44 protein-coding genes (1 of these 44 running past the window's edge) are annotated in these 57671 nt (G+C 69.8%); 22 read left to right on the top strand and 22 right to left on the bottom strand.

Annotated elements, in window-relative coordinates:
- The 3 genes from hutU to hutI form a co-directional block, all read right to left on the bottom strand.
- Nucleotides 1-1440, bottom strand: partial view of a urocanate hydratase gene (gene hutU, locus J2Y49_RS24975; RefSeq protein ID WP_310117796.1) — the 5' portion only. 243 nt of this gene lie to the left of the window's left edge; only the first 1440 of its 1683 coding nucleotides appear in the window; its start codon is at nucleotides 1438-1440; its stop codon lies off the left edge, out of view.
- Nucleotides 1441-1617: 177 nt separating this feature from the next.
- Nucleotides 1618-2346, bottom strand: coding sequence for a histidine utilization repressor (gene hutC, locus J2Y49_RS24970; RefSeq protein ID WP_310117794.1), 729 nt, complete (start codon nucleotides 2344-2346; stop codon nucleotides 1618-1620).
- Nucleotides 2343-3590 carry an imidazolonepropionase gene (hutI, locus tag J2Y49_RS24965; RefSeq protein WP_310117791.1) on the bottom strand — a complete coding sequence of 416 codons (1248 nt, stop codon included), beginning with the start codon at nucleotides 3588-3590 and terminating at the stop codon, nucleotides 2343-2345. Before hutI ends, hutC begins: the two co-directional genes overlap by 4 nt.
- 96 nt (nucleotides 3591-3686) lie before the next feature.
- Here hutI and J2Y49_RS24960 point away from each other — a divergent pair, with 96 nt between their 5' ends.
- The 4 genes from J2Y49_RS24960 (at nucleotide 3687) to J2Y49_RS24945 (ending at nucleotide 8132) form a co-directional block, all read left to right on the top strand.
- Entirely contained in the window at nucleotides 3687-5051 is a 1365-nt protein-coding gene (locus J2Y49_RS24960) for a formimidoylglutamate deiminase (RefSeq protein ID WP_310117790.1), read from the top strand.
- Complete coding sequence (gene hutH, locus J2Y49_RS24955; protein ID WP_310117788.1) at nucleotides 5048-6586, top strand: histidine ammonia-lyase; 1539 nt, start codon at nucleotides 5048-5050, stop codon at nucleotides 6584-6586. The genes J2Y49_RS24960 and hutH overlap by 4 nt, the downstream gene beginning before the upstream one ends.
- Complete coding sequence (gene hutG, locus J2Y49_RS24950) at nucleotides 6583-7398, top strand: N-formylglutamate deformylase (RefSeq protein WP_310117786.1); 816 nt, start codon at nucleotides 6583-6585, stop codon at nucleotides 7396-7398. Before hutH ends, hutG begins: the two co-directional genes overlap by 4 nt.
- Before the next feature lie 98 nt (nucleotides 7399-7496).
- Nucleotides 7497-8132, top strand: coding sequence for a phosphatase PAP2 family protein (locus tag J2Y49_RS24945; RefSeq protein ID WP_310117784.1), 636 nt, complete (start codon nucleotides 7497-7499; stop codon nucleotides 8130-8132).
- A gap of 4 nt (nucleotides 8133-8136) precedes the next feature.
- On the opposite strand, the gene J2Y49_RS24940 is transcribed toward J2Y49_RS24945, so the two are convergent.
- On the bottom strand, nucleotides 8137-9369 hold the full coding sequence (locus J2Y49_RS24940) for a plasmid replication protein (protein WP_310117782.1): 1233 nt from the start codon (nucleotides 9367-9369) through the stop codon (nucleotides 8137-8139).
- Nucleotides 9370-10051: 682 nt separating this feature from the next.
- Between J2Y49_RS24940 and J2Y49_RS24935 the strand changes: the two genes are divergently transcribed.
- From J2Y49_RS24935 to J2Y49_RS24910, 6 genes are all read left to right on the top strand, one after another.
- On the top strand, nucleotides 10052-10921 hold the full coding sequence (locus J2Y49_RS24935) for a helix-turn-helix domain-containing protein (protein WP_310117780.1): 870 nt from the start codon (nucleotides 10052-10054) through the stop codon (nucleotides 10919-10921).
- The gene (locus J2Y49_RS24930) at nucleotides 10918-11556 is read left to right on the top strand and encodes a hypothetical protein (protein WP_310117778.1); all 639 of its coding nucleotides are present in this window, start codon (nucleotides 10918-10920) and stop codon (nucleotides 11554-11556) included. Before J2Y49_RS24935 ends, J2Y49_RS24930 begins: the two co-directional genes overlap by 4 nt.
- A 148-nt stretch (nucleotides 11557-11704) precedes the next feature.
- Nucleotides 11705-12367 carry a ParA family protein gene (locus tag J2Y49_RS24925; protein ID WP_310117776.1) on the top strand — a complete coding sequence of 221 codons (663 nt, stop codon included), beginning with the start codon at nucleotides 11705-11707 and terminating at the stop codon, nucleotides 12365-12367.
- The gene (locus J2Y49_RS24920; protein WP_310117775.1) at nucleotides 12364-12936 is read left to right on the top strand and encodes a hypothetical protein; all 573 of its coding nucleotides are present in this window, start codon (nucleotides 12364-12366) and stop codon (nucleotides 12934-12936) included. Before J2Y49_RS24925 ends, J2Y49_RS24920 begins: the two co-directional genes overlap by 4 nt.
- Before the next feature lie 102 nt (nucleotides 12937-13038).
- Entirely contained in the window at nucleotides 13039-13800 is a 762-nt protein-coding gene (locus J2Y49_RS24915) for a 5-oxoprolinase subunit PxpA (RefSeq protein ID WP_310117773.1), read from the top strand.
- A gap of 249 nt (nucleotides 13801-14049) precedes the next feature.
- Nucleotides 14050-14814 carry a porin gene (locus J2Y49_RS24910; RefSeq protein WP_310117771.1) on the top strand — a complete coding sequence of 255 codons (765 nt, stop codon included), beginning with the start codon at nucleotides 14050-14052 and terminating at the stop codon, nucleotides 14812-14814.
- Nucleotides 14815-14819: 5 nt separating this feature from the next.
- On the opposite strand, the gene J2Y49_RS24905 is transcribed toward J2Y49_RS24910, so the two are convergent.
- The 3 genes from J2Y49_RS24905 to J2Y49_RS24895 form a co-directional block, all read right to left on the bottom strand.
- Nucleotides 14820-15941, bottom strand: coding sequence for a cysteine desulfurase family protein (locus tag J2Y49_RS24905; protein ID WP_310117770.1), 1122 nt, complete (start codon nucleotides 15939-15941; stop codon nucleotides 14820-14822).
- Between the two features lie 43 nt (nucleotides 15942-15984).
- On the bottom strand, nucleotides 15985-17349 hold the full coding sequence (locus J2Y49_RS24900) for a sorbosone dehydrogenase family protein (protein ID WP_310117769.1): 1365 nt from the start codon (nucleotides 17347-17349) through the stop codon (nucleotides 15985-15987).
- A gap of 82 nt (nucleotides 17350-17431) precedes the next feature.
- The gene (locus J2Y49_RS24895) at nucleotides 17432-19621 is read right to left on the bottom strand and encodes a tetratricopeptide repeat protein (RefSeq protein WP_310117767.1); all 2190 of its coding nucleotides are present in this window, start codon (nucleotides 19619-19621) and stop codon (nucleotides 17432-17434) included.
- 138 nt (nucleotides 19622-19759) lie between these two features.
- Here J2Y49_RS24895 and lptF point away from each other — a divergent pair, with 138 nt between their 5' ends.
- The 3 genes from lptF to J2Y49_RS24880 all read left to right on the top strand — a co-directional run bounded on the left by lptF (nucleotide 19760) and on the right by J2Y49_RS24880 (nucleotide 22563).
- Entirely contained in the window at nucleotides 19760-20917 is a 1158-nt protein-coding gene (lptF, locus tag J2Y49_RS24890) for an LPS export ABC transporter permease LptF (protein ID WP_310117765.1), read from the top strand.
- Nucleotides 20914-21924 carry a glycosyltransferase family 9 protein gene (locus J2Y49_RS24885; protein WP_310117763.1) on the top strand — a complete coding sequence of 337 codons (1011 nt, stop codon included), beginning with the start codon at nucleotides 20914-20916 and terminating at the stop codon, nucleotides 21922-21924. Before lptF ends, J2Y49_RS24885 begins: the two co-directional genes overlap by 4 nt.
- Before the next feature lie 87 nt (nucleotides 21925-22011).
- Nucleotides 22012-22563, top strand: coding sequence for a flagellar biosynthesis regulator FlaF (locus J2Y49_RS24880; RefSeq protein WP_310117761.1), 552 nt, complete (start codon nucleotides 22012-22014; stop codon nucleotides 22561-22563).
- A gap of 63 nt (nucleotides 22564-22626) precedes the next feature.
- Here J2Y49_RS24880 and J2Y49_RS24875 read toward each other — a convergent pair whose 3' ends face one another.
- Nucleotides 22627-24672, bottom strand: a complete 2046-nt coding sequence (locus tag J2Y49_RS24875; protein WP_310117759.1) for an NAD(+) synthase — start codon at nucleotides 24670-24672, stop codon at nucleotides 22627-22629.
- 322 nt (nucleotides 24673-24994) lie between these two features.
- Here J2Y49_RS24875 and J2Y49_RS24870 point away from each other — a divergent pair, with 322 nt between their 5' ends.
- Nucleotides 24995-28036: a chemotaxis protein CheB gene (locus J2Y49_RS24870; RefSeq protein WP_310117758.1), complete on the top strand. Its 3042-nt coding sequence runs from the start codon at nucleotides 24995-24997 to the stop codon at nucleotides 28034-28036.
- On the top strand, nucleotides 28033-30642 hold the full coding sequence (locus tag J2Y49_RS24865; RefSeq protein WP_310117757.1) for a PAS domain S-box protein: 2610 nt from the start codon (nucleotides 28033-28035) through the stop codon (nucleotides 30640-30642). The genes J2Y49_RS24870 and J2Y49_RS24865 overlap by 4 nt, the downstream gene beginning before the upstream one ends.
- On the opposite strand, the gene J2Y49_RS24860 is transcribed toward J2Y49_RS24865, so the two are convergent.
- The 3 genes from J2Y49_RS24860 to J2Y49_RS24850 are packed head-to-tail and all read right to left on the bottom strand — an operon-like array spanning nucleotide 30633 to nucleotide 32721.
- Nucleotides 30633-31328 (bottom strand): nitroreductase, encoded by a 696-nt coding sequence (locus J2Y49_RS24860; RefSeq protein WP_310117756.1) that lies wholly within the window; start codon nucleotides 31326-31328, stop codon nucleotides 30633-30635. The genes J2Y49_RS24865 and J2Y49_RS24860 overlap by 10 nt on opposite strands.
- On the bottom strand, nucleotides 31325-31813 hold the full coding sequence (locus J2Y49_RS24855) for an OsmC family protein (protein WP_310117755.1): 489 nt from the start codon (nucleotides 31811-31813) through the stop codon (nucleotides 31325-31327). The genes J2Y49_RS24860 and J2Y49_RS24855 overlap by 4 nt, the downstream gene beginning before the upstream one ends.
- 14 nt (nucleotides 31814-31827) lie before the next feature.
- A complete protein-coding gene (locus J2Y49_RS24850) occupies nucleotides 31828-32721 on the bottom strand; it encodes an AEC family transporter (protein ID WP_310117754.1) in 894 nt (297 codons plus the stop codon).
- A gap of 361 nt (nucleotides 32722-33082) precedes the next feature.
- On the opposite strand from J2Y49_RS24850, the gene bcsA reads away from it, so the two are divergent.
- From bcsA to bcsN, 5 genes are read left to right on the top strand one after another with little or no spacing between them, the layout of a single operon-like run.
- Nucleotides 33083-35368 carry a UDP-forming cellulose synthase catalytic subunit gene (gene bcsA / locus J2Y49_RS24845; protein WP_310117752.1) on the top strand — a complete coding sequence of 762 codons (2286 nt, stop codon included), beginning with the start codon at nucleotides 33083-33085 and terminating at the stop codon, nucleotides 35366-35368.
- Nucleotides 35369-35382: 14 nt separating this feature from the next.
- Nucleotides 35383-37878 carry a cellulose biosynthesis cyclic di-GMP-binding regulatory protein BcsB gene (locus J2Y49_RS24840; RefSeq protein ID WP_310117750.1) on the top strand — a complete coding sequence of 832 codons (2496 nt, stop codon included), beginning with the start codon at nucleotides 35383-35385 and terminating at the stop codon, nucleotides 37876-37878.
- Nucleotides 37875-38945, top strand: coding sequence for a glycosyl hydrolase family 8 (locus tag J2Y49_RS24835; protein ID WP_310117748.1), 1071 nt, complete (start codon nucleotides 37875-37877; stop codon nucleotides 38943-38945). The genes J2Y49_RS24840 and J2Y49_RS24835 overlap by 4 nt, the downstream gene beginning before the upstream one ends.
- Entirely contained in the window at nucleotides 38942-40762 is a 1821-nt protein-coding gene (locus J2Y49_RS24830; RefSeq protein ID WP_310117747.1) for a hypothetical protein, read from the top strand. Before J2Y49_RS24835 ends, J2Y49_RS24830 begins: the two co-directional genes overlap by 4 nt.
- Before the next feature lie 10 nt (nucleotides 40763-40772).
- Entirely contained in the window at nucleotides 40773-41453 is a 681-nt protein-coding gene (bcsN, locus tag J2Y49_RS24825) for a cellulose biosynthesis protein BcsN (RefSeq protein WP_310117746.1), read from the top strand.
- Nucleotides 41454-41471: 18 nt separating this feature from the next.
- On the opposite strand, the gene J2Y49_RS24820 is transcribed toward bcsN, so the two are convergent.
- From J2Y49_RS24820 to J2Y49_RS24810, 3 genes are all read right to left on the bottom strand, one after another.
- A complete protein-coding gene (locus J2Y49_RS24820) occupies nucleotides 41472-44975 on the bottom strand; it encodes an indolepyruvate ferredoxin oxidoreductase family protein (protein WP_310117745.1) in 3504 nt (1167 codons plus the stop codon).
- Between the two features lie 224 nt (nucleotides 44976-45199).
- Nucleotides 45200-45580, bottom strand: a complete 381-nt coding sequence (locus tag J2Y49_RS24815) for a helix-turn-helix transcriptional regulator (RefSeq protein ID WP_310117744.1) — start codon at nucleotides 45578-45580, stop codon at nucleotides 45200-45202.
- Entirely contained in the window at nucleotides 45577-45828 is a 252-nt protein-coding gene (locus tag J2Y49_RS24810) for a type II toxin-antitoxin system RelE/ParE family toxin (RefSeq protein WP_310117743.1), read from the bottom strand. The genes J2Y49_RS24815 and J2Y49_RS24810 overlap by 4 nt, the downstream gene beginning before the upstream one ends.
- A gap of 252 nt (nucleotides 45829-46080) precedes the next feature.
- Here J2Y49_RS24810 and J2Y49_RS24805 point away from each other — a divergent pair, with 252 nt between their 5' ends.
- The gene (locus tag J2Y49_RS24805; protein WP_310117741.1) at nucleotides 46081-46857 is read left to right on the top strand and encodes a hypothetical protein; all 777 of its coding nucleotides are present in this window, start codon (nucleotides 46081-46083) and stop codon (nucleotides 46855-46857) included.
- Here the strand turns inward: J2Y49_RS24805 and J2Y49_RS24800 are convergent.
- Complete coding sequence (locus J2Y49_RS24800) at nucleotides 46790-48118, bottom strand: GH1 family beta-glucosidase (RefSeq protein WP_310117740.1); 1329 nt, start codon at nucleotides 48116-48118, stop codon at nucleotides 46790-46792. The two genes, J2Y49_RS24805 and J2Y49_RS24800, sit on opposite strands and share 68 nt — an antisense overlap.
- 200 nt (nucleotides 48119-48318) lie before the next feature.
- Between J2Y49_RS24800 and J2Y49_RS24795 the strand changes: the two genes are divergently transcribed.
- Nucleotides 48319-49344 carry a hypothetical protein gene (locus tag J2Y49_RS24795; protein WP_310117739.1) on the top strand — a complete coding sequence of 342 codons (1026 nt, stop codon included), beginning with the start codon at nucleotides 48319-48321 and terminating at the stop codon, nucleotides 49342-49344.
- Between the two features lie 13 nt (nucleotides 49345-49357).
- Here J2Y49_RS24795 and J2Y49_RS24790 read toward each other — a convergent pair whose 3' ends face one another.
- From J2Y49_RS24790 to J2Y49_RS24760, 7 genes are all read right to left on the bottom strand, one after another.
- On the bottom strand, nucleotides 49358-50266 hold the full coding sequence (locus tag J2Y49_RS24790; RefSeq protein WP_310117737.1) for a DMT family transporter: 909 nt from the start codon (nucleotides 50264-50266) through the stop codon (nucleotides 49358-49360).
- A complete protein-coding gene (locus tag J2Y49_RS24785) occupies nucleotides 50263-51315 on the bottom strand; it encodes a histone deacetylase family protein (RefSeq protein WP_310117735.1) in 1053 nt (350 codons plus the stop codon). The genes J2Y49_RS24790 and J2Y49_RS24785 overlap by 4 nt, the downstream gene beginning before the upstream one ends.
- A 159-nt stretch (nucleotides 51316-51474) precedes the next feature.
- Entirely contained in the window at nucleotides 51475-52716 is a 1242-nt protein-coding gene (locus tag J2Y49_RS24780) for a Zn-dependent hydrolase (protein WP_310117733.1), read from the bottom strand.
- 236 nt (nucleotides 52717-52952) lie between these two features.
- Nucleotides 52953-53936: a 2-dehydropantoate 2-reductase gene (locus tag J2Y49_RS24775; RefSeq protein WP_310117732.1), complete on the bottom strand. Its 984-nt coding sequence runs from the start codon at nucleotides 53934-53936 to the stop codon at nucleotides 52953-52955.
- Nucleotides 53937-55628, bottom strand: a complete 1692-nt coding sequence (locus J2Y49_RS24770) for an ABC transporter ATP-binding protein (RefSeq protein ID WP_310117730.1) — start codon at nucleotides 55626-55628, stop codon at nucleotides 53937-53939.
- 4 nt (nucleotides 55629-55632) lie between these two features.
- On the bottom strand, nucleotides 55633-56475 hold the full coding sequence (locus J2Y49_RS24765; protein ID WP_310117728.1) for an ABC transporter permease: 843 nt from the start codon (nucleotides 56473-56475) through the stop codon (nucleotides 55633-55635).
- A complete protein-coding gene (locus tag J2Y49_RS24760; RefSeq protein ID WP_310117726.1) occupies nucleotides 56472-57452 on the bottom strand; it encodes an ABC transporter permease in 981 nt (326 codons plus the stop codon). Before J2Y49_RS24760 ends, J2Y49_RS24765 begins: the two co-directional genes overlap by 4 nt.
- Between the last annotated feature and the right edge of the window lie 219 nt (nucleotides 57453-57671).

The raw sequence follows: 57671 nt of genomic DNA, 5'->3' as shown, positions 1-57671 counted from the left end.
CAGCGCGTTCAGCAGCGGCCAGTCCGACACGGCGTCCGACCCGTCCTTCATCGCCTCGGTTTCGCGGTTCGGGCTGGCGACGGAACCGCTGTCGAGATGGTCGCGGCCGATGACGATGGGGGCCTTCAACTCGCCCGATTTCACCATCTCGTTGAAGGCGAGGCCCAGCCGGTGGCGCTGCCCCAGTCCCACCCAGCAGATGCGGGCCGGCAGTCCCTGGAACCGGATGCGCTTGGACGCCATGTCGAGCCAGTTGTGCAGGTGCGGATCGTCGGGGATCAGCTCCTTCACCTTGGCGTCGGTCTTGCGGATGTCCTCGGGATCGCCGGACAGGGCGGCCCAGCGGAACGGGCCGACGCCGCGGCAGAACAGCGGGCGGATATAGGCGGGGACGAAGCCGGGGAAGTCGAAGGCGTTCTCCAGCCCCTCCTCCTTCGCCATCTGGCGGATGTTGTTGCCGTAATCGACGGTCGGGATGCCCATGGCATGGAAGGCCAGCATCGCCTCCACCTGCACCCGCATCGACTTGCGGGCGGCGGCGGCCACCGCGGCCGGCTGGCTTTCGCGGGCGGTCTCCCACTCCTCCAGCGTCCAACCCTGCGGCAGGTAGCCGTTCACCGGGTCATGGGCGGAGGTCTGGTCGGTAACGATGTGCGGCCGGGCCTTGATGTCGGTGGCGGCGCGGCGCGCCAGTTCGGGGAAGACGTCGGCGGCATTGCCGAGCAGGCCGACGGAGATCGCCTCGCCCTTCGCACACGCCTCGTCGATCCAGGCCAGCGCTTCGTCGAGGTCGGCGGTGTGGCGGTCGAGATAGCCGGTGCGGATGCGCATCTCGATGCTGCTGGGGCGGCATTCGACCGCGAGCATGCAGGCGCCGGCCATGGTCGCGGCCAGCGGCTGCGCCCCGCCCATGCCGCCCAGGCCGCCGGTCAGGATCCACTTGCCCTTCAGGTCGCCGTTGTAATGCTGGCGCCCCGCCTCGACGAAGGTCTCGTAGGTGCCCTGCACGATGCCCTGGCTGCCGATGTAGATCCACGATCCGGCGGTCATCTGGCCGTACATCGCCAGACCCTTGCGGTCCAGCTCGTTGAAATGCTCCCAGGTCGCCCAGCGCGGCACGAGATTGGAGTTGGCGATCAGCACGCGCGGCGCGTCGGCATGGGTGCGGAAGACGCCGACCGGCTTGCCCGACTGCACCAGCAGGGTCTCGTCGTCGTTCAGCGTCTTCAGCGCCGAGACGATGCGGTCGAAGCTTTCCCAATCGCGGGCGGCACGGCCGATTCCGCCATAGACGACCAGCTCCTGCGGCCGTTCCGCCACGTCGGGGTCGAGGTTGTTCATCAACATGCGCATCGGCGCCTCGGCGAGCCAGCTCTTGCAGCTCAGTTCGGGGCCGTGCGGGGCACGGATGACGCGCTGGTTGTCGAGGCGGGATGACATGGGTGGGTGGCTCCTGGTGGGAGGGTGAGTATGTCTGAAAGCTCTTCTACTGCGGACTCTTGCCCCCACCCCGACCCTCCCCCGCTGGGCGGGGGAGGGAGATAGGCGCTTGTACGGGAGGGTGGCGGCAGTCCCTCCCCCGCCCAGCGGGGGAGGTTAGGTGGGGGTCTAACGTTGCTAAGGCGGCGGCAACTGAAAGCGCGCCCCCAGCCGATACCTGCTGCCGGGATGCACCAGCATCGCCACCGTCACCACCCGCCCCCCGACCCAGGTGCGGCGTGTCACGCGCAGGCAGGGCTCGGTGACGGGGATGTCCAGCAGCCGGGCGATCTCCGGCATCGGCGAAACCGCTTCGATGACGTGCTCCACCTGCGGCGAGGATTCCAGCCGGATCAGGTACTCGCCCGGCGTCTGGCGGGTGAAGTCCTGGTCCAGATAGTCGGGCGCCACCGCCGGATTGACCCAGCGTTCCTCCAGTTGCACCGGCACGTCGCTTTCGCTGTGGACGACGATGGAATGGAACAGCTTCGCGCCGACCGGCAGGTTGAAGCGGCGGGCCAGCCCGGCATCGGCGGTAACCGCGAGCAATTGCTCCACCCGGCAGGAATGGACATTGCCGCGCTCCGCGATCTCGTCGGCGATGCTGCGCAGTTCCACCACGTCGGTGCTGGGCGGCCGTTCGGCGACGAAGGTGCCCAGCCCCTGCACGCGGGTCAGCAGCCCTTCGTCGGTCAGGTCGCGCAGCGCGCGGTGAACCGTCATGCGGCTGACCGAGAATTCCTCCAGCAGCTTGTGCTCCGACGGGATCTGGAAGCCTTCCGGCCAGTCGCCGGAGCTGATGCGGCGGCGGATGGCCTCCTTGATCTGGGCGTAGCGCGGCTGGGCGGTGGAGATGACGTCGCTCATGCGGCCTCCACACGCGGCTTGCGGACCACGCCGCCATTGACCACCGCCATGCAGGGGTTGAGGCCGATGGCGTAGGCCAGTTCCGCCGGATGCTCGATGCGCCAGACCGCCAGATCGGCGCGTTTGCCGGCTGCGATCACGCCGCGGTCGGCCAGTCCCAGCGCCTTGGCCGCATGGCGGGTGACGCCGGCCAGCGCCTCCGCCGGGGTCAGGCGGAAGAAGGTGCAGCCCATCGACAGCATCAGCAGCAGCGAGGTGACCGGCGAGGTGCCGGGATTGTTGTCGGTGGACAGCGCCATCGGCACGCCATGGCGGCGCAGCAGGTCGATGGGCGGCAGCTTGGTCTCGCGCAGGGCATAGAAGGCGCCGGGCAGCAGCACCGCCACCGTGCCGGCCTGCGCCATGGCGGCGACGCCGTCCTCGTCCAGATGTTCGATATGGTCGGCCGACAGCCCGCCGAACTCCGCCACCAGCCGGGCGCCGCCGAGGTTGCTCAGCTGTTCGGCATGCAGCTTCACCGGCAGGCCGAGCCGCTTCGCCGTCTCGAACACCCGCCGGGTCTGGGCGACGGAGAAGCCGATGCCCTCGCAGAAGGCGTCCACCGCATCGGCGAGCCCGGCTTCGGCGATGGCCGGCAGCGTCTCGGCACAGATGCGGTCGATGTAGCCGTCGGGGTCGGTCTTGAACTCCGGCGGCAGGGCGTGGGCGCCGAGATATGTGGTCCGCACCTCCACCGGGCGGATTTGGGCCAGCCGGCGGGCGACGCAGAGCATGCGCGTCTCGGTCTCAGTGTCGAGGCCGTAGCCGGATTTCACCTCCACCGTCGTCACGCCCTCGGCCAGCAGGCTGTCCAACCGCGGCAGGGTGGCGGCCAGAAGCTGGTCCTCGCTGGCGGCACGGGTGGCGGTGACGGTGGACAGGATGCCGCCGCCGGCCCGCGCGATCTCCTCATAGGTGGCGCCGTTCAGCCGCATCTCGAACTCGCGGGCGCGGTTGCCGCCATAAACGAGGTGGGTGTGGCAGTCGATCAGGCCGGGGGTCATCCAGCCGCCCTGCCCCGAATGGACCTCGGTCGCCAGCGCGTCGGGCGCATCGGTCAGTTCGGCGCGGCGTCCGACGAAGGCGATGCGACCATCCTTGATGCCCACCGCCGCGTCGGCGATGGCGCCATAGCCCTCCCCGTCGTTCATCGTCGCGACGGACAGGTCGATCCACAGGGAATCCCACGGCGCACTGGTCGGCATCGGTTCGGCTCCTTCCTACAAGTTCGTGCAGCAACCCTCTTGGCATCAGGTTGCCTATACTTGTATAGTGTTGTCTATAATAGCGAGGGTGCCCTCATGAGCAACCTGTTTTTTGCCTCGGCGCTGCTGCCGGACGGCTGGGCGGAGGATGTGCTGGTCACGACGGACGAGCGCGGCCGGATCGTCTCGGCGACGCCCGGCTCCGCCTGCCCCGCCGATGCGGAGCGCTTTGCCGGGGCCGCCGTCGCGGGCATTGCCAACCTGCATTCCCATGCCCACCAGCGCGCCATCGCCGGGATGGGCGAATCCTCCGGCGAAGGCTCCGACAGCTTCTGGAGCTGGCGCGAGGTGATGTACCGCGCGCTCGACCGCATGGAGCCGGAGGATTTCGAGGCGGTCGCCGCCCAGCTCTATGTGGAGACGCTGAAGGCCGGCTTCACCGCCATCGCCGAATTCCACTACCTGCACCACGACCGCGACGGCAGCGCCTACGCCGACCCGGCGGAGATGAGCCACCGCGCCGTCGCCGCCGCGCGGACCGCCGGGCTGCCGATCACGCTGCTGCCGGTGCTCTACAATGCCTCGGGATTCGGCGGCACGCCGCCGACCGCCGGGCAGCGCCGCTTCATCCATGACGGGGCAGGGTTCGCCCGGCTGATCGCGGCCCTGCGCGACGCCTATGGCGAATCCTCCGACGTGCGCCTCGGCATCGCCCCGCATTCGCTGCGCGCCGTTCCGGACGGTCTGCTGACGGAGACCGTCGCCGCCCACCCGCATGGCCCGATCCACATCCACATCGCCGAGCAGCGCCGGGAGGTGGAGGACTGCCTCGCCCACCATGGCCGCCGCCCGGTGGAGCATCTGCTGGACACCCAGCCTGTCGACGGCCGCTGGTGCCTGATCCACGCCACCCACATGACCGCAAAGGAGGTTGCGGGCGTCGCCGCCAGCGGTGCCGTCGCCGGCCTCTGCCCGACCACCGAGGCCAATCTGGGCGACGGCTTCTTCGCCGCGGAATCCTATATGGACAAGGGCGGGCGCTGGGGCATCGGCTCCGACAGCCACATCTCCGTCAGCCCGCTGGAGGAACTGCGCTGGCTGGAATACGGCGCCCGGCTGACCAGCGGCCGGCGTACCGTGCTGGCCGGCGCCCCCCGCCGCTCCACCGCCCGCCGGCTGGTGGAGGACGCCCAGGCCGGCGGTGCGCAGGCGACCGGCTTCGATGCCGGGCGAATCGCCGCCGGTCGCCGCGCCGATATCGTCGTGCTCGACACCGACCATCCGCTGCTGGCGGCGCGAAAGGGCGATGCGCTGCTGGATGGCTGGATCTTCGCCGGCAACGCCCTCCTCGTGCGGGACGTGGTGATCGCCGGACGCGCAATCGTCCGCGACCGCCGCCACCCGCAGGAGGAGGAGATCGCCGACCGCTTCAAGAACACCCTTGGGAGACTTCTGGGATGAGCGAGAGCATCACTCTGGTTCCGGGCGCGCTGTCGCTCGACACGCTGCGCAGCATCTACCGCGGCCGTCCGGCCCTGACGCTCGACCCGGCGGCCTATCCGCGGATGGAGCGCTCGCGCGCCCTGATCGACCGGATCGCCGGCGGCGAAGAGGCGGTCTATGGCGTTAACACCGGCTTCGGCAAGCTGGCCCACACCCACATCGCCGCCTCGGATCTGGAAAAGCTCCAGCGCAACCTGATCCTGTCGCACGCCACCGGCGTCGGCGCGCCGCTGGCCGATGGCGTGGTGCGGCTGATCCTCGTCATCAAGGCGGTCAGCCTCGCGGTCGGCGCCTCGGGCGTCCGGCCGGCGCTGGTCGACGCCCTGCTGAAGCTTTACGAGGCCGACGTGCTTCCGGTGGTGCCGGGCAAGGGCTCCGTCGGCGCGTCGGGCGATCTGGCGCCGCTGGCCCATCTCTGCGGCGTGCTGCTCGGCATCGGCCATGTCCGTGTGAAGGGCGAGACCCTGCTGGCGGAAGAAGGGCTGCGCATCGCCGGCCTGCCGGTGTTCGACCTGAAGGCCAAGGAAGGTCTGGCGCTGATCAACGGCACCCAGGTGTCGACCGGTCTGGCGCTGGCCGGCCTGTTCGAGATCGAACGCACCTTCAAGGCGGCGCTGGTCGCCGGCTCCCTGTCGGTCGAGGCCGTCATGGGCAGCCATCGTCCGTTCGACGGCCGCATCAGCGCGCTGCGCGGACAGCCCGGCCAGATCGCCGTCGCCGCCGCCTTCCGGCAGGTGCTGGCCGGCAGCGAGCTGAACGCCAGCCACCAGGGCCCCGACTGCCACCGGGTGCAGGACCCCTACAGCCTGCGCTGCCAGCCGCAGGTGATGGGCGCCGTTCTGGATCAGATGCGGCAGGCGGCGCGCACGCTGGTGATCGAGGCGAACGGCGTCACCGACAACCCGCTGGTTCTGGTCGACACCGACGAGGTGCTGTCCGGCGGCAACTTCCATGCGGAGCCGGTGGCGATGGCCGCCGACCAGCTCGCCATCGCCGCGTCGGAGATCGGCGCGCTGGCCGAGCGCCGCATCGCCATGCTGATCGACACCACCATCAGCGGCCTGCCGCCCTTCCTGGTCGCCGAGCCCGGCCTGAATTCCGGCTTCATGATCGCCCATGTCACCGCCGCGGCGCTGGCGTCGGAGAACAAGTCGCTCGCCCACCCCGCCAGCGTCGACAGCCTGCCGACCTCCGCCAACCAGGAGGACCACGTCAGCATGGCGACCTTCGCGGCGCGGCGGCTGGGCGACATCGCCGGCAATGTCGCGGACATCGTCGGCATAGAGCTTTTGGCCGCGATTCAGGGTCTGGAGTTCCATCGCCCGCTGAAGACCACCGACCGGCTGGAGCAGGCCATCGCCACCATCCGCGCCGAGGTGCCGCGTTACGAGGTCGACCGCTACTTCGCCCCGGATCTGGCCGCCATCGGCGCACTGGTGCGCAATGGCGCGCTCGACCATCTGATGCCGGTATCCCTGGAGACCGCACAATGACCGACACCATCTTCGAGCTGGTACAGGGCGACGGGCCGCTGGTCATCAGCATGCCCCATTGCGGCACGGAGCTTTCCCCCGGTCTGGCCGAGCGGCTGACGGACGAGGCGCTGACACTGCGCGACACCGACTGGCACATCCCGCGCCTGTACGGCTTCGCGACCGGCCTGGGGGCGACGATACTCAGCGCCCGCTATTCCCGCTATGTCGTCGATCTCAACCGGTCTTCGACCGGCGAGAGCCTCTATCCCGGACAGGCGACCACCGGCCTGTGCCCGGACACCCTGTTCGACGGCACGCCGCTCTACCGCGACGGACAGGCGCCCGACGCGGCGGAGGTGGCGCAGCGGGTGGAGACCTACTGGCGTCCCTACCACGAAGCGCTGGCGGCGGAACTGGCGCGGGTGAAGGCGCGCCACGGCTTCGCACTGCTCTATGACGCGCATTCGATCCGCAGCCATGTGCCGCGCCTGTTCGACGGGCGCCTGCCCGATCTGAACCTGGGCACCGCACGCAGCACCAGTGCCGATCCGCAGCTGGCCGCCCGCGTCGTCGCGGCGATGGAAAGCGCCGCGGCGGCGGAGGGGATGACCTGTGTCACCAACGGGCGCTTCGTCGGCGGCCACATCACCCGCGCCTACGGCCAGCCGGCCGATGGCGTCCACGCCATTCAGATGGAACTGGCGCAGGACCGCTATATGGACGAGGAAGCGCCGCCCTTCGCCTACCGTCCCGACAGGGCAGAAAAGCTGCAGCGGGTGCTGAAGTCCCTGCTCGACGCCTTCACCGGATGGCGACCGGCGCAGGGCTGACCCGCCACGGGGGCTGAACGGGGGCGCGGAACCGCCCCCGTACGCTCCGCGTTCCTCTGCGGCGCCCATGCTGGGGCGTAGGAGGCAGGGGACCGGCGTTGAGCGACATCATCGAACAGAACGACGAACAGCGGGGCATCGAGAATCCGGGTGGCGGCATCGGCTATGGCGGACGCTCCGCCCCCGCCATCCTTCAGCCCGCCTTGACGGCCGTCGATACGCTGGATGCGCAGGTCCACGACATCGTCACCTGTGATCCCGGCCCGGTCAGCCAAGCCCTGGCAACCGCGGGTCATTACGCCATAAAACGCCATGTGCTGATCCCCGGCTTCGCCATCGCCGGCATCGTCGGGCTGCTGACCGGACAGGCGGATTTGCGCCGCGCCGGCAGCGTCGGTGTTGCCGGGCTGGTGGCGACCGCGACCGCCAGCCGCTCGATCAAACGCTACGTCAAGCGCCGCCGTCCCGACGAATGCGCCCCACGACAGCGGCCGAACAAGCGGATCAGCGCACGCTCGCTGCCCTCGGGCCATGCTGCGAGTGCCTTCGCCGCGGCGACCGCCCTGGCCGCGGTCAGCCGGTCGCCGGCACAAAGTCTGGTGATCTACGGAACCGCGGCGGCCCTTGCCGGCGGGCGGGTGGTCCGGCACCGCCATTGGGTGTCGGACGTGCTTGCCGGCGCCCTGCTCGGCACCGCCATCACGCTGCTGGCGCGGCGCATCCTGCCGCGCTGATCTGTTATTTCTTCGGCAGCGGCAGGGAGGGCTGTTCGGTCTTGGACGGGTCGGCCAGACGCTTGGCGCGCTTGTTGCGCACCTCCGCCGCCTCGCCCGCCTTCAGCGGCACGAAGCCGTCCGGACGCATGGCGTTGCCGACGATCTGCTTCAGCAGGTCGATGTTGGTGGTCTGCACCCGGCGGCCGCGGCGGACCTGATCCAGGAACTTCTGCGACGGCGTCAGCACATAGTCGATGGCGTCGATGCGCTTGCCGACCTTGGTGTATTCCTTGTCGGCGACGTCCAGGATCCCCTCGTCCACCAGCGCGTCGACCGCGGACGTCACCACGCGCAGCGTGTCGCGGCGGCGCGACCACTCGTTCATGCCGCTGTTCTTGATGATCTCGTCGGCGCTGATCGACACCGGCTTCGCATCGTCGTCGGCGGTGTCGTATTCGATGGACAGGCGGTTGTAGAGCCAGCGCGACACCGGCGACTTCAGCTTCATCAGCCAGGCATAGGAGACCGGCTTGAACTCCAGGTCGCGGATGGCGGCGGAGACCAGCGGGTTGAACTCCAGATAGGTCTCCTCGACCCCGCCATCCTCATCGACCAGATCGGGACGGGAGCGGATGGCCAGCACCGGGAAGGCGGTGGATTCCAGCAAATTCTGCCCGCGGCTCTTCTTCCCCGGCTCCGCGCTGCCGCCGGTGGAGATGATGATGCGCGACCGCGCCAGGATGGTCAGGGATTCGCGGATGTCCTGGATCGACAGGGTGTGGTTGACCGCCCGCAGTTCCCGCTGAATCTCGTACAGGCTGAAGCGCATCTGCACCTTGTCGCGGTTCTCGCCGGTCAGCGACAGGCGGGAACGGTCCATGGCGAGGCGGCGCACCACCTGCTCCACCACCTGTTCGCGCTCCGACGGGAAAATCTCGACTTCCACCAGATCCGGGCCGCTGCCGGGGGCGCGGTCGTCCTTCTTCGCGGTGCTCAGCCGGTCTATACGGGCGGGCTGCACGGTCAGGCGATAGTTGCGGCCGCGGAACGCGAACTCGCGCCGCACCGACTTGATGAAACTGTCCTTGGTGACCAGTTCGCCCTTGTCCTTCGCCACCTTCTCCTTGTCGTTGTCGCGGGAGACGAACACGAACCGCGGCGCCAGATCGTAGAGCGCGATCAGGTGCGATTGCGAACGGTCTTCCAGCTCGAACAGGATGAGCTGTGCGGCGCTGGTCGGGGCCATCTTGGTCATGAACGTCTCCGAAGGTCGGGAGTAACCATGGCGCGCGGAGCCCCCCGGCGCAACAGAACCGAAGGAAATTACCGCCTCCGGGATGGAGCAACAGCCCGCGCACATGGCGCGACAGCCCGCGGTGATGGAGCAACGGCCCGCGACCATGGAGCCATAGCCCGCGATTGCCGCCTTTGCCCCGGCTTCCCGGGGCTCGGAACCGCGACTCCCTGAAGAATCGGAGAGAATCGGCCGCGGCATGGCAGGGGAGAACCGCGGGCTACCGCTCCATGACCGGCGAACACCCCCCTCGGCGCCGTCTCCGAACCGACCCATCGCTCCCGTTCATCCCGGCCGGCGGGGAAACGCGGGCTGTTGCTCCAGGCACAGCCGGGGAGAAGCCGAAAATCGGCACGAAGACAGACGGGATCCGGCCCGGCAATCGCGGGCAAGGGCTCCATATCCGCGGCCTGAAGCGCCAGGATTCCGATTCGGGCGGGCATCGCGGGCTATGGCTCCATGGTCGCGGGCAGGGGCTTCAAGGTCGCGGGCTATCGCTGACCATCCGCGGGCTGCTGCTCTATGGAGTGCGAGCCCGCGATTCGACTCTGCCGCCGACCGCTTCGAATCCTCCCTGCCAATCACGCCATCCACCCGCAACCGCAGCCCATCCGGCCGCCGGCACGGAGGAGTATCGCCACAGATGACCGACCATAGCGCAAACCCCAACCGCTGGGGCCGGATTCCAGCCTGGTGGCTGGATCACCCCGATCTCGATGCCGACGGCCTCGCCGTGCTGGCCGCCCTCAGCACCTATGCCGACGACATGGGCGTCTGCTGGCCCTCGCAAGCGACGCTGGCGGGAAAGCTGAAACGCAGCCGGCCGACCGTCAACCGGATCCTGGGTCGATTGGAAGCGCTCGGACTGGTGGCCATCGAACACCGCCGGTCGGCCAGCGGCGGTCGTCTCAGCTGCCGCTACCGGCTTGCCCTGACCATAACCGGCAGCCCCGGGGAGGGTGCAGGGGTGGACAGCCCCGCTGACTCGTCAACGGACTCCCCCTGTCCAGCAGCGAGTCACGAACAGCCTGAACCTGAACAGATTCCGGACACGCTCCACCGGCGGGCGGGCGAACGGCGGGCAATCGGTGGGAAACCGGCCGCGGCGCAACCTGTCGCCGAACAGGTCGGCGAAGACTGGACCCCATCCGCGGCCGATCGCCAATGGGCAGCGACGCGCTTTCCCGCCGTCGATCTCGACCGCCATGCCGAACGCTTCGTCCAGCAGTGCCGTGCCCATGGCTACCGCTACCGCGACGTGGCCGCCGCGTGGCGCTCCTGGCTGCTGCAGGACATGGCCCGTATGGCGCAACAGCCCGCGGAACCCTCCCGCAATCCGGAGGGCCGGGCAAACCGCACTCCGCCCGGCCATTCCAAAGCCACTCGTCCTGCCAATCGTCCGGCCGCGGATGCCGAACAACGCCTGTCGGCCTGGGCCAGCGTCGCCGCCCGGTTGAACGGTCAGGCGGGTGCCACAGCCGGCGCCGCCAATCCCTGGGGAGTGGGCGCATGAGCAACCTTCACCCGTTCCCGGCCTCGCCGGCACCGTCACCCGGTCTGCCGCTTCCCTTCGACCCGGCCATGGCGCCGGCCCTGCGCAGCCAGATGCTGCGCGAGGCTCTGCCTGACCCCCTGCGGCAATTGCTCGACCGCGGGCAGATCGGCCGCCACAGCCGCTTCACGGAGAACGGCTTTGCGGACGTGGTCGAGGACTGGACGCCGCCGGCCGGGGTTACACCCCGTCATGCCGCTCTTGCCCGCCGCGCCCTTGCGGAGATCGACGACGGCATCCTGGCGCCTGCGCCGGCCAATCATCTGCTGGGCCGGGTGCTGGCATTGCTGAGCCATTTCCCGGCCAAGGCCACAACGCCGGAGGTGGAGCAATTGCTCGCGATGGATTGGGCGGACGATCTGGGAGAGTTCCCGGCCTGGGCGATCGATCAGGCGGCCAGGGTCTGGCGCCGCACCCGCAAATGGCGGCCCAGCATCGCGGAGATCCGCGCCCTGTGCGAGGAAGCCTGTGCCGCCGAACGCGCCTTGGCCGAGCGCCTGCTGGCCATCGCCATCGCCGGCGAGCGATCCGCCGAAACCGGTGGAGGTGCAGCGGTGCGTCCCGTTCTGACATCGGCCATCCGCCGCATGCGATGATAACCGGCATTCAGTCTTATATCCCGCCCGTCTGTGGCAGTTGTGACACCCTGCACCGGCGGTGCGGACCTAAGACATGTCTTAGATTTGCGCCACGTCCGCGCTTTGCTAAAAGGGGTTCACAGCCGATGGCGAAAAGGGGCATGAGATGACCAACGACACGGGGCACGGACCGGTGAAGCGCTTGCTGGTCAATGGCCCGAAGGGCGGGATCGGCAAGACGACGCTCAGCCGCAACATCGCGGTGGCGGCGGCGCTCGACGGCTGCACGGTCGCGACGCTCGATCTCGACCCCCAGCGCAGCCTGACCAAATGGTTCGCCAAGCGTCCGGACGGCATGGCGTCCATCACCCATTACGAAGCGGGCATGACGCCAGGCGACATCCGCGCCGCCCTGGACGGCATCGGCGGCTACGACCTGCTGGTGATCGACACCCCGCCGTCGATCGAGGACCATCCGGAGGAGTTCAAGCTGCTGGCCCTGTCCTCCGACCTGATCGTGGTGCCGACCGGCCAGAGCGACGACGACCTCGACTCCGTGCGCCCCTGGATGCGCTTCGTCCGCCGCTACGGCAAGAACGCGGCCTTCGTGATGAACCGCGTCAAGCCGCGCACCCGTGGCTTCACCGAGGCTCAGCGCAAGCTGCTGGGCGACGGCCGGATCTGCCCGGTCGAGGTGCCGGATTACGAGGACATCCAGTTCACCGCCAGCCGCGGGATCGGCCTTTTGGAGTTGAAGGGCGGCAAGGGGGCCGAGCATGTCGCCGGCGTCTGGGCCTTCGTCCGTCACGAACTGGAGCTGGCGCAATGAGCGGGTTCAAGCAGGTTTCCAAGGCCCAGGCCCGCCGCCACATCGCGGTGGACGAGCGGATCGAGCGCATGGCGGAGGCGACCGTCGACCTCGTCCGCCGTGAGGAGTTCGTGCAGGAAATCTCGACCCTGTGGCGCAGCGCCCAGGAGAAGTTCCTGCTGATCGGCCGCTATCTCGTCCAGGCCCGCATGCGCCTGCCCCATGGCGAGTTCCAGGCAATGGTCGAGAACGAGCTGCCCTTCGGCTATCAGGTCGCCTATCAGCTGCGCATGGTGGCGGAGGCGGTGGACAGCGGACGCCTTCCCGGCTCCAAGCTGCCGCCCAGCTACGCCACGGTCTACCAGCTCGCCACCCTGACCAGCGAACAGCTCCAGCTGGCGGACCAGCGCAACCTGATCCGTCCCGACGTCACCCGGCCGGAGATCGTCCGCTTCAAGCGCGACCTGCGGAGCAAGGCCATCGATCACGTCAGCCGGCGCGAGGCGCTGGAGGCCGAACGCCAGCGGCTGCGCGAGCGGCTGATTGCCGTGGAGGCGGAGTTGGCGTCGCTGGACGACCAGGAGGACTGACACAACGTCAGTTCCGGCCGGCTGCTTCCTCTGCCCTGCCGGTCCGGAACCCTGTATCCTCCCCGCATCTCTGTCCTTGACGACCGACTTGCGGGAGACGGCATGCCGAACATTGATCTGAACTGCGACATGGGCGAGGGCTATGGCGCCTGGTCCATGGGCGATGACCGCGCGATGCTCGACATCGTGACCTCCGCCAACATCGCCTGCGGCTTCCATGCCGGCGATCCCACCATCATGGCCGACACCGCCCGGCTGGCCGGTGAGAAGGGCGTGCGCATCGGCGCCCATCCCGGCTTCGAAGACCGCTCCGGCTTCGGCCGCCGCGTCATCCGTGGCATCACCGCCACGGAGGTGGAGCGGCTGGTCGCCTATCAGGTCGGCGCGCTCCAGGCCTGCGCCGCCCTGTCGGGCCAGCGCGTCACCCATGTGAAGCCGCACGGCGCCCTCTACAACATGGCGGCGGTGGAACCGGATCTGGCCGGCGCCATCGCCCGTGCCGTCAAGGCGGTGGACCCCACCCTGCTGTTCGTCGTTCCGCCGCTGAGCGCGATGGACCGAGCCGGCCAGGACATCGGCCTGCGTGTCGCCCGCGAGGCTTTTGCCGACCGCACCTATGAGGATGACGGCGCCCTGACCTCGCGCAGCATTCCGGGATCGGTCATCCACGACCCGGATCTCGCCGCCGCGCGCGTGGTTCGGATGGTGCTGGATGGCGCCGTGGAAAGTCGCCACGGCACGCGGCTGCCCATCGTCGCCGATACCATCTGCGTCCACGGCGACACCCCCACCGCCGTTGCGATGGCCGCCGCCGTCCGCCGGGCGCTGGAACAGGCAGGGGTGACGGTGAAGGCCGTGGCCTGAAACTGGAGCGCGGCCGATCGGTGAAAGATCGACCCCCATCCCAGTCCATTCTTTCAAAAACTCTATCCTGGGTTCTACGGGCTCGCGTATTCCGCGAATCCGCTCGCATTTCTGCGCTGCAGCAAACTAAGTCCAGGTCACAGTTTTGTCAGAATTTTAGACGAACATTCCTCAAACTGGAAAGGATACACAGGGCCGCATCGACGAAATGGACAGTCGACCCCCGGCCAACCAGCACAGGTCTTGCCCATGCAACGACGAATTTCCATGCCAATTCTGGCGGCAGTGGCGATTTTTGCGGCCGGCGAGGCGTCTGCTGAGATTATCTATCGAAAGGGTAGTGTTGCAGATCGGCGTCATTTCTTGCAAGTCGATGTCTCTTGGGGAGAGCTGGAGATCGGACAGGCCGATGGCGCCCGCAACCGTTTGGTGGGGACCGCGGCGATGCCGGCCACCGCGGGTGCCGGAAGCCGCACGGCCAAGCTGACCTACTACACCCCGCCGCTGCGCGGCTTCGAACTTGGCGCCAGCTACACCCCGCTGCCGCGCGGCAACGCCGACATGCCCGACCCGCGCGAGGCGCTGCATTTGGTGGAGGCGGCGGTACGCAAGACCCTGCAGATCGGCGGGATCAACGCCCGGCTGACCGCCGGCACCAGCCGGGCGCGGGTGCGCAGAGACAGCCGCCGTCTGCCGCGCCAGTCCTGGATCGTCGGCAGCCAGTTCACTTGGCAGAGCGTGACCTTCGACGGCGACCTGCGCCAGCAGGAGGAGGCGGACGGCGCGTCCTTCCGCAGCCTGAATGCCGGGCTGGCCTATGGCCGGGGCGACATGACGCTGTCCTTCCGGGTGCGCCGGTCGGCGCCTGACGGCGCGGCAGCCAACGAACAGTATCTCGCCGACCTGACATATCGCATCACGCCGCGCTGGCAGGTGATGGCCGACACCAACTTCGACACCGGTCCGGAAACGATGGGCGCAGTGGTGAAGGTCGGCGCCCGGCTGCAGTTCTGACCCGCTCAGGTCGCCAGCAGGTCCGCCAGCCGCTCCGCCGCCGCGTCCACCTCCACCACGGTCGTGCTGCGGCCGAGCCCGAAGCGCAGGCTGGCATGGGCATCGGCGGGGGACAGTCCCAGCGCCAATAGGACGTGTGACGGCTCCCCCGCCCCACTGTGGCAGGCCGAGCCGGTGGCGACCGCCAGATCCGGCAGATCCAGCAGTCGGTCGGCGGCATCAATGCCGGGAACGGTCACGTTCAGGCAGCCGGCCAGCCCCTCTCCGCCCTCTGCGGCCCCATTCCGGCGGATGCCCGGCAAGCGCTCACGCAGCAGCCGCCACAGCCGGTCGCGCAACTCCGCAGTCCGGCGTGCGTCCTCTTCCCGCTGTTCCCGCGCCAGCCGGCAGGCGACACCCAGCCCGACGCAGAGAGGGGTCGGCAGGGTTCCCGCCCGCAGGCCGCGCTGCTGCCCGCCGCCGGCGGACGAGGGCACCGGTCGGAAGGGCTGGCGAATGATCAGCGCCCCGATCCCCATCGGCCCATACAGCTTGTGTCCCGACAGGCTCATCCCGTGCAGGCCCAGCGTCGCCATGTCGAGCATGCGCGTGCTCAGCGCCTGGACCGCATCGCTGTGCATCAGCGCGCCATGGCCGGCGGCGACCGCCGCCAACTCTGCCAGCGGCTGGACCGTCCCCACCTCATTGTTCGCGGCCATCACCGACACCAGCGCCGGTCCGGGCAGTCCAGCCAATGCATGATCAAGCTCGGCCGGATCGACCCGCCCGGTTCCGTCCACCGGCAACACGACGACCGGATGGCCGCGCCGCCGCAGCTCCGGCAGGCAGCCCAGCACGCTGGCATGCTCCACCGCTGAAACGACGCAGCCTCCGCCCGGCGGCACCCCGCCCAGCAAGGCCAGCGAGTTCGCCTCGGTGGCGCCGGAGGTGAAGACCACCTCGCCCGGCTGCGCGCCGACCAGGGCGGCGACCTCTGCCCGCGCCTGCTCGATGGCGTCGGCGGCCCGCCAGCCGGCGGCATGGGCGGCGTGCGGGTTGCCGGCGGCCTCCCGCCGCATCCAGGGCAGCATCGCCTCCAGCACCAGCGGGTCGAGCGGCGTCGAGGCCAGATGGTCGAGATAGAGCATGGCGCAGTATCGCGCCATGCGCCGCGGAAGGGGAGGGGGCTTGTTACTGCGCGGGCTGGTCCGGCCGCTCCGCCGACTGGGCGGTGCCGCTGCCGCTGACGCGCCAGATGGCGTTGCCGACGTCGTCGGCGACCAGCAGGGCGCCCTTGCCGTCCAGGGTGACGCCGACCGGGCGGCCCTGCGCCTTGCCGTCCTTGTCGAGGAAGCCGGTCAGCACGTCCACCGGCTCGCCCGCCGGCTTCCCGTCGCGGAAGGGCACGAAGATCACCTTGTAGCCGCTGGGCGGTTCGCGGTTCCACGAACCGTGCTGGCCGATGAAGACGCCCTGCTGCAGCGATTGCGGCAGTTCGCCGGCCCGTGAGAAGGCAAGCCCCAGCGAGGCGGTGTGCGGACCCAGCGCATAGTCCGGCGGGATCGCCTTGGCGACCAGATCGGGGCGCTGCGGCTCCACCCGCTGATCGACATGCTGCCCGTAATAGCTGTAGGGCCAGCCGTAGAAGCCGCCGTCCTTCACCGAGGTCATGTAATCGGGGACAAGGTCGCTGCCGATCTCGTCGCGCTCGTTGACGGCGGTCCACAGGGCGCCGCCGGTCGGCTCCCAATCCAGCCCGTTGGGGTTGCGCAGGCCGGAGGCGAAGATGCGGTGAGACCGCGTCTTGAGGTCGATTTCCCAGATGGCGGCGCGGCCTTCCTCCGCCTCCATCCCATTCTCGGCCACGTTGCTGTTTGAACCTGTGGTTGCATACAGCTTGGTGCCGTCGCGGCTGGCGATGATGTTCTTGGTCCAGTGATGGTTCAGCGGCCCGCCCGGCAGGTCGACGATCTTCTCAGGCTGGGCGGTGATGCGGGTGTCACCCTCCTTGTAGGGCACCTTCACCACCGCATCGGTGTTGGCGATGTAGAGGTCGCCGCCGACCAGCGCCATGCCGAAGGGGGAGTTCAGCCCCTCCAGGAAGGCTTCGCGGACATCGGCCTTGCCGTCGCCGTCGCTGTCGCGCAGCAGGGTGATGCGGTTGGCGCTGGGCGTCTTGGCGCCGGCCTTGTCCATCACCAGCCCCATGACCCAGCCCTTGATGCCCTTGCCGTCCTCCGGCTTGGGCGGGGCGTTGGTCTCCGCCACCAGCACGTCGCCGTTGGGCAGGGCCAGCATCCAGCGCGGGTGGTCCAGCCCGGTGGCGAAGGCGGTGACGCTCAGCCCCTGAGCCGGCGTCGGCTGCGCCCCCTGCGGCCAGCCGATGGCGTCGGCGATGTTCACCGTCGGGATCAGCGTGGATTTCGGTTCCGGCAGGGTCGGGTTGGGGCCGGTGCCGGCCGACACCGGCAGGCTGGCCTGTTCGCCGCAGCCGGCGAGCGACAGGACCGCGACCGTCGCGGAAAGCACGAGGGCAAGCCGAGAGGAGCTACGCATGCGCCGGAATCCCGCATCTGTGGGCGTGGAGGAGGTACCCACGATCAACGTCCGGGCGGGCGGGTTGGTTCCGGCGCGGCCTTCAGTTCCGGTTCGCCAGCCCCCGCAGTTCCGTGGCCAGGGCGGCGGCCAGCCGGTTCCCGTCGCACAGCGGTCCGCCGGCCATGCGGGGGCGCAGGCTGCGGCGCATCTCCGCCAGACGCTGTGGGGCGGAGGCCAGGGCGACGGCGCGCTCGACATAATCGGCCGGGTCGGCGGCGATGCAGCCCTCCACCTCCGCCACGGTCAGGAAGGCCAGCGAATGGCGGCTGGAGAAGGTCTCCCCCGGCAGGGTGACCACCGGCACGCCCATCCACAGCGTCTCCAGCGTCGTGGTGCTGCCGGAGAAGGGGAAGGGGTCGAGTGCCACGTCGACCGAGGCGCACCAGCGCATGTGGTCCAGGCTGCTGCTGGCGCCGACCATCGTCACCCGGTCCGGCTCGATGCCGGCGGCGGCCAGCCGGTCGCGCCACAGCGCCGCGGTGGCGGGGCAGGACAGCGCCTTGGTCTTCATCAGCAGGCGCGAGTCCGGCATCCGCTCCAGGATCGCCGCCCAGGCCTCCAGCACCCCGTCGTTCAGCTTGGTCAGGATGTTGAAGCTGCCGAAGGTGACCGGCCCGCCCGACAGGCTGGGCGGCGGCGTCAGCGGCAGGATCTCCTCGCCGCCCGGCGGGTCGTAGGCGATGAAGGCGTCGGGCATGCGCAGCACCCGCTCCGCATAGAAGATCTCCATGCCGTCGGGGACATGGTGGCGGTCGGCGACCAGCGCATCCATCGCCGCCAGCCCGGTCGTCGCCATATAGCCGGACCACGCCACCTGCACCGGCGCCGGCTTGCGCGCGAAGACGCCGGGCCGGCCGCGTGCGTTGTGTCCGGCAAGGTCGATCAGCACGTCGGGCCGGTCGTGGCGGATCTGGGAGGCCACCTCTGCGTCGGTCAGGCCGGCCACGGGCGTCCAGCGCGCTGCCGCCTTGCGGAAGCGCTCCGTCACGTCGTCCGCTTCCGTCTGGTTGGCATAAAGGAGCAGGCGGACGTCATGGCCTGGCAGCGCTTCCACCGTGCGGACGGCGAACAGGCCGGCGGGGTGGCGGCGGAAATCGCCGGACAGGATGGCGACGGTCAGCGGTCCCTTTCCCGCAGCAGCCCCCGCAGCCGCCCGCGAGGATCCGCGGCCGGGCTTGACCCAGCGCCCGCGGTGCGGCGCGCCGTGGACCGCATCCCAGCCCCGGTGCGCCTCCAGCACCGCCGCCGCCGTCACCCCCGGCCGGAACAGCTGGAGATAGGCGAGGTTGGAGCGCACGCCCGCCAGACCGGGGTCGAGCGCCAGCGCCCGCCGGTTCCCGGCCTCCGCCGCGTCGAGCAGCCCCTGGCCCTGCCGCACCAGCGCCAGATTGGCATGCGCCTCGGCCAGCGCCGGGTCCCAGGCCAGCGCCGCCGCATAGGCGTCGGCCGCCGCACCCAGCCGGTCGGCATGCTGGCGCACCTCCCCCAGCCGCAGCAGGGTGGCCGGCAGATCCGGCCGGGCGGCCACGGCATGGCGGGCCGCCCGGTCCGCCCCGTCGCGGTCGCCCAGCGCCAACTTTGCCGCCGCGAGGTTGGCGAGTGCCGCCGCATGGTCGGGGCGCAATGCCAGCGCGCGGGCCAGCGCCGCCGCGGCCTCCTGCGGTTGGCCCAGCGACAGCAGCAGCCCGCCGCGGTTGGCATGCGCCTCGACGAAGCCGGAATCGTCGGCGATCGCGGCGCGGTAGGCGGCGTCGGCATCAGCCCGGCGGCCCAGCGCCGCCAGCACGTTGCCCAGATTGAAGCGGGCGCGGGCATAGCCGGGACGCCGCACCGCGGCTTGCCGGAAGGCGGTCGCCGCCTCCTCCAGCCGGCCGAGCGCCTCCAGCGCGTTGCCCATGTTGTAGAGCGCCTGGGCGAAGTCCGGCCGCAGCCGGATCGCCTGCCGGTGGGCGGCCACCGCCTCCTCCAGCCGGCCGAGCGCCTTCAGCGCGCTGCCGAGATTGTCGTGGTAATCGGCGACCCGGTGGTTGTGCTGGATGGCGCCGCGGATCAGCGGGACCGCCCGTTCCGGCTGGCCCGACTGCAGATGGACCACGCCCAGCAGATGGGCGGCGTCGGCATGGCCGGGCACGGCGTCCAGCACGGCATGGTACATCGCCGCCGCCTCTGCCAGCCGGCCGGCCTGATGATGCGCCACCGCGGCAGCCATCGCTTCCTGGATCGTCGCCATGCCAACCGTCATACCGGTTGCCGCGGACCCGCGCCAGCGGTTTCCCAGCCACTGGCGCGGGAGCGACGGCTTTCAACACTTGACCCGGCGGGCCGGGGCGGTCAGCTTGCCGGCCGTATACAGCTCCGGCCGAACTCCATGAACCGACTGCAACGGTACCTGTTCCGCAACCTGCTGATCGCCACGCTCTATTCCACGGCGGGCCTGACGCTGACCATCTGGCTCAGCCAGTCGCTGCGCCTGATCGAGATCGTGGTCAGCGCCGGCGCGCCGATGGGCATGTTCCTGTGGCTGCTGCTGCTGACGGTGCCGACCTTCCTCGGTATCGTGCTGCCGCTGGCGCTGGTCGGCGCCATCCTGTTCACCTACAACAAGATGGCGACCGACAGCGAGCTGGTGGTGATGCGCGCGGCCGGCGTCGGCCCGCTGTCGCTGTCGCAGCCGGCGCTGGTGCTGTCGGTCGGGGTGATGGCCGTCGTCCTCACCCTGAACGTCTGGATCACCCCCGCCGCCCACCGCGAGCTGGTGCGGATGGAATACACGGTGCGCAGCGACTATTCGCAGCTGTTCCTGCGCGAAGGCGTGTTCAACGAGGTCGGCGACCATTTCAGCGTCTTCCTGCGCGACCGCGACGCCGACGGCAACCTGCACAAGGTGCTGATCCATGACGGGCGCCAGCCGGACAAGCCGGTGACGATCATGGGCGACCGCGCGGTGATGCAGACCGGGCCGGAGGGCACGCGCTTCGTCGTCTATGACGGCAACCGCCAGGAACTGGACCGCAAGACCAGCCGCCTGTCGCAGCTGTTCTTCGACCGCTACGCCGTGGACCTGAAGGCGGTGGCCCCGCAGGCGGCGGAACGCTGGCCCGATGCCCGCGAACGCAGCACGGCGGAGCTGATGGCGGGCGACGTGCCGGCGCAGGACGACCGCATGCGCCGCGGCCTGATCGCGGAGCTGCACCACCGCTTCTCCTCGCCGCTGCTGGCCCTGACCTATGCGCTGGTGGCGCTGTCGGCGCTGCTGTCGGGCGAGTTCAACCGGCGGGGCCAGTCCTCCCGCGTGACCATCGCGGTGCTGCTGGTGATGGGATTGCAGGCGGGGGCGCTGGGCCTGACCAGCTTGGCCGGCAAAGCGACCGTCTTCGTGCCGCTGATGTACGCCATGCCGCTGGTCATGCTGCTGCCGGCGCTGTGGGTGATGTCGCGCGGCCTGATGCTGCGGCCGGGGCGCCGGCATTCCGCCGAGGACGCCGCCGGGGACACCGCTGGAGACGCTGCCGGGCGCGCGTCATGAGCCGCATTCTCTTCATCACCTCCAACCGGCTGGGCGACGCGGTGCTGTCCACCGGGCTGCTCGACCACCTGACCCGGGCCCATCCGGACGCGCGTCTGACCATCGCCTGCGGGCCGCTGCCGGCGCCGCTGTTCCGCTCCGTGGCGGGGCTGGAGCGGCTGATTCCGCTGGCGAAGCGCTCATACGCCCGGCACTGGCTGCGGCTGTGGCTGGAGTGCGTCGGCACGCGCTGGGATCTGGTGGTCGATCTGCGCAACTCGGCGGTCGGGCGGCTGGTGCCGGCCCGTCGGCGGGTCTTCCACGCCAAGCCACCCCGTCCGATGCACAAGGTGGAGGAGAATGCCGCCCTGCTCGGCCTGTCGCCGCCGCCGGCCCCGCGCCTGTGGATCGACGACGCCGCGCGGCGGCAGGCCGACGCCCTGATCCCCGCCGGGACCGGGCCGTTCCTGGCGATCGGGCCGACCGCCAACTGGCTGGGCAAGGAATGGCCGGCCGACCGCTTCGCCCGTCTGGCGCTTCGGCTGACAGGGCAGGGGGGCGCGCTGGAGGGCGCCCGCGTGGCGGTGCTGGCCGCCGGGCCGGAGCGCGAGCGGGCGCGGCCCGTCCTCGACGCGCTGGGCGACCGCGCTATCGACCTGACCGGCCGCACCGACCCGATGGCGGCGGCCGCCTGCCTGGAGCGGGCGGCGCTCTATGTCGGCAACGACAGCGGGCTGATGCACATCGCGGCGGCGGCCGGCGTGCCCACGGTGGGGCTTTTCGGTCCCGGCTATCCCGACATCTACGGACCATGGGGCCCACGCGGGCGGGTGGTGGTCAGCGAGGTTCCCCAGGCCGATCTGCTGGCCCGCGTCGCCGCCGATCCCAATGCCCGCGGCCTGATGGACGGCATCGCCGAGGGCCGGGTGGCGGAGGTTGCCGCCGCGCTTCTGGCTGAAACGCATAGGACTTGTGACCAGTTTGCGGCAACGCCCGCCGGGGCGGCCGAAGTACCCCCGTTGCGTTGACAAAGCCGGCCGGATAACCGACACTTCGACGACTATGCAAAGGGGCAGCTCCGCCCCACCGGATGGGTTTTCCCCCGAGGGTTTGGAATGAAGCCGACTCCCACCTACGCCAACAAGCCGACCTCGGACAATCCGCGCGACGTCGAGGCTTGGGCCCTGGCGGAAGCGGCGCGCCGCATCATCGCCGCCAGCCATGCCAAGGACGAAAAGGCCTACCGCGAGGCTCTTCAACTGAATCAGCGCCTGTGGACCATCTTCCAGGCGGCGATCACCGAAGAGGATTGCGGCCATCCGCCGGAGGTCCGGACGAACATCGCGGCCTTGTCGCTGCTGGTCGACCGCGAAACCACCAACCGCCTGATCGACCTGGATTTCAGCAAGATCGACACGCTGGTCAACATCAACCGCAACGTCGCCAGCGGCCTGACCGCCCAGGGCCAGTTCATCGCCGCCCAGCAGGCGACCCAGTCGCATGCGGGCGCGCCTCAGGCCGCCGCCCCGCAGGCTCCGGCCGCTCCCCAGGCCGCCCCGGCCCCGGGCCAGCCGCCCGCCGGCATGCGTCCTGCCGTGCCGCCGCGCCCGATGACCACGCCCGACGCCGCCCCGGTCAACCGCGAGTCCCTGCGCATCTCGATCTGATCGGCATCCGGACGACATGGAAAAGGCCGGCGCTCCGATGGGGCGCCGGCCTTTTTGTTGGTCTCACTCCGCCGGAACCTCGCGCTCCAGCTCCTCCAGCCAGATGCGGGCGTTGCCGTCGGACGGGGCGCGCCAGTCGCCGCGCGGGGAGAGGGAGCCGCCGGCCGTCACCTTCGGGCCGTTCGGCATCGCCGAGCGCTTGAACTGGCTGAAGCCGAAGAAGCGGCGCAGGAACACGCGCAGCCAGTCGCGGATCTCGGCCGGGCTGTAGGCGCGGCGCTTCTCCAGCGGATAGCCTTCCGGCCAGTCGCCCTTTTCGACCTCGGACCAGGCATGGCGCGCCAGGAAGGCGATCTTCGACGGGCGGAAGCCGTAGCGCAGCACATAGAACAGGTTGAAGTCCTGCAAATCATACGGCCCGACCACGGATTCGGAGCTTTGCAGAGCCTTGTCCGACCCGGCCGGCACCAGTTCCGGCGAAATCTCCGTCTTCAGGATGGCGTCGAGCGTCTCCGACACCTCCTGCTGGAACTGGCCGGTGCGGCCGACCCAGCGGATCAGGTGCTGGATCAGCGTCTTCGGCACGCCGGCATTGACGTTGTAGTGGGACATCTGGTCGCCGACGCCGTAGGTGCACCAGCCCAGCGCCAGCTCCGACAGATCGCCGGTGCCCAGAACGATGCCGTTGTGGTGGTTGGCGAGCCGGAACAGGTAATCGGTGCGCAAGCCCGCCTGCACATTCTCGAAGGTGATGTCATACACCGCCTCGCCGCGGGCGAAGGGATGGTCCATGTCCTTGAGCATCTGGTTGGCGGCCGGCCGGATGTCCAGTTCCTGCGCCGTCACCCCCAGCGCCGTCATCAGCCGCCAGGCGTTGGACTTGGTGCCCTCGCTGGTGCCGAAACCGGGCATGGTGTAGGCAAGAATGCCGCTGCGGGGCAGCTCCAGCCGGTCCATGGCGCGGGCGGCGACGATCAGCGCATGGGTGCTGTCCAGCCCGCCCGACACGCCGATCACCAGTTTCCCGATGCCCGTGGCGCGCAGCCGCTGCACCAGCCCGGCGACCTGGATGTTGTAGGCCTCGTAGCAGTCCTGCTCCAGCCGTTCGGTGCTGGCCGGAACGAAGGGCAGGCGCGGCACCACGCGCAGCAGCCCGACATCGGCCTCCGGCGCGTCCAGCCGGAAGGAGACGGTGCGGAAGCCGCCTGCGGCGGATCCGTGCAGGCGCCGGTTGTCGTCGAAGGTACCCTGGCGCAGCCGTTCCTGCCGCAGCAGGTCCAGGTCCACGTCGGCCACCGCCATCTGGGCGCCGTCGGGGAAGCGGTCGGTCTCCGCCAGCATCTCGCCATTCTCGAAGATCGAGGTCTGGCCGTCCCAGGCGAGGTCGGTGGTCGATTCCCCCGTCCCGGCCGACGAATAGAGATAGGCGGCGAGGCAGCGCGCCGACTGCGATTTCGCCAGAAGCCGTCGGGTGTCGGACTTTCCGATGGTGATGTTGCTGGCCGACAGGTTGGCCAGCACCGTGGCGCCGGCAAGCGAGGCCATGGTGCTGGGCGGCGCCGGAACCCACAGGTCCTCGCAGATCTCCGCATGCACGACCAGCCCCGGCTGATCTTCCGCCGAGAACAGCAGGTCGGGGCCGAAGGGGGCGGTCAGGTCGCCGATGCGGATCGTCCCGCCATCCGTGCCGGTGCCCGAGGCGAACTGCCGCCGCTCGTAGAATTCCCGGTAGTTCGGCAGATGCTGCTTCGGCACCACGCCCAGCAGTTCGCCGCGGTGGATCGCCACCGCCGTGTTGTAGAGCCGCCCGTCATACAGCAGCGGCGCGCCGACCAGCAGCAGCGGCATCAGCCCGGCCGAGGCCTGCACCAGATCCAGGATCGCCTGTTCCACCGCGTCGATCAGCGGGTCCTGCATCAGCAGATCGTCGATGGCGTAGCCGGACAGCGCCAGCTCCGGGAACAGCGCCACCGCCACCGACTTGTCGTGGCAGGCGCGCGCCGCCTCCAGGACCGCCGCGGCATTGGCCGCCGGGTCCGCCGGGGTGCAGCGCGTCGTGCAGGCGGCCACCCGCGCGAAGCCGTGCCGATAGATCGAGGTGAAACTCATGACCCGTTCCTGCTGCCATGCCTGTTCCTGACGCACCACGATACGGCGCCAGGGCAGGAAACATAGCAGGAATTTCCTCCGCGTCAGGTCCCCGCAGCAGGCTTCCCGGCCGGAAAGCCCGCAAGTGCTTTAGACGCGATACATTCGTTATAAAACCAAGGTCAAATCGATAGTTCGATCGGACGTCTCCAGTTAAAACGACGGGGTTGAAGGATCATGCCCTCCGACAGCCAAGTTGACCAATCAAGATGCGTTGGATATAGCCAGAGCTCGTTTGCACCGAGAGTCGGCAGACCGACGCCAGAAGGACTCGTTCATCATCGTGCCATCGGATACGCCGGTCACGCAGCCCGACCAGAACGACGCCGATCCGGCGATTGCCCCGGCCACCGATGCGGCCGCCGTTCCGGCCGATTCCGCACCGGACGCGGAGAACCGGCCGGAGACCTCCTGTTGCATCGTCGGCCTCGGCGCCTCGGCCGGCGGGCTGGAGGCGCTGCAGCGCTTCTTCGACGCCGTACCGGGTGACAGCGACCTCGCTTATGTCGTGGTCCAGCACCTGTCGCCGGTGCACAAGAGCCTGATGGTCGATTTGCTGGCCAAGCACACGGCGATGGAGGTGGTTCAGGCGACCGACGGCGTCCCGGTCCAGCGCAACACCGTCTATCTGCTGCCGCCCGGCAAGCACCTGACCATCGAGGATTGCCGGCTGAGGCTGACCGCCAAGGATGCCGGCAGCGGCATGAGCCTGCCGATCGACATCTTCCTGACCGCCCTGGCGCGCGACCAGGGGCCGCTCGCCATCGGCGTGATCCTGTCGGGCACCGGGTCGGACGGCACCCGCGGGCTGATGGCGATCAAGTCCGCCGGCGGCTTCACCGCCGTGCAGCAGCCGGAAACGGCGCAGTTCGACGGCATGCCGCGCAGCGCGCTCGCCACCGGACAGGTCGACGCAACCCTGCCGCCCGACGAGCTGCCGGCCCGCCTGATCGACCATGCGCGCAAGGCGCTGGCCCGCGCCCGTCCGGCGGCGAACCGGCGGCCACGTGGCGGCCAGAATGACCAGGGCGACGACCCGCTGGCCCAGATCATCGCGGTCATCCGCTCCGTCACCGGGGTCGATTTCTCCCACTACAAGCTGGCGACTTTGCTGCGGCGGATCGAACGGCGGATGCAGGGCGCCGGGCTGGAGTCGATGGAGGATTATGCCGCCCTGCTGCGGCGGAACAGCGCCGAGACGGTGAACCTGTACAAGGAGATGCTGATCGGCGTCACCCGCTTCTTCCGGGACGAGGCGGCCTTCCGCATCCTGGCCGACCGGGTGATCCCCAGCCTGCTCGCCAACCGCAGCCCGACCGACCTGATCCGCGTCTGGGTCTGCGGCTGCGCCAGCGGGGAGGAGGCCTATTCCCTCGCCATCCTGTTCGCCGAGGCGCAGGAACGGATGGGCCGCAGTTTCGACGTCAAGATCTTCGCCACCGACATCGACCAGGACAGCATAGAGGTGGCGAGCCTCGGCGAATATCCGCGCGCCATCGCCGAGGACGTGTCGCAGGAACGGCTCGCCCGCTTCTTCACCGCGCGGGGCGAATCCTATGTGGTGTCGCGCGATCTTCGCCGGATGGTGGTGTTCGCCGCGCACAACATCATGCGCGACCCGCCCTTCACCAAGATCGACCTGCTGAGCTGCCGCAACCTGTTGATCTATATGGACCAGCCGTTGCAGCGCAAGGTGCTCGGCCTGTTCCAGTACGCCCTGCGGCAGAGCGGTTTCCTGTTCCTCGGCACCAGCGAGACGCTGGGAGACCTCCAGTCGGATTTCCACACCGTCGACAGCCGCAACAAGATCTTCCAGAGCCTGCGCGCCGGGTCCTTCCGGCTGTCGCGGCTGCTGGTGCCGACGGTGGCCGCGCCGCTTGCCCGCCATGGTGACGACGTCACGTCCCCGGCACTGGAGGAGGGGGCGGCGATCGACGAGGCGATGGCCGCGCTGATGAAGGCCTATGTGCCGCCCTGCCTGCTGGTCAACGAACAGATGAACATCATGCATGTGTTCGGCGACGCCTCCTCGCTGCTGAAGGTGCCGCCGGGCGAGGCGACGCTGAACGTGCTGAAGATGCTGCCGTCCTCGGTCGCCATGGTGACGGGTACCGCGCTGAACCGCGCCTTCCGCTCGGGCGAGGAGTTTGCGCTGTCCAACATCCCGGTGAAGGACCGCGAGGGGGTGGCGGCGCTCAGCCTGCGCGTCCAGCCCTATGTGGCGCGCAAGACCGGGCGCCGCTTCGCCCTGGTGGTGCTCGACCGCGCCAACATGCTGCCGCTGTCGGTGCCGGATTCCGACTTCGACTTGAATGCCGACGCCGCCGAGCGCATCCGCGGGCTGGAGCAGGAACTTCTATCGCGCGGCGAGAACCTGCAGGCGACCATCGAGGAGCTGGAAACCGCCAACGAGGAGTTGCAGGCGACCAACGAGGAACTCCTGGCCTCGAACGAGGAGTTGCAGAGCACCAACGAGGAACTGCAGTCGGTCAACGAGGAGCTTTATTCCGTCAACGCCGAATACCAGGCGAAGGTGGAGGAGCTGACGGAGATCACCAACGACCTCGACAACCTGCTGCGCTCCACCGAGATCGGCACGGTGTTCCTCGACGAGGACTTCGTCATCCGCCGCTTCACCCCGGCGGCGGCCAGCTTCATCAACATCATCCCGCGCGACATCGGCCGCTCCATCGCGCATCTGTCGACCAACATCGACTATCCCGATTTCCTGGCCGACATCAGGAAGGTGTTCGGCGGGCGCGAAGCGATGGAACGCCATGTCCGCGTCCATGACGGCCGCTGGGTCCTGACCCGGATCCTGCCCTACCTGACCGACAAGAACCAGGTGGCCGGCGTGGTGGTGACCTTCGTCGACGTCACCGACACCAAGCAGGCGCAGGAGAGGCTGCAGAACGTGCTGGACAGCCTGCCGGAGCACATCGCCGTCACCGACCGCGATGGCCGCATCGTCATGGTCAACGCCGCATGGCGCCGCTTCGCCGCCCGCAACGGCGGCGGGGCCACGGACCGTTGCGGCATCGGCACCAACTATCTGGAGGTCTGCCTGACGCCCGAGGCGATAGGGAAGGACGGCGTCGCCCGCGCGGTGCATGACGGACTGCACCGCATCCTCGACGGCAAGGCCGACGACTTCACCATCGAATATCCCTGCCATTCGCCCGACGCGCAGCGCTGGTTCCTGATGCACGCCACACGCCTGAACGACCCTGACGGCGGCATCGTCGTCAGCCACATCAACATCACCAACCGAAAACTGATGGAGTTGAGGCTGGACGACGAAGACCAGAGCAGAGGGGTGGCATGACCGAGGATACCCCCGGCGGCCTGAGGCGCCGTGCCGAAAGCGTGCTCAGCGGTGGCCATTTCGAGGCGGCGGACGTCACCGCCACCTCGATGAAGGAACTGCTGCACGAGCTGTACGTCCATCAGGCCGAACTGGAAATCCAGAACGAGGAGCTGCGCGGCGCCCAGCAGGCGCTGGAGGCGTCGCGCCTGCAATATCTCCAGCTGTTCCAGTCGGTGCCGCTCGCCTGCCTGGCGGTGAACGCCGCCGGCATCGTGGGGGAGGCCAACGCCGCGGCGGAGCGCCAGTTCGGCCTGCCGATGCTGCGGCTGAAGGGACGGCCCCTGACCCTGCTGGTCGACAGCCTCGACCATGGCCGGCTGTTCACCGCGCTGGGCCGGCTGCGCGACACCGGTGAGTGGGTGCGGCAGGAGTTCCGTTACGTCGGGCCGCAGGGAACCGTCATCGACGGGCTGACCGACGCCCGCACCGTGACGCTGGACGACGGCGACCGCGGCGACGTTCTGCTGACCATCACCGACCTGACCGAACGGAATGCCTGGCTGCGCGAGGTGCAGCAGGCCCGCGACGATGCGGAACGGGCGCGGGCCGACTACCACCACATCCTGCAATCGGTGGGCGACGGCATCCTGGGGGTGGACGCCGACGGGCGCATCCGCTTCGTCAACGCCGCCGCCACGACGCTGACCGGCCATCTCGACCTCGACCTGATCGGCCGCCCGCCGTCCGACCTGCTGGCCGGCCCGGCCCCGGATCATGAAAGCGGGACACCCTCCGAGGGCGGTGCCGCCCGCGCGCTGGCCCTGTCGCTGACCGACGGGCGGCCGCGCAGCGTCGCCTGCGAACGGCTGCGGCGGGAGGACGGCGGCACCGTGCTGGTCGAGGTCTCCATCTCACCCATGCTGATGCCCGGCAAGCGCCTCGCCCCGGTGCAGGAGCGCATCCAGGGCGCCGTCGTCGCCTTCCGCGACGTCACCGCCCGCTGGGCGGCGGAAGCGGCGCTGAACCTCAGCGAGCGGCGGCACCGGGTTCTGGTGCAGTCGCTGCACGACGCGCTGACGATGACCGCCGCCGACGGCCGCTGCCTGCTTGCGAACGCCATGGCCGAACGGCTGCTGAGCGGTTCGGCCCGCCCGCTGCTCGATCCCACCGCGGCCGGCTATGACGGGGACGGGCGGACGGACGGGCATCTGGTCCCGGCCACCGCCCCGACCAGTCTTGTGCCGACCACCGCCGGGCGCCGCTTCATCGATGCCAACGGCAACCGCCTGCATGGGCTCCCTCCGGCGGCGGAAGCCGCGCGCAGCGGCAAGCCGGTGGTGGAGCGCATCGTCGGCGTCGTGGAGGGGGAGGAGGCGACCGCCCCGACCCGTTGGCTGCGCGTGTCGAGCCACCCCGTCGCCGACACGGCCGGCCGGGTGGAGGCCGTGGTGTCCAGCGTCGCCGACATCACCACGGTGAAGGCGCTGGAACGCGAATTGAACGTCGCGCTGGACGCCCGCGAACGCTTCCTGGCCGCGGCCAGCCACGACCTGCGCCAGCCGGTCCAGGCGCTTCTGCTGCTGTCGGACCTGCTGCTGAAGGAAAGCCTTCCGGCCGAGGCGCGGCGGGTGGCGGAGCAGATCCAGTCCTCGCTGGGCGGGCTGGGCGGCATGCTGGACGGGATGCTGGATATCTCCAAGCTGGAGGCCGGTCTGGTCGCGCCGCATCCGGAGCCGGTGGATATCGGCGCCCTGCTGGCCCGGCTGCATGGGGAATTCGCCCCGCTGGCGGAGAGGGGCGGGCAGGACCTGCGTCTGCTGGCGCCGCCGCTGGCGACGCGGACCGACCCCGGCCTGCTGGAACGGGTCCTGCGCAACCTGCTGTCCAACGCGCTGCGCTACGCCCCCGGCGGACGGGTGCTGCTGGGCGCGCGGCGGCGCGGCGACCGCCTGCAGATCGAGGTGTGGGACAGCGGGATCGGCATCGCCGACCAGCACATCGACCGCATCTTCCAGGACTTCTATCAGGTCGGCAACGCCGCCCGCGACCGCCGGGAAGGGCTGGGGCTGGGGCTGAGCATCGCCAAGCGGCTGGTCACCATGATGGGCGGCAGCATCGACGTGACCTCCTCGCTCGGCCGCGGCAGCCGCTTCACCGTCAGCCTGCCGCTGACCGAGCCCAGCATCGGCACGCCGGCCCGGGCCGGCGGAGCGGATCCGGGCGCGATCCCCGACGTCAGCGAGGACCGGCTGATCATGCTGGTGGAGGACGACGCCGTCATCCGCATGGCGCTGGCCCTGATGCTGGAGGATTGGGGGTTCCGCGTGGCGGAGGCCGGCAGCGGCACCGAGGCGGACGGCCTGCTGGACGAGCTGATCGAGTCCGGGCAGCCCCCCGACGTCATCCTCGCCGACTACCGGCTGCCGGAGGGCACGACCGGACTGATGGTGATGGACATGGTCCGCCGCCGCCTGTCGCGCGACGTGCCCGGCGTGCTGCTGACCGGCGACACCTCCGCCGACCGCCTGCGGGAAGCGGCCGGCGCCCAATGCGCCCTGCTGCACAAGCCCATCCAGCCCAACCGTCTGCGCGACACGCTGAGTGCCATGCTGCGTCAGTCCTGACGGAACCCGGTGAAGCGCGTGAAGGCTTCCGCCGGTTCGCGCTGCGTCGGGAAGGTGTTTTCCGGTGCCGACCAGTCGGCGTGGCCCAGCGCCATGCCGCTGGCGATGATCTCGGTGTCGGGCAGGCCGAGATGGCGGGCGGTGATGGCGTGGCGGTAGCAGAAGGCCGCCTGCGGGCAGGTCTCCAGCCCGAAGCCGCGGGCGACGATCATCACGTTCTGCATGAACATGCCGAGGTCGAGCCACGCGCCCTTGCCCATGTCGCGGTCGATGGTGAAGAACAGCCCGACCGGCGCCCCGAAGAACAGCCAGTTGCGGCCATGTTGCCGCGCCATCCGCTCGCGGTCGCCCTTGCCGATGCCGATCGAGCCGTAGAGCGCCCAGCCCACCGCCCGGCGCCGGCCCAGATAGGGCTCCCGCCAGTTTTCCGGGTAATAGGGATATTCCGGCACCTCCGGCTCGCCCGCCTCATGGGCGGCCAGCAGCTCGGCCGACAGGGCGGCGCGCGCCTCCCCGGCGATGGCATGGACCTTCCAGGGCTGGATGTTGGAGCCGCTCGGCGCCCGCGCGGCAAGGTCGAGGATGCGCAGCACCGTCTCCCGCTCCACCGGCGTGGCCAAGAAGGCGCGGACGCTGCGCCGGCCGGCGACGGCGTCCAGCACGGAGAGGGCAGGGGCGTCGCTCATCCCGCCACCTCCACCGCCACGTCCACTGCCGGCTCGTGCCGGACCGGGAAGTTGACCGAGCGGGCGATGAAGCATTTCTCCGCCGCGTCGTGATGCAGGGCCAGAGCCTTCGCGGCGTCCGATCCCGGCGCCAGCGTCACCCGCGGCCGCAGCACGACGCTGCTGAACTGCCCGCCGCCGTCCGGCCCCTCCTCCATCACCCCTTCGGACTCGTCGGCATAGGCGGTGACGACGATCCCGGCGGTGGCGCAGAGATGCAGGTACCAGAGCTGGTGGCAGGCCGACAGCGCGCCGACCAGCATGTCCTCCGGGTTCCAGCGCGCCGGGTCGCCGCGGAAGGCCGGGTCGGAGGAGCCGGGGATCGCCGGCTTGGTCCCGGCACCGATCCTGTGGTCGCGGCTGTAGGCCTTATAGCCCGAGGTGCCGGTGCCGAGATTGCCGGTCCAGTCGACCCGCACGGCATAGCGGTGTTCCCTGTGCGCCATCCTTCCCTCCCTCTCTATTGCATCACCACCATCAGAAGCGCCGGCAGCGCCACGAAGGCCATGGCGGTGGAGCCCAGCACCATCCCCGCCACGTCCTCCGGCGAATTGCCATAGCGCAGAGCCCACAGATAGTTGAAGACCGCGACCGGCATGGAACTCTGCACCAGCACCACGCCGCGCGCCGCCCCGGTCAGCCCCATCGCCCACACCACCAGCAGCCCCATGGCGAAACCGGCGGCCAGCCGGAAGGCCGACATCGACAGCGCCCGCACCGCTCCCGACAGCCGCAGCTTCGACAGCGCCACCCCCAGCGAGAACAGCATCAGCGGCACCGCGCAATTGCCCAGCAGCGTGGTGGTGTTGCCGATCCAGGCGGGCAGGGGAAGCCCGGTCAGCTGGATCGCCACGGCGAGCGCCACCGCGTAGATGGTGGGCGTGCGCGCCATCTGCCCCAGGTCGAAGCGTCCCGCTGCCAGCGCCGGCCCCAGCGTGAACTGCCCCACCGACATCACCGCATAGAACAGTACGGCAAGGCTGAGCCCGGTCTCGCCGAAGGCGAAGAGGCAGAGCGGCAGCCCGAGATTTCCCGCATTGGGAAAGGCCATCGCCGGCACATAGACCCGGAGCGGCAGCCGCGCCGCCAGCAGCACCGGCACCGACGCCAGCGCGGTCAGCGCCATGCAGGCGGTCGCCGCCGCCGCCATCTCCGCCATCACGTCGGCCGACAGGTGCAGCCGGGTCAGCGCCGAAAAGACCAGGCAGGGTGACGACACGTTGATCGCGAAGGTGGTGATGAAGGCGCTGTCGTAGGGAAGCTGCGCGCGCGTCCAGCCATAGCCCAGCGCCGCCACCACGAACACGGGGGCCAGCACGGCGAAGGCATCGGACAGAAGGGCGAGGGTGGGCATGCAACCGCTGGCTAGCTGGATGGTCCGCCACGATGACGGCATTCCCCTCCCGCGTCATCCCCCCAAGCCCGAGTTTCAGCGCAAAGCAGCCGCGCGCCGGGGGCAATCGCCCATCACTCCCTCTCCCCAGGTGGGAGAGGGGATACACTCGGCATCTTGCTCTGCCGCCCCTCCCGATTCGCATCACCGCCGGACGCCACCATGCGTGTCCACGGCGCCATACGCCTGTAGCCCGAATGCAACGCCATGGAATCGATCGCATTTTCGCAATGTTTATCAAGAGGGAGTAACGATTTGTAACGAAGCTTGAGCCATAAGGGGGCACCCACTATGGTGGGATGGCCTCATTCCGCGGATCTGCATGACACCTTCCCCGGGCGCCAAGACCGTTGTTCGACCCCTGAACAATAAGGCGCAGCAAACCAAAAGACAGCCGAACCAGAACAGCCGCCGGTTTTCGCTGCGTTCCGTTCTGCTTTGGATTCTTTTGTTGCTGTCGGCCGGTTTGTTTCTTGCGCTCGCCGCGTTGCCCGTCGGAAGATTTGCCAGCGCCGCGATTTCGGTCGGCGTCGTGGCGGCGGCCTTCGTGCTGGGGCGCTTCGCCCGGCGCTTCTGGCATGCCCGCACGCTGACCGTTCTGCTGCTGGCCTTCGTCACCTTCCGCTATTTCTTCTGGCGGCTGACCGGCACGCTGCCGCCGGTGGACGATCTGGTGAACTTCGTTCCCGGCGTCACCCTGTTCGCGGCCGAAGCGCTGTCCTTCGTCCTGTTCCTGACCTCGCTGTTCGTCATCATCGATCCCGTCGCCCGCGAACCGTCGGAGCCGACGGGCGATCCCGCCTTCTGGCCCAGCGTCGACGTCTACATCCCCTCCTACAACGAGGAGCCGGAACTGCTGGAGACGACGCTGGCCGCCGCGGTCTGCATCGACTATCCGCGCGACAAGCTGCGCGTCTATCTGCTGGACGACGGCGGCACCGACCAGAAGCTGGCCCATGCCAACCCGGAGCAGGCCGCCGCCGCTTCGGCCCGGCGCGAGACGCTGACCGCGCTGTGCGAACGGCTGCAGGTCACCTACATGACCCGGCCGCGCAACGAGCATGCAAAGGCCGGCAACATCAACCACGCCTTCCAGAAGACCTCTGGCGACCTCGTGCTGATCCTGGACGCCGACCATGTTCCGACGGTGGGCATCCTCAAGGCGACGGTGGGATTCTTCCAGCAGGACCCCGGCCTGTTCCTGGTCCAGACCCCGCATTTCTTCGTCAATCCCGACCCGGTCGAATACAACCTCGGCACCTTCGAACGGATGCCGAGCGAGAACGAGATGTTCTACTACTCGATCCAGCCGGGGCTGGACCGCTGGAACGGCTCCTTCTTCTGCGGGTCCGCCGCCATCCTGCGCCGCGCGGCGCTGGAGGAGGTCGGCGGCTTCAGCGGCGACACGGTGACGGAGGATTGCGAAACCGCGCTGGAGCTGCATTCGCGCGGCTGGCGCAGCGTCTACCTGCCGCGCCCGCTGATCGCCGGGCTGCAGCCGGAAACCTTCGACAGCTTCATCGCCCAGCGCTCGCGCTGGACCCAGGGCATGATCCAGCTGTTCCTGCTGAAGAACCCGCTGTTCAAGCGCGGCCTGACCATCGCGCAGCGGCTCTGCTACACCAGCACGATGCTGTACTGGTTCTTCTGGTTCTGGCGGCCGATCTTCCTGCTGTCGCCGCTGTGCTACGCCCTGTTCGGGCTGGAGATCTACCGCATCAACCTGCCGGACTTCGCCTGCTTCGTCATCCCGCACGTCTTCGCCGCCGCCTTCCTGTCGCAGTTCCTGCACGGGCGGATGCGCTGGCCGCTGTTCTCGGAATTGTACGAGTATCTGCAGTCCTTCCACGTCTCCCGCGCGGCGCTGGCCACCATCATCCGGCCGCGCGACCCGGTGTTCAAGGTCACCGCCAAGGGCCAGTCGGTGGACGAGGACGGCTTCTCCCCCCTGGCCACGCCCTTCATCGTCACCACCCTTCTGCTGGCCGCCGGGCTGGCCGCCTGCGCATGGCGCTATTCCATCTTCCCGGAACACCGCGCCGCCATCGTTCCGGTGGCGGTCTGGTGTTCTCTCAGCTTCCTGCTGGCTCTCGGCGGCCTCGCCGTCGTCTATGAACGCAAGCGCGTCCGCCGCCAGGAACGCTTCACCGTCGACCGCCCGGCCGTGCTGAATCTCGCGGATGGGACCAGCATCGACCTGACCGTCGCCGACGTGTCGGCCGGCGGCGTCGGCCTGCTGGTCGATCCGAAATGGCGCGAGGACATCTCGCGGCCGGACCAGACACCGGTCCTCACCATCACCGCGACGGAGACGGAGGCGGCGACCACCACCGGCGTGCGCATCTCCCGCATCGAAATGCGCAGCGGCGAACTGGCGGTCGGCGCCGGTTTCGCCCCGCGCGACCGCCAGGACATTGTGGAGATGGCGCGTTTCGTCTTCGGCAACAGCGTCGGCTGGGACGTCTTCCTCGACCGCAAGCGCGTGGCCGCCCCGACCTTCTTCGGCGGGCTGCTGTTCTTCGCCACGCGGGTGGTGCCGCGGCTGGGGCATGTCCTGCTGGCATTGCCGCGCGCCTTGCGGCGTATCCTGAGCTTCCAGGCTCCGTGACGGCCATGGCGGGCATGCGACATCATACCGGCGTCGGCCGGTCCGGCTGGGTCCTGCTGGCTCTGCTGTCCCTGTGGATCGGCTTTGCTGCGCCCGTGCTGGCGGCCGACAAGCGGGTGATCCCCCTGTCGAACCTGCGCGACGGCCAGCCGGAGGTCACCTTGCATGGCGAGACGGAGACGGTGGCCCTGCGCGCCGTCCTGCCGCCCGTGGTCGGCCTGACCTCCGTCGTGCTGGCGCTGACCTACGAGAACGGCATCGACATCCTGCCCGAAAAGGGATCGATGTCGGTCTACATCAACGGCTCCCCGGTGGCCGACCTGCCGCTGTCCGCCTTCAAGGGTCCGGTCAACGCCTCGATCACCCTGCCGGCCAGCCTGATGCGGCCGGGCGAGAACCAGATCGTCTTCCAGACCAACGCGCAGCACCGCGCCATCTGCACGGTCCGCGGCACCTACGACCTGTGGGCGCGGGTGAACCTCGCCGCCTCGTCGTTGACGCTGGTGTCGGACGGCGGCGTTCCCCAACCCGACCTCGCCATGATGCGGCATCTGCTGGTCGCGGCCGACCGGGCGCGCGAACCGCTGGCCATCCTCCATCCCGGCAGCGAGATCGATGCCGACCATCTCGGCTGGGGCGCCATGGTGGCGCAGTCCTACGGCCTGCTGCTGGGCGACCAGACCCCGCAGGTGACGGCGGTGCCGGCACAGTCCGCCGCCAAGCCTGGAACCTCCGGCGCGCCGTCGCTCGAAACCCTTCCGCTGCCGGGCGGCAAGAACGTGCTGATCGGCACCCGCGACCGCATCGCCCCGCTGCTGGGCGAGGCGCGTGCCGCCGCCATCACCGGCCCCTTCCTGGCGGTCTATCCGCTCCCCGCTCCCGGCGGCGGGGCTTTCGTCGCCGTCGCCTCCGGCCGCACGCAGCAGGAGGTCGATCTGGCGGTGATGCGGCTGGCCGACGTTTCCCGGCCGCTGCCGACCCAATCCGCCATGATCGTCACCGACGCGGGCCCGCCGGCACCCCTGCCGCATCCGCCGGTACAGGCAGAGGGACGCTACCGCCTGTCGGAGCTGGGCTTCCAGACCGTCCAGCACAGCGGCTACCGTTATGCCGGCCGCTTCACCCTGACGCTGCCCACCGGCTTCGCCCCGGTCAGCGACCGCTCCATCCTGTTCCACGTCAACGCCGCGTTCGAGGGCAATCTCGGCCCCGGCGCCGTGCTGAACGTCCGGGTGAACGGCAAGTCGGCGGGCGCCATCGAGGTCGACAAGCGGTCCAGCGGCGTGATCGACAATGGCGAGATGCCGCTGCCGATGGCGATGTTCCGTCCCGGCCCCAACGTGATCGAGGTGGAGGCCGAACTGCCCCCGGCCGGCGGCACCGACTGCGTCTTCGCGGTGCGGCGCCCGACCTTCACCCTGCTCGACAGCTCCAGCATCGAAATCCCCGGCTTCGCCCGGCTCGTCACGCTGCCCAGCCTGGGCGGCTTCGCCAACACCGCCTATCCCTATGGCGGGCTTGCCGGCGGGGAGCCGGCGGCCCCCTTCGACCTCGTGGTCGTCGGACGCGAGCCGGCCTGGTTCGGCGCGGCTTGGAGCCTGACCGCCCGGCTGGCGCAGCGGGCGGGCGACCTGATGGCGGTGGTCCCCTACACCGGCTGGGACGGCGCGCCGGACGACAACGCCCTGATCGTCGGCCCGGTCGCGGCCCTGCCGCAGGCCGTCTTCGCCTCCTCTCCCCTGCCGGCCGACCGTTTGGCCGGCCTGCTGGAGGCCGGGGCCCTGATCGCCCAGGCCAGCGCGCGAGGCGAACCGATGGCGGCGGCCGACCGCCGCGCGCTGGTCGACCGGCTGCGGCTGGGCTGGTCCGGCACCCCCCGTCCGGGTGTGGTCCGGCCCGGCGCCATGCCCTCGTCCTTCGGTATCGCCGGGACGGCGCAGGCCGCCGACAACGGCGCGCAGAACCGCTGGCAGCGGATGGCCGGCGAGGCAAAGGACAGCGCGTCCGGGTCCGGTGGCTGGGTTCCCGATTGGGCCCGGCGCGTCATGGCCGCCGCGGCCCGCTACATCAACCATTGGACGGTGGAGGATGCGCCGGTCGACGTCGTCGCCCTGACCGAGAATGCCGATCAGTTGCCGGAGGCCGCCCTGCTGCAATACCGGGCGCCCGGCACCGATCCGCTGACCTGGACCCTGCTGACCGCATCGGACCCGCGTTCCATCGACCGCGCCATGCGCAGCCTGGGAGAGGCCGGGCTGTGGGACAAGCTGCGCGGCGGCGGGGCGCTGTGGAGCAGTGCGGCGCCGGCCGTCACCACGCTGGAGGCGTCGCACCCGTATCAGATCATTCTCAATCCCTTTGACATCGGCAACCTGATCCTGATCCTGGCCCGCAACCTGTCGCAGCGGATCGAGCTTCTGTTCGCCCTGCTGCTGGGGACCGCGGTGGTGCTGACGATCAGCATGCGTCTTCTGCTGAAGCATGGACATCAGGAACGGAGCGGGCCATGACCCCATCGCGGCGAGACGTGCTGATCGGGACGGCATCCCTGGGATTGGCGGCGGCAGGTCTGGCGGCGCTGCCGGCCGGCGCCGTTGCCGCTCCCTTCGACGCGGCGGCATGGCAGCGTTATGCCGAGCGATTCCTGCAGCCGGACGGGCGGATTGTTGACACCGGCAACAAGGGCGTCAGCCATTCCGAAGGGCAGGGCTACGGCATGCTGCTGGCGGCGGCGGCGGGCGACCGCGCCGCCTTCGACCGGATGTGGGGCTGGACCCAGCGCACGCTGATGGTGCGCGGCGACGGGCTGGTGGCATGGCGCTGGACGCCGGACGGCGGCGTCACCGACCGCAACAACGCGTCGGACGGCGACATGCTGATCGCCTGGGCGCTGCTGCGCGCCGCCGAGCTGTGGAAGACCGAGGCCTACCGCACCGCCGCCGCCGCCATCGTCAAGGCGCTGGAATCCGGGCTGCTGGTGGAGCATGCCGGGCTGACCGTCCTGCTGCCGGGGCGCGACGGATTCCGCAAGGGCGACACGCTGGTCCTCAACCCCAGCTACTGGATCTTCCCGGCCATCCGCGCCTTCGCCGCCCTGCCGGGTGGGGAACGCTGGGGCAAGCTGACCGATTCCGGATTGGTCCTGCTGTCGAAGGCGCGCTTCGGCGGGTTCCAGCTGCCGCCCGACTGGATGGCGCTGGACGCCGCCGGCACCGTCGCCGTCGCCGATGGATTCAAGAAGCAGTACGGCTACGACGCCGTGCGCGTGCCGCTCTATCTGGCCTGGGACGGTTACCGCGATCCCTATTATTTCCGCCCCTATGCCGATCTGGTGGCGAAGTTCGGCGGATCGACGGTCCCCGCCACCGTCTCGCTGCCGGGCGGCACCACCACGCAGGTGGCGGCATCGGTCGGGATGCTCGCGGTCTACCGGCTTGCCTGCCGACTTGCCGGCGCTGGGGCAGGAGCCGGCGACATGGTGACGGTACCGCCGCTGGCGCCCGACGAAGACTATTACTCCACCACCCTGTTCCACCTCTCCGCGCTGGCGGCCCAGAGCCTGGGGATCGACCCGTGACCCGTCCCGTCCTTCTTTCGACCCTTCTTCTTGCCGGCATCGCCGCGCTCGGCGGCGGGAGCGGTGCCTGGGCGCAGTCGCATGGCGGCGGCCGCGCGCTCGCCCCCGGCGTGAAGGTGGAGGTGGCGCCGGCCCCCGGCAGCGGATCCGCCCCCGCCGCTGGCAAGGTGGACGAGACGGCGCTGCGCTATTACGCCCGCATCGGCGACGGCGAACGGATGGAGGCGGAGATCGCCCGCCTGCGCGCCCTCGATCCGACCTGGGAACCGCCCAAGGACCTGTTCGCGCCGCAGCCGACCACCCCCGGCGTCGACGAAACCCCGTTCTGGACCCTGGTATCGGCCGGCAAGGTGGCGGAGGCGCGTGCCGCCATCGCCGAGCAGCGGCGCAAGTCGCCCTCCTGGCAGCCATCGGACAAGCTGCTGCAGGAGCTCGACCTCGCCGAGAGCGCCGGGCGCATCCGTTCGGCCAGCGACACCAAGCGCTGGCAGGAGGTGGTCGACGCCGCCGCCGCCAATCCGGAGGCGGTGGCCTGCAACCGGCTGGACAATGCGTGGCGCCTCGCCGAGGCCTATGCCGAGCTGAAGCAGACCGACCGCGCCTTCGACACCTACAAGACCATCGTCACCAGCTGCCCCAAGGCGAAGGAGCGGCGCGACACCATCTTCAAGGCGTCGCGCCATCTCAGCCCCGACCGGCTGCGCGAGCTGACGGCGCTCGGCGCCACAGCCAATCCGGCGACGGGGGAGGATTACTCCACCGTCCGCACCGCCGAAGCCGAACTCGAAACCGGCCGCCTGCTGGAACGCTTGGGCAATTCCAAGGCCGGCGCCCTGTCCGCCGCCGACCTGTCGCGCGTCCAGGGCATCATCCGCGACAAGCAGGACGCCGACGGCGCCATTGCGCTCGGCTGGTACTTCCAGAAGCAGAAGAACTTCGCGGAGGCGCAGAGCTGGTTCTCCCAGGCCAACGGCTGGGCGCCGTCCGACCGGGCGGCGGAGGGGCTGGTGCTGGCCTACAACGGCCTGGGCGAGAAGGCGCAGGCCCGCGCCGTCGCCGCCCCGTGGAAGGGCAAGTCGAACCGCATCGATCAGGCGCTGAAGGCGGTGGACCCGCCGCGCGGGCCGGCCGGCGGGCGCGGCGGTCCGCAGGGGCCGAGCGAGCTGGACCGGGCGCTGGCCCGCCAGGACTACGCCGCCTGCATCGCCATCATCCGCGCCTCCATCGCCAGGAGCGGCCCGACCGCCGCCCTGCTGCAGCAGCGCGGCTGGTGCCTGCTGGAGCTGAAACGCCCGTCGGAGGCCGAGGCCGCCTTCGCCGAGGCACAGGTGCTGGCCGCGCGCGAGCCGGCCAAAGGCGGCGCGTCGGCTGGCGGCGCATCGGTCGGCGCCGTATCCCCGCGCACCCTGTCGGCCGGCGGCCTGCCGCAGACGGCGACCCTGGCGCAGGAGAACGCCTACGGGCAGGCCATCGCGCGTCTGGCGACCGGCGATGTCGCCGGGTTGGCCCGCGACTTGCCGCGCGCGAACATGACGGCGGCGCAGAAGGCGGAAATCCGCGCCTCGCTGATGGCGACGGAGGCGAACCGGGCGCTGGAGGACAAGCGCTACAACGACGTGCTGCGCCTGCTCGACGCCCGCAAGCAGCTGGAACCGGAACCGCGCAACCTCGGCATCCTGCGCGGCTGGGCGCTCTACAACCTGATGCGCTACGACGAGGCCTATGACCAGTTCAAGGCCATCGACGACCGGCTGAGCACCGAGGAATCGCGCGAAGGCGTCACCATCACCTGGAAGACGATCTATCATGACTGGTAAAGGAGCCCCGATGCCCGAGACTCCGAAATCCGGTACGGCCCGCACCGTTCTGCTGGCGGCGCTGGCCGTCGTCACCCTGCTGACCTCGGGCTGCGCCGGCTGGGTGCGCGACAACCTGACCCAGGCGCCCACTCCCTGGCGCCGCATCCAGCCGACGGCGCTGCCGGTGACGCTGCCGGACAGCCGCGACTTCCCCATCGTCGCCGCCCGCATGCGCGATACCGGCACCGTCTACAAGAGCTACGTCGTGGCGCTGGGCAACCCCACGGTTCTGCCGGGCGAGAACCGGCTGACGGTGGACGTGCAGACCCTGCCCGACAGCCTGTTCGGCGCCCTTGTCCAGCCGCCGCGCGTCTTCCCGGTGCCGCTCTACACCATGGAGACGCTGACCGAGACGACGAAGCGCGAGTTCCCGGACATGCGCATCAAGGTCGCCGACGGCGCCCGCCGCAACCGCTACGGCGATTACGACTACGTCACCGCCCAGGACGGCGAGAACAGCTGCGTGCTGGCCTGGCAGCTGATCACCGACCACAAGCGCACGCTGCCGGAACGGATCGAGGCGATCCGCCTGGACTACCGGGTCTGCGGCGTCGGCTCCAACATCCGCGCCCTGCTGGCCCCGTTCGAGGCGATGACCCTGACCCTGCCGGAAACCGTGCTGGAATCCCTCGACCTGGGCGGCCTGTAGGGGAGGGGTCGGGCGGCCTCACGCCGCCTGCGCTTTACCCCGCCGCAGCCGCTCCTCCAGCGCCCGCCAGCGCGGCTCGACCGCCTCCCATGCCCGCTGCTTGACCGGCCCGAAGCCGCGGATCTCCTGCGGCAAGGCGGCCAACTCCACCGCCGTGGCGAGCCGGTCGGCCAACAGCCGCTCCGCGATCTCCGCCACCGTCGCCTCATAGCGGGCGACCAGCGCGCGTTCCATCTTCCGCTCCGCCGTGTAGCCGAACGGGTCGAGCGCCGTGCCGCGCAGCCGTTTGCAAGCCGCCAGCCCGCGGAACACCGGCAGGATCCAGGCGCCCAGCGCCATCTTGCGCGGCTCGCCATAGCCGTTGGTGTCGCGCGACAGCAGGGGAGGGGCGAGGTGGAAGACCGGCTTCCAATCCCCCTCGAACCGCTCCTTCAAGCTCTTGGCGAAGGCCGGGTCGCTGTGCAGCCGGGCGACCTCATACTCGTCCTTGTAGGCCATCAGCTTGAAGGCGCTGCGCGCCACCGCCTCGGCCAGCGCGGTCGATCCGGGAGCCACGCGGGCCTCCGCCTGCCGCGCCCGCTCCACCAGCGCGCGGTAGCGGTCGGCATAGGCACGGTCCTGATACTCCGCCAGGAACGCCGCGCGGCGCTCCACAATGCTTGCAAGATCGCCGGCCGGCGCCTCCTCCTCCGCCCCCAGCCCGGCCAGAACCTCCGGCCGGTGCGCGGCGAGGCGGCCGAAGGCGAAGGCGCGCAGGTTGGCGGCGACGCCGGTGCCGTTCAGTTCGATGGCGCGGGTCAGCGCCTCCAGCCCGACCGGCAGCAGCCCCTTCTGGAAGGCGACGCCCATCAGGAAGACGTTGGCGAGGATGCTGTCGCCGAACAGCGCGGTCACCACCCGGTTGGCGTCCACCACCTCGACCTGCTCGGCCCCCGCCGCCCGGCGCAGAGCCCGCAGCAGCGCCCCCGCATCCGGCAGCTTCGTCCCGTCGCGGGTGAAGGCCCCGGTCGGCGCGACATGGGCGTTGGCCACCACCCGTGTCCGCCCCAGCCGCACCGTCTTCAGCGCGTCGGGCGAGGCGGCGACCACCGTGTCGCAGGCCAGCACCAGCTGCGCCCGCTTAGGGTCGATCCGCGCCTGATGGAGCAGCGCCGCATCCCCCGCCACCCGCAGATAGCTGTAGACCGCGCCGCCCTTCTGCGCGAAACCCATGAAGTCCAGCACTGAGGACGCCTTGCCCTCCAGATGCGCCGCCATCGCCAGCACCGCGCCGATGGTGACGACGCCGGTGCCACCGACCCCGACGATCAGGATCTCCGCCAAATCCTCCCCCGCGCCATACCGCGGCAGCGGCAGTGCCGCCAGATCGTCGGCGAAGCGCGCGGCCACACGATCCGGGTCCGGCTTGCGCAAACTGCCGCCCACCACCGACACGAAGCTGGGGCAGAAGCCGTCGGCGCAGGAATAATCCTTGTTGCAGTTGGACTGGTCGATCTGCCGCTTCACTCCGAATTCGGTCTGTTTCGGCTGCACCGACAGGCAGTTCGACTTCTTGCCGCAATCGCCGCAGCCTTCGCAGACCAGATCGTTGATCACCATCCGCCGCGCCGGGTCGGCCATGGTGCCGCGCTTGCGCCGCCGCCGCTTCTCCGCCGCGCAGGTCTGCTCATAGACGATTGCCGTAACGCCGGGAATGTCGCGCATCTCGCGCTGCACGGCGTCCAGTTCCTCGCGGTGATGCACCGTGGTGAAGGGCGCCAGCCCCGACCGGCTGTCGTACTTCTCCGGCGCGTCGCTGACCACGGCGATACGGGTGATGCCCTCCGCCGCCAGCTGGCGGGTGATGGCGTCGACGGAGATCGGACCGTCCACCGGCTGGCCGCCGGTCATGGCGACGGCGTCGTTGAACAGGATCTTGTAGGTGATGTTGATCTTGGCGGCCACCGCCTGCCGGATCGCCAGCAGGCCGGAATGGAAATAGGTGCCCTCGCCCAGATTCTGGAAGATGTGCGGCCGCTTGCTGAACGGCGCCTGCCCGATCCAGCTGACGCCCTCGCCGCCCATCTGGCTCAGTCCCACCGTGTCGCGGTCCATCCAGGACGCCATGAAGTGGCAGCCGATGCCGGCCATCGCCTTGCTGCCGTCGGGCACCTTGGTCGAGCTGTTGTGCGGACAGCCGGAGCAGAAATAGGGGGTCCGCGGCAGGGCAGGGGCGGCAGGCGCCTCCCCCGGCAGCAGCTCCGCCAGCCGCGCCGAAAAGTCCTGTTCCGGGAAGCGGTGGCGGATGCGCTCCACCAGCGCCTTGGCGACGATCCAGGGCCGCAGTTCCCCGGTGGCGGGCAGCAGCGGGGCGCCGAACTCGTCGGTCTTGCCGATCACGGCGCGCGGCCGCTCCCCGGCCGGCAGGTGGAACAGCAGGTCCTTCAGCTGCCCCTCGACGACCGGCGCCTTCTCCTCCACCACCAGCACCTCGTCGGCGCCGCGGGCGGCGGCGAGCGCGAAGTCCGGCTCCAGCGGCCAGGACAGGCCGATCTTGTGGACCGACAACCCGATCCGCTCCGCCTCCGCCGGCCCGATGCCGAGCAGCCGCAGAGCCTCCATCAGGTCGAGATGCGCCTTGCCGGTGGTGACGATGCGCAGCCAGCCGCCCCTACCCAGCACCGTCCGGTCGATGCGGTTGACGCGGGCGAAGGCCTTCACCGCCGCCACCTTTGCGGCCAGCCTTTCCTCGATGGCGAGGCTGGGCAGGTCGGGCCAGCGGTAATGCAGGCCCCCCGGCGGCGGATCGAACGCCACCGGCAGGAAGCCGCCCTCCAGCGCCGGAATCCGCACGGTGCCCGAGCTTTCCACCGATTCCGAGATCGCCTTGAACCCGACCCAGGCGCCGGAGAAGCGCGACAGGGCATAGCCGTACAGCCCGAAGTCGAGATAGTCGCGGATGCCGGCCGGGTTCAGCACCGGCATCGACCAGGCGATCATGGCGAGGTCGCTCTGGTGCGGCATGCTGGACGACACGCAGCCATGGTCGTCGCCGGCCACCGCCAGCACCCCGCCGCGCGGCGAGCTGCCATAGGCGTTGGCATGTTTCAGCACGTCGCCGGAGCGGTCCACCCCCGGCCCCTTGCCGTACCACATGCCGAACACACCATCGACGGTGCCCTCGCCCGAGGATTCGACCTGCTGGGTCCCCATAACGGCGGTGGCGCCCAGATCCTCGTTGACGCCGGGGACGAAGCGGATGGCATGGGCGTCCAGATGCGCGCGCGCTTGCCAAAGCGCCTGATCCAGCCCGCCCAGCGGCGACCCGCGATAGCCGCTGACGAAGCCCGCCGTGTTCAGCCCGGCCCGCCGGTCGCTCTCCGCCTGGAGCAGCAGCAGCCGGACCAGCGCCTGCGTCCCCGACAGATAGACCTGCCCCCCGGCGCGGCTGTAGCGGTCGTCCAGGCGATAGCCGCGGTCGATCCGCTCAGGGTTTTGGCCGGGATCGCGCTCCGCCCGCAGGCCCGTCGGCATGCCGTCCATGTCTCGTTCCCTCGATTATCCTTCGTTGGGACGAGTGTGCGCCCTTCGCAGGCAAATGATTTTGCGGGTTGGGCGCGGAACGGGGGTGTTCGGAAAATCCTGTTGCGGATTGTTGGGCAGAGGAGCGAAATTTTTGCGGTGGTTGAGCGGAGAAGTGCCGAAACAGGGAGGTAGGGAGTGAGACTTGTCAGGTGGACAAATGCACTCCCCTTCGCGACAGCCGTTCAGTGGCGGACCAGCAGGTCCAGCGGCACCTGGAGCGCGCCGGCGATGCGGGCCATCGCGTCGAAGCTGCCGGGCTTTTTCCCGTTCTCAATCTCGGACAGGTAGGACGGAGCCACGCCTGCGGCTTCCGCCAGTCCGCGGGCCGTGAGGCCGCGATGCTCGCGGAGCACCGCAACAGGATGCTCCCCATCAAGGATGCGCTCCGCAACCTCGAACGGAAACGCTTCCGTCTCCCCCTCAGCGAGCCGTGCCTTTACGGTTTCGGCGTCGGCCAAGTCCTGGGCGTCCGTCACCAGATCGGCCAGGGCCTCGAAGTCGGCCCGGCTGAGGGTGACGCTGTCCGCCGTCTCGGCAATTGGCGTGATGGGCAGAGCGTTCATCGATAGATCTCCTTGCGGTTCCCGACCTTCAGCACCGTGACCAACAGCGCATCGCCGTCGATCTGGTAGATGGCCCGCCAGTCGCCGTGGCGGATGCGGCCTTGCCCGCCGCCAAACGCCTTCGCCCAAGGATGCGGGTCATAGGGAGCGGCGGCGAAGGTCTTCAGCTTGTCCCGCAGCCCAGCCGCATCGCCCTTTGGCATGCGGAGCAGAATCTTCAGCGCCGTGGCTTCGATCACAAGCTTCATGCGGTCATGATCGCTGATAGCGAACCGCCCGTCAAGCTGCTATTCGCTAATGGCGAACCACTCCTTTTCGCGACAACGCCAGGACGGCTGCGGCTGCCCCTTTAGCGACAGCGGCCGCATGCTCTGGCCGCTCCCTTTTACGTCAGCACCACGGCAGCCAAGGTCGCATCGACCCATTGCGCAAAAGCCCCCCAGCCAGAAAAAATTCCTATATCCTCCCCTGCTGGTCCCATCCACCCGCGGAGCCCCGCCATGCCGCTCGACAGCCGCACCCTCTCCGACGACCATTTCCCCTGCTGGGCCGAGGAGCCGCCGGTCCCCGCCGACGGCTCGCTGGTTCCCGGATCGCAATTCCACGAGGAACAATGGATCATGGCCGCCGGCATGCTGGCGCGCGGCAGCAGCTTCCTCTATGTCGCCCGCGCCATGGGATGCAGCCGCACCACCCTTTGGCGGGCCTATTGCGGATCGCGGGATTTCCGCCATCGCGTCTGGTGGGAACGGCAGGCGTTGAACCGGGAGGCGGACCTGCGCCTGTCCTCAATCCGTACCCTGGTGGCGGAACAGATCGAGCGGCTGGTGTCGATGGGCGATCCGAAGACGGTGCGCTGGCTGGCCGAACGGCTCGGCCTGTTCGCCGGGCTCGACGCCCCGGCCAGCCCGGCGGCGCGCGCTCCCCAGCCCGACTGGCCCGCCCCGTCCCCGGAACCGGCGGCAACGCCGGCCCCGCAATCGCCCCCTCAGCCCTCTTCGCCGCCGCAGCCCGAGCCGGCCGCTCCGCCCCCGACGTCCGCCGGCCCCGGCGGCGATCGTTCCCGCCCGCGGCCCGTGGAGCCGGTCGCCGCTGCGTTCCCCGATCCCGCCCCGGCGCCGGTGGACGGATGGAACAGCGCGCGAATTCCGTTCCACACTGTTCCATCCGCCGCCGCCCCTCCGGCCAAGGCGGGCGGCCGGCGCCGCGTCAGCCGCTTCGGATCAGGTCCGAATACCAGCGCGCCGAGTCCTTCGGGGTCCGCACTTGCGTCGTGAAATCGACATGGACGATGCCGAACCGCGTGCCATACCCGCCGCCCCATTCGAAATTGTCCAGCAGCGACCAGACGAAATAACCCCGCACGTCGGCCCCCCGCGCCTTCGCCTCCGCCATCGCGGCGATGTAGGCCTGCAGGTAGGCCAGCCGCTCGGGATCCGCCACGCGGCCTTCCGCGTCCGGAGCTTCCGCCGCCTTGGTGCCGTACCCGTTCTCCGTCACATAGATCGGCAGGCGGTAGCGGCGGGCCAGGTCGATCAGCGTGTCGCGGAAGCAGCCGGGGTCATAGGGCCAGTCGATGGCAGTCCGCTTCATCCCCGCCGGCGGCGATCCGAAGCCGAAGCCCCAGATCAGGCTGTCGTCCTTGCGGCCATAGACCGGGGCGTAATGGTTCAGCCCGAACCAGTCCAGCGGCCGGGCGATGCGCGCCATGTCGCCGGGCTGCACATAGGGCTCGATGGCCTCGGCGATGCGGCGCGGATAGTGGGCCCGCAGTTGGGCGTCGGGGAAGGCGCGGTTCCAATGCTCGTCGAACAGGGCGGCGGCCTCGACATCCTCCGGCCGGTCGGTCTCGGGCCGCATCGGCTGGACGCTGTGCACCGCGCCGATGGAGGCGCCCGGCACCAGGGCGCGCAGCACGTCCACCCCGGCGCCGTGGGCGAGGTTGACGTGGTGGATCGTCTTCAGGTGGCTGGCGCGGTCGGCGATGCTCGGCGCGCCCCAGCCGAAGGCCCAGCCGAACAGGGTGAAGACCGAGAACTCGTTGAAGGTGGCCCAGCGCTTCACCCGGTCGCCATAGCGCCGGGCGCACAGCGCCGCATAATCGGCGAACCAGCCGGCGCTGTCGCGGCTGGTCCAGCCGCCCATGTCCTGCAAGGCCTGCGGCAGGTCCCAGTGATACAGGCACAGCCAGGGCTCGATGTTCTTCTCCAGCAGCCGGTCGATCAGCCGGTCGTAGAAATCCAGCCCCTTCTCGTTCGGCGCCCCCCGCCCGCGCGGCAGCACCCGCGGCCAGGAGACGGAGAAGCGGTAGGCCTGCAGCCCAAGCGCGGCCATCAGCTCCACATCCTCCGGCATCCGGTGGTAATGGTCGCAGGCGATGTCGCCGCTCTCGCCGTTGTCGACCCGGCCCTTCAGCTTGCAGAAATTGTCCCAGATGCTGGGTGCCCGCCCGTCGGCCTCGGCCCCGCCCTCGATCTGATAGGCGGAGGTGGAGGCACCCCACAGGAAATCTCTGGGAAAAACCGGACGTTCGGCCATGGCGGATCACCCGAAATATGGATGATCGGATCCTACCTCTTTCCCGTCCGGGTGGAAGGGGCCAATCGTCGCTGTCCGGACCGTCGGGCGGCACCACCTTCCGGCGGATGGTTCGTCACCATATCGCGGTCGACAGGATGGCGCGCCGCTCCTATGGTCTCGCCGACCGGACGAGCGATTCAGAAAGGAACGGGCGCATCATGGCGAAAAAGGACGGGGTCAACGGCAAGGGCGGCCAGTTCAGCGGGACGCCGGCCGACCGGCTGGTCCGGCTGTGGCGCAACAACGACGAGCGCTTCGGCGCCCTGCTGGACGAGGTGCTCGACGCCAACCGCCAGGGCGTGATCGAAGCGGCGCTGGGCAAGCTGCGCGAGGAGGAAGGCTACGACTTCATGGACGAGGTCGAGGCGTTCTCGGAGACCGCGCAGGGCACCGACGAGCAGGGCGACCCGACCCTCTCCACCCTGTTCTGGCTGGTGCTGGAGGTGGACGGGCCGCTGGACGCGCCGCCGCCGGTGGGCGTGATCGAGGAAGCGCTCGATTCGGCCGGGCTGCTGGAAAAGGCTGCCGACATGCGGCTGCTGCCGCTGTGGCTGGACCCGGAGCCGCTGTCCTACCTGGAGGCCGCCGACCGCCGCACCCTGCTGCGCCGCCTGATCTCCTCGCCGGAAGAGGCGGAGACCTTCGCCCGCACGCAGGATCTGCTGGCCCCCGCCGACGATGCCGGCACCCGGCTGGTCGGCGTCGTCGGTCTGGTGATCGAGGAGGATGCGGAGCTGGAAGGGGAGGGGATGCCCGACCCGCTGAAGCTCGGCTTCGCCGACGACGGGCAGGAGCTGGAGATCGACCCCATCGAGCAGGAGCGCATCCGCCAGTCGATGGCCGCCTTCACCGAGGCGGTGGCCGCCGCAGACCCGCGGGTGAAGCGCTGCGAGCCGGTCGGCGGGCTGAACGACCTGCTGGACTTCACCGCCGAGGGCGTCTGGCCGGACGACGTGGATGCCAACTTCGACGAGGTCAACGACTTCCTCGACATCGCCGGCAACGAGACCGGCGACGGCGTCCTCGACCTGTCGGTCGCCCAGTCGCCGGAGGGGCTGCTGGTCCGCGCCTACAACTCCGACGGCGTGCTGCTCGACGAGCGGAATTTCGACCTCACCGGCGCCCGCGCCGACGAGGCGGTGGCGATGATGAAGCGGCGCTGCCGCCGCCTCACCGAGGAGTAAGGGCAGGGTCAGGTCAGCGCCGGGCCGGCCTGACCGCCAGCACGCAGGCGACGGCGGCGAGGATCAGCACCAGCGCCGCCGCCAGCCGCAGCGTCATCGGCTCGCCCAGCAGCAGCACCGCCCCGCCGACACCCACCACCGGGATCAGCAGGGTGCTGACCGCCGCCTCTCCCACCGTCAGGCGGCGGACGGTGACGTACCACAGCGCCTGCGCCGCGCAGATCGAACAGACGATGTGCCAGGCGAAGCCGGCCCACACCGCCGGGTGGATCTCGGCCAGGGCCGGCCTCGACTCGGTCATCGCCAGCAGGATCATCGGCGGGGCGCACAGCACATACTGCCAGCCGGTGATGACCATCGGATTGCTGCGCCAGACCCGCCGCTTCATCACGATGGTGCCCAGCGCCCACGCCAGCGCCGACACCAGCATCACCGCCGGCCCGGCCAGCTGCGACGGCGGCGCCGACAGCGCCTCCGGCCCCAGCAGGACCATCAGCCCGCCCAGCCCGCAGGCCAGCCCGACGATCTGGCGTGCCCCCGGCCGCTCGCCCAGCAGCGGGATCGCCAGCAGCGTCGCCCACACCGGCATGGTGAAGGCGATGATCGCCGCCTGCGAGGTCGCCATCAGGCTCTGGCCCAGCGCCGTGCACAGGTTGAAGACCAGCACGTTGCACAGCCCCGCCGCCGCCAGCGCCGGCCATTCCGCCCGCTCCACCCGCAGCCGGTGCCCGGCCAGACGCGCCGCCCCCAGCAGCAGCACGGCCCCGGCGGTGAAGCCGATGGCGCGCAGACTGAAGATCGGCATCTGCGTCAGGATCGTCTTCACCGCCGGCCAGTTCAGGCCCCAGAACAGGCTGATGGTGGCGATCAGCAGATACTTGGCCGGATCGCGGCCGGCACCGGTGGCGGCGATGGCGGTCATGCCGCTGTCTTGCCTTCGAACCCGTCAAGGAAGCTCGACAGGTTGGCCGACAGCGCGTCGATGGCGTATCCGCCCTCCTGCACCAGCACGGTGGGCAGTCCGGCGGCGGCGATCAGCGCGCCCATGCGGGCGAAGCCCGGCGTCGTGACGCCGAAGGCGGCCAGCGGGTCGTCGATGAAGGTGTCGAAGCCCAGCGAGACGAACAGCATGTCCGGCCCGAAGCGGCGGACCTCCTCCAGCCCCTTGCCGATGGTCGCCAGCACGGTGGCCTCGTCGCTGCCGATCGGCAGCGGCAGGTTCAGGTTGTAGCCCTCGCCGCGACCGGTCCCGCGCTCCTGCGCATAGCCCGCCATATGCGGATAGAACTCCGCCGGATCGGCGTGGACCGAGACGAAGAACACGTCGTCGCGGTCATAGAAGATGTCCTGCGTGCCGTTGCCGTGATGGACGTCCACGTCGATGATCGCCACCCGCGCCGCCCGGCCCTGTCCGCGCAGGATCGGCAGCACCGACTCCGCCGCGACCGCGACATGGTTGAGGTAGCAGAAGCCGCCGGCCATATCGCGGGTGGCATGATGCCCCGGTGGCCGGCACAACGCGTAGGCCGCGCTGTCCGCCCCGGTGGCGACCAGCTTTGCCGCGTGGATGGCGGCGTTGGTCGCGGCGCAGGTGGCGGTCCAGGTCTCCGCCCCGATGGGGCAGGCGGTGTCGAACATGTGCCAGCCGGCCTGACCGACGATGCAGGTGGGATAGTTGGGGGCCGCCTGCATCCGGTGGACGTTGGGCAGCACCACGTCGCCCATGTCGCCCTTCGCCACCCAGCGGGCGTGCGCGGTCTCCAGGAAGGCGAGATAGGCCGGGGTGTGGACCGCGGCGCGCGGGGCGGAGCCGTAGTCGTCGGGACGGATCAGCGTCTCGCCGCGCTTCTCGATCAGCGAGGCCAGCGCGCCGACCCGCTCCGGCTTCTCCGGCAGGGCGCGCAGCAGGCCCTTGTTGAAGTAGGTGGCGGGGCGGTGCAGGGCGGCGTCGGGGTGATGGACGAACTTCATGGGAGGGACTCCGGGGGGACTGGAGATGCGACGTTTGCCCCCACCCTCCCACGCTGGCGCGTGGGTCCCTCCCTCCCCCGCTGGGCAGGGGAGGGAATGGGCGCATCCCCTCCCCCGCCCAGCGGGGGAGGGTTAGGGTGGGGGGTAATGGCGACGCCGTTACGGCCTTCCGGCCGTGGCGACCAGCGTTTCGAACAGCACGGCGGCACCGCGCGCGCCGTCGGCGGGGGAGATGTTCTCGACCTCGTTGTGGCTGATGCCGTCCTCGCAGGGGATGAAGATCATCGCCGTCGGCACCTTGCCCGCCACATACACCGCGTCATGGCCGGCGCCCGACACGATGTCGCGGTGGCTGAAGCCGAAGCCGCCCGCCGCCTCGCGCACCCGGTCGACCAGCGGCTTGGCGAAGGGCGTCGGCGGGAAGTGCCAGAAATCGGCGATCTCGGCGCTCACCCCCTGCTGCTCGGCGATCTCGGCGACGGCGGCGCGGAACCGGCGGTCCATGTCGGCCAGCGTGTCGGCATTCGGATGGCGCAGGTCGACGGTGAAGAAGACCCGGCCGGGAATGACGTTGCGCGAATGCGGGTGGACGTCGAGGATGCCCACGGTGGCGCAAGGATCGCCGGCCGTCTCCAGCCCGACCCGCTGCACCGCCTGCACCATGGTCGAGGCGGCGACCAGCGCGTCGCGGCGCAGGCGCATCGGCGTCGGGCCGGCATGCGCCTCGACCCCCGTCACCGTCACCTCGTACCAGCGTTGGCCCTGCGCGCCAGTGACGACGCCGATCTCCTTGCCCTCGACCTCCAGCACCGGACCCTGTTCGATGTGGGCCTCCAGATAGGCGTGCATCGGGTGATCGACCGGCGCCTCGCCGGCATAGCCGGTGCGGACCAGTTCGTCGCCGAGCCGTGCGCCGTCCTGCGCCACCTTGTCGAGGATCTCCTCAAGCGTGAAGACGCCGGTGACCACGCCCGATCCCATCATCGGCGGCGAGAAGCGCGAGCCCTCCTCGTTGGTCCACACCGCGACCTCGACCGGGTGCAGGGTTTCCACCCCGCGGTCGTTCAGCGAGCGCACCACCTCCAGCGCCGCCAGCACGCCGAACACGCCGTCGAAGCGTCCGCCGGTCGGCTGGGTGTCGAGATGGCTGCCCATCACCACCGGGGGCAGGCTGTCGTCGCTGCCCTTGCGGCGGGCGAAGATGTTGCCGATGCGGTCGATGGTCACGGTGCAGCCGGCGGCCTCGCACCAGGAGACGAACAGGTCGCGTCCGGCCTTGTCCTCGTCCGACAAGGCGAGGCGGCAGCTGCCGCCCTTGGCGGTGGCGCCGATCTTCGCCATCTCGGCGAGGCTGTTCCACAGACGGTCGGCGTCGATCGGCAGGTTGGAGGGCAGGGGCATGGTGGCTCCGGGTGGGGTTTGTTGTTTTTGAGTGGGGAGGGGTTGGCTGGCGATGCCCCCACCCCAACCCTCCCCCGCTGGGCAGGGGAGGGGGCAAGTGCTTAGGCGGGAGAGCGGCGGCAGTCCCTCCCCCGCCCAGCTCTCGCACAAAGCTCCGCTTTGTGCTGACGCGACAGGCGGACCGTAGGTCCGCTGAGAGCGGGGGAGGTTAGGTGGGAGCAAGTGAGGACGCAGACTTAAGCCGCGATCTCCCGCCGCTCCCGCGCCCGCAGGTCGACCATCGCCGACACCGCGCGCAGCATCGGCACCTCAACGCCGGCGCGTTCCGCCAGTTCGATGACCGAGCCGAGGATCGCCTCCAGCTCCAGCCGGCGGCCGGCCTCATAGTCCTGCAGCATCGATGTCTTGAAGTCGCCGACGCCGGCGGCCATGGCGATGCGTTCGTCCACGCTGGTGGTGAAAACCACGCCCAGCTTCTCCGCCACCGCCTTCGCCTCCAGCATCATGGCGCGGCCGGTTTCACGCGTGCCGGGATCGTTGCACAGCCGGCCGAGCGTCGATCCGGTCAGTACGCTCAGCGGGTTGAAGGCGAGGTTGCCCCACAGCTTCACCCAGATCGCCTGACGGATGTCCGCGGTCTTCGCCGGCTGGAAGCCCGCCTGCCCGAACAGCGTCACGATGCTGTCCACTGCCGGATTGTCGCGGCCGGCAACGTCGCCGAAGACGAAGCGCTGGTCGCTGACATGGCGCAGCCGGCAGGGGCCGTCGCCCTCCACCGCGACGAAAGTCGTCGCCCCCACCACCCGGTCGGGATCGATGGAGCGCCAAAGCAGCCCATCGGGATCGACGCTGGCGAGCGGCCGGTCGGCCAAGGGTTCCGGCTGGCGGTGCGGATACCACCAGGGGATGCCGTTGACCATCGGGACGATGGCGGTTTCTTGCCCCAGCAGCGGGGTCAGCGTGTCGATGGTGCCGCGCAGCGCATGGGACTTGACGCAGAGGAACACCAAATCCTGCGGCCCCAGTGACAGGCTGTCGTCGGTGACGCGTGGAGTGATCCGGGCGACGCGGTTCAGCGGCGTCACCATGGTCAGGCCGTTGCGGCGGATGGCCGACGCCGCGTTCGGCCGGGCGACCAGCGTCACCTCGGCTTCCGTGGCACCCAGCCGGGCGGTCAGCAGACCGCCGACCGCACCGGCACCGATGATGGCGACCTTCATTCAGTGCGCTCCCGCCCGGGCTTGGAGATCCTCAGGGATGTGCCAGGCCTTGCCGGGGATGGCGTCCAACAGGCTGCGGGTGTAGGTGTCGCGGGGATTGGTGAACACCTCCCGCGCCGTGCCCAACTCCACGATCCTGCCGCGGCGCATCACCGCGATGGTGTCGCAGACCTGGGCCGCCACCCGCAGGTCGTGGGTGATGAACAGCATGGCGAGGTTCAGGCGCTTGCGGATGTCGTCCAGCAGTTCCAGCACCTGCCCCTGCACCGACACGTCGAGCGCCGACACCGGCTCGTCCGCAACCAGCAGCTTCGGTTCCATCGCGAGCGCGCGGGCGATGCCGATGCGCTGGCGCTGGCCGCCGGAGAACTCGTGCGGGTAACGGTCGGCGGCCGAGCCGTCGAGGCCGACCATCGCCAGAAGTTCCCGCGCGCGGGCCAGCGCCTTGGCCCGGTTTTCACCGAAGGCAATCGGGCCCTGGGCCACGATATCGCCGACGCGGTGGCGCGGGTTCAGCGAGGCGTAGGGGTCCTGGAACACCATCTGCACCGCCCGGCGGAAGGGCCGGAAGCCCTTGCGGTCGAGCGCCAGCAGGTCGGTGCCCTCGAACAGGATGCGGCCCGAATCCGGCTTGATGAGGCCGACGATGGAGCGGCCGAGCGTCGATTTGCCCGATCCGGACTCGCCGACCAGCCCCACCGTCTCGCCGGGATGGATGGTCAGCGACAGGTCGTCGCCGGCCACCACTTCCTTGGATTTCTTGAACAGGCCGCCGCCGACATGGAAGACCTTGCGCACCTTGTCGGCGACCAGCAACGGCGCGCCCGCCTTGGTGTGGTCGTCGCGGTGCTCGATATAGTGCGGGACCGAGGCGATCAGCTGCCGGGTGTAGGGATGCTGCGGCCGGTTCAGCACGTCGGACGCCGGGCCGTACTCCACCAACTTGCCGTGGCGCATCACAGCGACCCGATGGGCGATCTCCGCCACCACACCGAAGTCGTGGGTGATGAACATCATGCCCATGTGGCGTTCGGCCTGGATCGAGCGGATCAGGTCGAGGATCTGCTTCTGGGTGGTGACGTCCAGCGCCGTGGTCGGTTCGTCGGCGATCAGGATGTCGGGCTGGCAGGCCAGCGCCATGGCGATCATCACGCGCTGGCGCTGGCCGCCCGACAGGCGGAAGGGATAGGCCTCGGCCAGTTCCGCCGGGTTGGGCAATCCAACCTGGGCCAGCAGCTCCACCACGCGGGCGCGCCGCGCCGGGGCGGGCAGGTCGGTGTGCTCGCGCAAGGACTCGCCGATCTGGCGGCCGACCCGCATCAGCGGGTTCAGTGCGGTCATCGGCTCCTGGAACACCATGGCGATGCGGCCGCCGCGCAAGGAGCGCTGCTCCGCCTCCGGCATGGTCAGTACGTCCTTGCCCTTGAACAGCAGGCTGCCGCCGGCGACACGGACATGCGGGGCGGGCAGCAGGCCCATCATGGCGTGCGCGGTCATCGACTTGCCGGAGCCGGACTCGCCGACGACGCAGAGGATCTCGTCCGCGTTCAGTGTGAAGGTCAGATTGTCCACCGCCAGCGGGCGGTCGGCGCCCGGCGGCAGCGCGATGCTGAGGCCGCGCACATCGAGAAGAGGCGTGGTCGTCATGGCGGCGGTCTCCGTCGGGATGCGGGTCAGTTCGGACAGGCTCATCGGATCACCCGCGCGACCGGGCGAGCTTCGGGTTCAGCGCATCGTTCAGCCCCTCGCCGACGAGGTTCAGCGCCAGCACGGTCAGCACGATGGCGAGGCCGGGGAAGACGCTCATCCACCAGGCCTGCCGGATCACCGTGCGGGCAGCGCCGATCATGTAGCCCCAGCTCATGGCGTTCGGATCGCCAAGCCCCAGGAAGCTCAGCGAGCTTTCCAGCAGGATCGCCGTCGCCACCATCAGCGAGGCCGAAACGATGATCGGCGACAGGCTGTTGGGCAGAATCTGGCGCAGGATGATTGTGGTGTTGCTCTGGCCGGTGGTGATGGCGGCCTGCACAAACTCGCGGGTGCGCAGGCTGAGGAACTCGGCGCGGGCGAGACGTGCCAGCGGCGGCCAGCTGACGATGGCGATGGCGGCCACGATGGTGGTCAGGCTCGGCGTGAAGATGGCGACCAGCACCACGGCCAGCACGAAGTTGGGGATGGTCTGGAACAGCTCGGTGAAGCGCATGATGGCGTCGTCCACCCGGCCGCCGTGGAAGCCGGCCAAGGCCCCCAGCGTGACGCCGATGGCCAGCGCCGCGGCGGTGGAGGTCAGGCCGATCAGCAGCGACACCCGCGCCCCATGGGCGATGCCGGCGGCGATGTCGCGTCCCAGCATGTCGGAACCGAGCAGCGCGTCCTCCGACAGCGGCGGCTGGAACGGGGCGGTCGCCATGTCCCACGGGTCGTTGGGGAACAGGAAGGAGGCGAATGCCGCCAGGAAGACGATGGCCGCCAGGATGACGAGGCCGAGGACCGCGCCCTTGTTGCGGGCGAAGGCCCGCCAGAATTCGGACTTCATCATTGGGACACCTGGATGCGCGGATCGACGAGGCCGTAGAGGATGTCGGTCAGGATGTTGAAGAGGATCACCATGATCGACGTGACCAGGAAGATGCCCAGCAGAACCTGATAGTCGCGCTGCAGCACCGCCTCGAAGGCCAGCCGGCCGATGCCGGGCCAGGCGAACACCGTCTCGATCAGGATGGATCCGCCGACCAGCTGCCCGGCCTGGATGCCCGCCACCGTGATGACCGGCAGGATGGCGTTGCGCAGGACATGGCGGGTGACGATGCGGCTCTGCGACAGGCCCTTGGCCTTGGCGGTCTTGATGAAATCGAGGCCGCGCACCTCCAGCATCGAGGCGCGGGTGAGGCGCGCATAGCTCGCCATGTAGAACAGCGCCAGCGTGATGACCGGCAGGATCAGGTGCTTCGCCACGTCGGCGACATGGGCCAATCCGGTATAGCCCGCCCCGACCGTCTCGTAGCCGAAGGCCGGCAGCCATCCCAGCTGGATGGAGAACAGCAGGCTCAGCATCAGCCCGATCCAGTAGATCGGCGTGGCGTAGGCCAGCAGCGCCACCACGGTGATGGCGCTGTCGGCCCAGGTGCCGACCGTGACCGCGGCCAGCGTGCCCAGCGCAACGCCCAGGGCCAGCGCCAGCAGGAAGGCGGTCAGCGTCAGCACCAGGGTGGCCGGCAGCCGTTCCGCCAGGATGTCCCAGACGGGCCGCTGCTGCCGGTAGGAGAAGCCGAGATCGCCCTGCACGACCTTGCCGACATAGGTGCCGAGCTGTTCGAGGATCGGGCGGTCGAGCCCGAACTGTTCGCGCAGCTGCGCCACGAACTTCTCGTCGGCGGCCCCGGCTTCGCCCGCCATCACCATGGCCGGGTCGCCGGGGGCGGCATGGACGAGGAAGAAGTTCATCACCACGATGGCGATCAGGATCACGGCGGCCTTGACCAGGCGGCTCGCGAAGATTTGGGCGAATCCCAGCATGGGCAGGTTCCTAATTCAATTCGCCGCGCTCTGGCTTCTCCCTCTCCCCCCCGGGGAGAGGGTCGGGGTGAGGGGGAGGCATAGCGTGGATTCTCGGGGAGGGACCGCCGTGCGGGGGGGGGGCCCCCCCCCCCCCCCCCCCCCCCCCCCCCCCGCGCGGCGGGGGGGCCCCGCGGCCCCCAAAAACAACAAAACACACAAAAAAAAAAAATAATCCAA

Source organism: Azospirillum sp. BE72 (genome assembly GCF_031455875.1).
Lineage (GTDB): Bacteria > Pseudomonadota > Alphaproteobacteria > Azospirillales > Azospirillaceae > Azospirillum.
The sequence above is the reverse complement of the archived record's forward strand: the minus strand, read 5'-3'. Positions and strand labels throughout refer to the sequence as shown.

What these genes read in the sequence shown, in the direction of transcription:
- hutC (WP_310117794.1), bottom strand. Translation starts at nt 2,346, where the DNA reads ATGAGCGACGTCATCTCCACCGCCCAGCCGCGCTACGCCCAGATCAAG.
- hutI (WP_310117791.1), bottom strand. Translation starts at nt 3,590, where the DNA reads ATGCCGACCAGTGCGCCGTGGGATTCCCTGTGGATCGACCTGTCCGTC.
- J2Y49_RS24960 (WP_310117790.1), top strand. Translation starts at nt 3,687, where the DNA reads ATGAGCAACCTGTTTTTTGCCTCGGCGCTGCTGCCGGACGGCTGGGCG.
- hutH (WP_310117788.1), top strand. Translation starts at nt 5,048, where the DNA reads ATGAGCGAGAGCATCACTCTGGTTCCGGGCGCGCTGTCGCTCGACACG.
- hutG (WP_310117786.1), top strand. Translation starts at nt 6,583, where the DNA reads ATGACCGACACCATCTTCGAGCTGGTACAGGGCGACGGGCCGCTGGTC.
- J2Y49_RS24940 (WP_310117782.1), bottom strand. Translation starts at nt 9,369, where the DNA reads ATGACCAAGATGGCCCCGACCAGCGCCGCACAGCTCATCCTGTTCGAG.
- J2Y49_RS24935 (WP_310117780.1), top strand. Translation starts at nt 10,052, where the DNA reads ATGACCGACCATAGCGCAAACCCCAACCGCTGGGGCCGGATTCCAGCC.
- J2Y49_RS24930 (WP_310117778.1), top strand. Translation starts at nt 10,918, where the DNA reads ATGAGCAACCTTCACCCGTTCCCGGCCTCGCCGGCACCGTCACCCGGT.
- J2Y49_RS24925 (WP_310117776.1), top strand. Translation starts at nt 11,705, where the DNA reads ATGACCAACGACACGGGGCACGGACCGGTGAAGCGCTTGCTGGTCAAT.
- J2Y49_RS24920 (WP_310117775.1), top strand. Translation starts at nt 12,364, where the DNA reads ATGAGCGGGTTCAAGCAGGTTTCCAAGGCCCAGGCCCGCCGCCACATC.
- J2Y49_RS24915 (WP_310117773.1), top strand. Translation starts at nt 13,039, where the DNA reads ATGCCGAACATTGATCTGAACTGCGACATGGGCGAGGGCTATGGCGCC.
- J2Y49_RS24910 (WP_310117771.1), top strand. Translation starts at nt 14,050, where the DNA reads ATGCAACGACGAATTTCCATGCCAATTCTGGCGGCAGTGGCGATTTTT.
- J2Y49_RS24905 (WP_310117770.1), bottom strand. Translation starts at nt 15,941, where the DNA reads ATGCTCTATCTCGACCATCTGGCCTCGACGCCGCTCGACCCGCTGGTG.
- J2Y49_RS24900 (WP_310117769.1), bottom strand. Translation starts at nt 17,349, where the DNA reads ATGCGTAGCTCCTCTCGGCTTGCCCTCGTGCTTTCCGCGACGGTCGCG.
- J2Y49_RS24895 (WP_310117767.1), bottom strand. Translation starts at nt 19,621, where the DNA reads ATGGCGACGATCCAGGAAGCGATGGCTGCCGCGGTGGCGCATCATCAG.
- lptF (WP_310117765.1), top strand. Translation starts at nt 19,760, where the DNA reads ATGAACCGACTGCAACGGTACCTGTTCCGCAACCTGCTGATCGCCACG.
- J2Y49_RS24885 (WP_310117763.1), top strand. Translation starts at nt 20,914, where the DNA reads ATGAGCCGCATTCTCTTCATCACCTCCAACCGGCTGGGCGACGCGGTG.
- J2Y49_RS24880 (WP_310117761.1), top strand. Translation starts at nt 22,012, where the DNA reads ATGAAGCCGACTCCCACCTACGCCAACAAGCCGACCTCGGACAATCCG.
- J2Y49_RS24875 (WP_310117759.1), bottom strand. Translation starts at nt 24,672, where the DNA reads ATGAGTTTCACCTCGATCTATCGGCACGGCTTCGCGCGGGTGGCCGCC.
- J2Y49_RS24865 (WP_310117757.1), top strand. Translation starts at nt 28,033, where the DNA reads ATGACCGAGGATACCCCCGGCGGCCTGAGGCGCCGTGCCGAAAGCGTG.
- J2Y49_RS24860 (WP_310117756.1), bottom strand. Translation starts at nt 31,328, where the DNA reads ATGAGCGACGCCCCTGCCCTCTCCGTGCTGGACGCCGTCGCCGGCCGG.
- J2Y49_RS24855 (WP_310117755.1), bottom strand. Translation starts at nt 31,813, where the DNA reads ATGGCGCACAGGGAACACCGCTATGCCGTGCGGGTCGACTGGACCGGC.
- J2Y49_RS24850 (WP_310117754.1), bottom strand. Translation starts at nt 32,721, where the DNA reads ATGCCCACCCTCGCCCTTCTGTCCGATGCCTTCGCCGTGCTGGCCCCC.
- bcsA (WP_310117752.1), top strand. Translation starts at nt 33,083, where the DNA reads ATGACACCTTCCCCGGGCGCCAAGACCGTTGTTCGACCCCTGAACAAT.
- J2Y49_RS24840 (WP_310117750.1), top strand. Translation starts at nt 35,383, where the DNA reads ATGCGACATCATACCGGCGTCGGCCGGTCCGGCTGGGTCCTGCTGGCT.
- J2Y49_RS24835 (WP_310117748.1), top strand. Translation starts at nt 37,875, where the DNA reads ATGACCCCATCGCGGCGAGACGTGCTGATCGGGACGGCATCCCTGGGA.
- bcsN (WP_310117746.1), top strand. Translation starts at nt 40,773, where the DNA reads ATGCCCGAGACTCCGAAATCCGGTACGGCCCGCACCGTTCTGCTGGCG.
- J2Y49_RS24820 (WP_310117745.1), bottom strand. Translation starts at nt 44,975, where the DNA reads ATGGACGGCATGCCGACGGGCCTGCGGGCGGAGCGCGATCCCGGCCAA.
- J2Y49_RS24815 (WP_310117744.1), bottom strand. Translation starts at nt 45,580, where the DNA reads ATGAACGCTCTGCCCATCACGCCAATTGCCGAGACGGCGGACAGCGTC.
- J2Y49_RS24810 (WP_310117743.1), bottom strand. Translation starts at nt 45,828, where the DNA reads ATGAAGCTTGTGATCGAAGCCACGGCGCTGAAGATTCTGCTCCGCATG.
- J2Y49_RS24805 (WP_310117741.1), top strand. Translation starts at nt 46,081, where the DNA reads ATGCCGCTCGACAGCCGCACCCTCTCCGACGACCATTTCCCCTGCTGG.
- J2Y49_RS24800 (WP_310117740.1), bottom strand. Translation starts at nt 48,118, where the DNA reads ATGGCCGAACGTCCGGTTTTTCCCAGAGATTTCCTGTGGGGTGCCTCC.
- J2Y49_RS24795 (WP_310117739.1), top strand. Translation starts at nt 48,319, where the DNA reads ATGGCGAAAAAGGACGGGGTCAACGGCAAGGGCGGCCAGTTCAGCGGG.
- J2Y49_RS24790 (WP_310117737.1), bottom strand. Translation starts at nt 50,266, where the DNA reads ATGACCGCCATCGCCGCCACCGGTGCCGGCCGCGATCCGGCCAAGTAT.
- J2Y49_RS24785 (WP_310117735.1), bottom strand. Translation starts at nt 51,315, where the DNA reads ATGAAGTTCGTCCATCACCCCGACGCCGCCCTGCACCGCCCCGCCACC.
- J2Y49_RS24780 (WP_310117733.1), bottom strand. Translation starts at nt 52,716, where the DNA reads ATGCCCCTGCCCTCCAACCTGCCGATCGACGCCGACCGTCTGTGGAAC.
- J2Y49_RS24775 (WP_310117732.1), bottom strand. Translation starts at nt 53,936, where the DNA reads ATGAAGGTCGCCATCATCGGTGCCGGTGCGGTCGGCGGTCTGCTGACC.
- J2Y49_RS24770 (WP_310117730.1), bottom strand. Translation starts at nt 55,628, where the DNA reads ATGAGCCTGTCCGAACTGACCCGCATCCCGACGGAGACCGCCGCCATG.
- J2Y49_RS24765 (WP_310117728.1), bottom strand. Translation starts at nt 56,475, where the DNA reads ATGATGAAGTCCGAATTCTGGCGGGCCTTCGCCCGCAACAAGGGCGCG.
- J2Y49_RS24760 (WP_310117726.1), bottom strand. Translation starts at nt 57,452, where the DNA reads ATGCTGGGATTCGCCCAAATCTTCGCGAGCCGCCTGGTCAAGGCCGCC.